Raw genomic sequence first — 40,559 nt, 5'->3', positions numbered from 1 at the left:
TTGTCCTCATTCGGGGTCTATGACTACCTCTTCCTTTGAAATATGGGAAACATTGTCCTCATTCAGGGCCTATGACTACCTCTCCCTTTGAAATATGGGAAACATTGTCCGCATTCAGGGTCTATGACTACCTCTCTCTTAGAAATATGGGAAACTTTGTCCGCATTCAGGGCCTATGACTACCTCTCCCTTTGAAATAAAGGAAACATTGTCCTCATTCACCACCTATGACTACCTCTCCCTTTGAAATAAAGGAAACATTGTCCTCATTCACCACCTATGACTACCTCTCCCTTTAAATTATAGGGAACATTGTCCTCATTCAACACGTATGACTACTTAATCCCATTACAACAAATTCAATCACAACATAATAATAGAACCTGCGCCAACAGTTGTCAGCGCAGGTCCTTTCTTCAAGTATTAAGCACTATAATTTTCTTTTACTACAGTTGCACAGCGAACGCAAAGTGTTGGGTGGTCTTTATCTTCACCAACTGTCGGTGTAACAACCCAGCAGCGGTCACACGTTTCGCCTTCTGCCGGTGTAACGGAGATGGCTACTCCTTCAAATTGTTGCGCAGTTTGTGGAGCTTCTTCTTTCACGCCAGCAATTTCCAATCCGGAAACGATAAATAGTTGCTGAACATTTTCTTCAATAGAGTCAAGTAATGCCTTATTTTCAGCATTCGGATATAATGTGATTTTTGCTGCAAGGGATTTACCGATAACTTTTTCGTTACGTGCAACCTCCAGTGCTTTTAACACATCATCACGAAGTGCCATGAATTTATCCCATTTTTCTTCGATTGCATCTGCACCGTCAACGGCTAATACTTCCGGCATATCAACCAGTTGTACACTTTCTTCTTTTACAAAATCAATATGTGACCATACTTCGTCAGCTGTATGAGGAAGGATTGGTGTCACAAGTTTAGTAAGAGCAAGCAATGTCTCATAAAGAACGGTTTGGATGGCACGGCGGTCATGCTGATCTTTTCCTTCGATATAAAGGATGTCTTTAGCAAAATCAAGGTAGAATGAACTCAATTCAATCGTACAGAAGTTATGAACAGCATGATAGATACCAGCAAACTCATATTCTTCATAGGACTTTTTCACTTTCGTGATTAAGTTGTTCAGTTTGACCATCATGTAGCGGTCTACTTCACGAAGATCCTTCATTTCTACCGCATTTACGGTCGGATCAAAGTCAGCAAGATTACCAAGCAGGAAGCGGAAGGTGTTACGGATTTTACGGTACACTTCAGCTACTTGCTTTAAGATGTTATCAGACACTCGAACGTCAGATTGATAATCAACAGAAGCAACCCATAGACGAAGAATATCTGCACCAAGTTGGTTCATTACTTTAGAAGGAAGAACGACGTTACCTAGTGATTTACTCATCTTGCGCCCTTCTCCATCAAGCGCGAAACCGTGACTCAAGATTCCTTTGTAAGGAGCTTTGCCAGTTACAGCTACACTTGTTGTAAGGGAAGAGTTGAACCATCCGCGATATTGGTCAGAACCTTCCAGGTAAAGGTCAGCAGGACGTTGCAGGTCATCTCTTTCTTCTAGAACTGATTGATGGGATGAACCGGAATCAAACCATACGTCCATGATGTCCATCTCTTTAAAGAAAGTGCCATTTGGACTTCCTTCATGTGTGAAACCTTCTGGAAGCAAGTCTTTCGCTTCTTTTTCAAACCAGATATTAGATCCATGCTCTCTGAACAAAGCAGATACATGATCGATTGTTTCGTCTGTGATAATTTCCTGTCCGTTTTCTGCATAGAACACTGGAATTGGAACTCCCCATGCACGCTGACGGGAAATACACCAGTCTCCACGGTCACGTACCATGTTGTATAGGCGAGTTTCACCCCATGCTGGCACCCATTTAGTTTCAGCTACTGCTTCAAGCAATCTGTCTCTAATTTTATCGATGGAAGCAAACCATTGTGCTGTTGCACGGAAAATGGTCGGCTTTTTCGTACGCCAGTCATGTGGATAGGAGTGCGTGATAAAGTTCAGCTTTAAAAGTGCTCCTGCTTCTTGTAGTTTTTCAGTGATCGGCTTGTTAGCTTCGTCATAGAAAAGCCCTTCGAATCCTGGTGCTTCATCCGTCATATTTCCTTTTGCATCAACCGGACACAATACATCAAGGCCATATTTCTTTCCGATGATGAAGTCATCTTCCCCGTGACCTGGCGCTGTGTGTACACAACCTGTTCCAGCGTCTGTTGTTACATGATCACCTAGCATTACCAATGAAGTGCGGTCATACAATGGATGTTTGGCCACTACATGCTCTAATTCTGCCCCTTTAAGTGTTTTCACAACTTTTGCATCTTCCCACTCAAGTGTGCTAGATACAGTTTCCAAAAGTTCTGCAGCGATGATGAACTTGCTGCCGTTTACTTCCACAACACTGTAATCTAGATCAGCATGCACAGCAATTCCAAGGTTAGCAGGAATAGTCCATGGAGTGGTCGTCCAGATGATGAAGCTTTCAGATCCATCTAATACGCCTTTTCCGTCTTCTACTTTAAAAGCTACATAGATGGAAGGAGAACGCTTATCTTGGTATTCGATTTCCGCTTCTGCTAGTGCAGATTCACTAGAAGGAGACCAATAAACAGGCTTTAATCCTTTATAGATTAGTCCATTTTTCGCCATTTCTCCGAACACTTTGATTTGCTGTGCTTCATATTCAGGTTTTAGTGTGATATATGGATTGTACCAGTCTCCTCGTACACCAAGTCGCATGAATTGTTCACGCTGACGGTCCACTTGGTCATAAGCATATTCTTCACATAATTTACGGAAGTCTGCTACAGACATTTCTTTGCGTTTTACTTTTTTGTTCTTTGTAAGGGCTGTTTCAATCGGCAATCCGTGAGTATCCCAGCCAGGAACATACGGGGAATGGTAGCCACTCATAGATTTGTAGCGGACGATGAAGTCTTTAAGGACTTTGTTAAGTGCGTGACCCATATGGATGTCTCCGTTTGCATATGGAGGCCCATCGTGCAATACGTACATGGGGCGGTCTTTTGTGCGTTCTTGCACTTTTTTGTAGATGTCCATCTCGTCCCATTTTTGTTGTTGTTGCGGTTCGCGGTTTGGTAGGTTGCCTCGCATTGGGAATTCAGTTTTAGGCATTAGTAAGGTATCTTTATATTCCATGGTCTTTCCTCCAACTTTCTCATTATTGTTTTTTCATAAATAAAGGTTCTGTTAACTACCGCTGTTGATTTCCGAACTGGTCTTCACTTTCCTAGGGGCTGATGACTTTCTCGGCTTCCGCCTGGAGGTCTCCCTCAGGAGTCTTCGCCATGTGCTACAATCAACAGCTAGAAATCTTAAAGCAAATAAAAAAATCCCCTCATCCCATGAAAGGGACGAGAGGATCTCCCGTGGTACCACCCTAAATTGACAAACTGCTTGGTTGCAGTTTTAGTCCACTTTAGCATTCGTAACGTGAATGTGACGACAAGACTTAGAGGCAATGAGCGTTCAGTCCCGTGCTCTAGGGTGATCTTCATTTCTCTCCTTATACCGAGCTTTCACCATCCCCGGTTCGCTATTATAAGAGGTAAGAGAAACTACTGTCCCTATCTACGCTTTAATTAGTTTATAAAAATAAGTGCATGTATTTATTGTATGAAAAAACTTTGATTTGTTTCGTTATTATACTGAATATAACCTTATATCGTCAAGGTTATACTCCACTTTCTTCTAATTCTTTATCTTTTTCTTCATATTCCATCAAGTGTTCCCAATCATCATTGTCAATCAGCTCTAGCTGCGCTTCCACAAGCATCTTGAAACGGTTGCGGAAAATCTTTGATTGTTTCTTCAATTCATCTATTTCCACTTGAAGCTTTCTTGACTTCAATAATGATTCATTTATAATACGGTCTGCGTTCTTTTCCGCTTCCTTGATAATCAGTTTTGCTTCTTTCTGAGCATTTCTTCTGACATCTTCTGCGGATTCTTGTGCCACTAGAATGGACTTATTTAATGTTTCTTCAATCGTGTTAAAATGAGATAGTCGGTCATTCAATTCTTTGACCTTTTCCTCATGCTCCTTCTTTTCACGTAGAATCATCTCATAGTCCTTGATGACCTGATCAAGAAATTCGTTTACTTCATCCTCATCGTAGCCACGAAAAGCCTTATTAAACTCTTTATTATGAATATCAAGTGGTGTTAAGGGCATTGATGCCACCTCCATTAAAATCTCTACTGTTACATAACATTATTCGACATACTCTCTTTTTTTCCTGCCAAACAAGAAATTATTTTTGTTTTCCTACAATAATTCTCCATTTGTCTTTCTTGGTTTTTCCATCTACCGTTAAAAATTTGCTTCTTCCAAATCCTCTTACAGAAAGGATGTCTCCTTCCTGGCATTCAAAAGATGTCTGCTCGACAAGCTTCCAGTTAATCTTCACCTTCTTAGCACCAATCAATAATTGCGCCTTTTGTCTGGAAAGATTGTAGATGGACGCTATCATAACATCCAAACGTAAGGAAGCAGCTGTCGTTGAAGCTTCGTCCCAGCTTGTTTCGATTGATTTTAGAGACTCAAAAGGTATCTTATTTAAAGACACTTTGACTTTGCCAACTTCTTGTAGCTGCAACTCAACAAAGGCACTTACTTCTGCGCTCAGTACAACTTGAATAGTGGTATCGTGAAAAAAAATATCCCCAAACTTACTTCTTTTAAGTCCAATCCCCATTAAAGATCCTAGAACTTGACGATGTTCCATTTTCACAAACTTTTCAGGGTAAGAAAGATCATAAGCTTTTAATTGGAAATCTTCTGCAGTTGGTTCGAGGTAGGGAGGATACAATAGGGCACGTTTTCTTTCGGCACCATTTGTTCCTCCATGGAAAGCAAGCTTTACCTCCTCATTATTTCCTACTACACTTTTGACAATTTCCTGCTCACGAGGGTCAAGGAAATCCGTAAGTTTTGAAGCATACTGTTCAATTACAGTGTCCTTCCATTCCAATACTTGGTCGATAAAATCATGCTCTTCTTGACGAAAATGTTGATAAATACTCATCCTATCACTCTACTCTTACAAAAAGATAAGAAGGGAAACCCGTTAAAGTTCTATCGAGATTCCCTACTTTTACTATTAATATATACCTATCATACGAAACAAAGCTGCAAGCCCTAAAACCGCATATCGCAATACGAAAATAGCGACAATTGGAGAAATGTCAATCATTCCTAGTGGCGGGATGATGCGGCGAAACATGTCAAGGTATGGTTCACATATTCTTCCTAAGATCCTACCAAAGGATGACTCCCTTGCTCCTGGAAACCAAGACATAAAAATATAAATGATTAAAGCTATAGTATATATAGTAACTAGTTGGTTAAGTAAATTAAAAAATACTACCATAAACGTCTACCACCTCTTGTCTGTATATTCTTCCTGTTCTTGCTGCATAATCTCTGAAATGGACCCAGATACATCCACATTGTCTGGCGTGCATAAAAAAATGTTCTGTCCAATGCGTTGTATATCTCCACCAATCGCATATACCGTGCCACTTAAAAAGTCTACGATTCGCTTAGCCTGATCCATGTCAATCCGCTGCAAGTTGACGATGATTGCACGGCGGTTCTTTAAATGGTCGGCAACGTCTTGTGCTTCCGAATAAGATCTAGGTTCATAAAGAACCACTTTGGATGTCTTCTGAACACTTTGCAGACTTACTACATTTTGTCTTGAAGCAGGTTGAGTAGTCCCCGATCTTGTTCTTCTGGTCTCTTCTACCATTTCTTCTTCCTCGTAGACTTCCGATTCTTTGTACTCATATTCTTCATCATCTAAGGCGAAAAAACTTTTGAATTTTGATTTTATCGTCATACCTTACACCTCCAAATTATTGTTCGTTTCCTACAAGGGCACTTCCGATTCGGACGAATGTTGCACCTTCTTCAATGGCAATCTTGTAGTCATTGGACATCCCCATGGACAATTCTGTACATGGCGCAAACGGAAGGTTCATCAATTGAATTTCTTGTTGAAGAGACTTCAATCCGCGGAAGCAGTTTCGTAAGATTTCTTCTTCCTCTGTAAAAGGAGCCATTGTCATTAATCCGACAATTTGAATGTTATGGAAGTCTGACAGCGTTTTTACAAAGCCCGGAACTTCATCCGGCTTTAGCCCGTGTTTTGAATCTTCTCCTGACACGTTTACTTGAACAAAGCATTTAATGATTTTTTCTGCCCTTTTATGTATTTCTTCTGCTAGGGATTTGCGGTCCAAGGAGTGAATATAATCCACTTTATCAATGATATTTTTTACTTTCTTAGTTTGTAAAGTGCCGATGAAATGCCACGTTGCTTGTTTAGATATCGCATCCCATTTTTTTAGAAAACCATCATCACGATTTTCCCCAAGATGCGCTACACCTGCTGTAACAGCCTCTTGAGCCCGCTCTGTTGATACATATTTTGTAACAGCAATAATCTTTACCTCTTCTACTGAACGATCTGCCCGGCCGCAGGCATCTCTTATATTTTGCTTAATTTCGGAAAGATTTAACAGGACTGATTGTTCGTTCATTAAAAATCCGCACCTTTCAAACCAATAAAACTCATCATTCTTCCTGTTTTCCCTTTATCCCGACGATGGGAAAAAAATAAGGATTCATTAGAGCTTGTACAAAACGAGCTGCAAAGGATGTTTTTCTCCTTCACACCAGCTTGTAAAAGAAGTTCATAATTGACTCTTTTAATGTCAAGAGCATACTGCCCGCTAGAAATTTCTTTCATGTATGTTCCCTTTTCTACATCAGGAAGGGCATCCATTACTCTATTTAGAACATGGTCATCCACAATGTATGCCTGTGCAGAAATAGCAGGACCAATGGCAACTTGAATCGTATCAATGGTAACGCCATCTTCCTTCCATCGATTAATCATGTTGCCGGCAATATTACTAACGGTGCCTTTCCAGCCGGCGTGAGCAATTCCAACGAGAGAATGTTCCTTGGAATAAAAGTACAATGGCACACAATCAGCAAAACATAGTGTTAATAAAATATTTTCAATATCTGTATAAATGCCATCTGTTCCTGCCAAAGCAGTGCTGTAGGAATAGACACCTTTACCTTTATCATCGCTGTTTACTTTTATGATTTTATCTTCATGGGTTTGGTCGCATCCTACCCAATTTGTTGTGGGTATATTCAACTGGCTTGCCAAAATTTCTTTGTTTTGACAAACAGCATCCACTGAATCATTGACATGCAAACCCATATTCAATGTACTGAATTGTCCTTCACTGACGCCTCCATTTTTCGTCGTAAATCCGACTATCAAGTTAGAAGCATTCGCTTTCCAATCAGGGAGAGACAGTGTTTGTTCCTTTTCCAGAACAAATGGCTCCGTCATTTATGACACCTTCTTTATTCTTACACTAATATTCTTTCATATTGTACCACATTTTTCTACTAACTTTGAATATTATTGGCCCTTTCGACAGTAATTTTCGCGCATCATTCTTCATAGGTGGTTTCTACTTTTGTTTGATAACGCACAAGAATTACATCTGCACCGATTTTGACGATATTTCGCCAAGGAATAACAACCTCCTCATCCTTTCCAAAAAAACCTAACATTTTCCCTCCACCGGTAATGATGATGGCCTCAATTTTTCCATTTGTTAGATTTATATCTATATCCCCAATGTTACCAAGTTTCTTTCCATCTGAGACACTTACCACATCTTTCATTTGAAAATCAGATATTTTTACCATGTCCATTCCCCCATTTTAACTATCATACTTAACTATATGATAGTTGCATCAAACTTCATGAGGAGAAAAGAAAAAAGTTTTGTTACATACATTAACTTGTCCAAAAAAAAAGAACCAGTGATCCATCTAAGAGGAGGATCCTGGAACTTTTATTTGTATATTTTCCTGCATTAGCTTTGAATATTCTTATTCATCTGCTTGATTGCTGCCTTTTCCAGGCGAGAAACTTGAGCTTGCGAAATTCCGATTTCATCAGCAACTTCCATCTGTGTTTTACCTTGAAAGAAACGTTTTCTCAAAATGAGTTTTTCCCTGTCATTCAGGCGTCTCATTCCCTCTTTTAAAGCAATCTCTTCTATCCATTGAATATCTTTGTTTTTCTCATCACTAATTTGATCCAAAACATAGATAGGGTCTCCCCCATCATTGTAAATTGGCTCAAACAATGAGACAGGGTCTTGGATGGCATCAAGGGCAAAAACAATTTCTTCATGTGGTACTTCCAAAACTTTTGAAATCTCTTCTGCTGTTGGCTCTCTGGATGTTTCACTCATTAATCTTTCTCTCACCTGCAGTGCTTTATAAGCGATATCACGTAACGACCTTGAGACTCTAATTGGATTATTGTCTCGAAGGTATCGTCTGATTTCTCCGATGATCATCGGTACTGCATATGTAGAAAATTTAACATTCTGACCTAAATCAAAGTTATCAATAGATTTCATCAATCCAATACATCCTACTTGAAATAAGTCATCGACAAATTCTCCACGGTTGTTAAACCGTTGAATAACACTTAATACAAGCCTTAAATTACCATTCACAAGCTTTTCACGTGCAGAAAGTTCACCGCTTTGCATTTCACGAAACAACTTCCTCATTTCTTCATTTTTCAAAACAGGAAGCTTAGAGGTGTCTACTCCACAAATCTCTACCTTATTACGTGTCATTCTTTCCCCTCCTAACAGGAGTTGCTGTTCAGAGTTAAGTATCTCCTCAGGAGGGAAAAATATGCATATGCAAAAATTTATCTATTCTGACAAATAATTACAATCCTTATCAACACTAGAGTTATTATATAAAAAATTTTTTTACACCATTTTGTTAAATTCTTTCCTGAGCCTCTTAATAATGCGTTTTTCTAGTCGGGAGATATAGGATTGCGATATTCCAAGCATATCGGCCACATCTTTTTGTGTTTTTTCTTCGCCGCCAATAAGACCAAAGCGTAATTCCATGATTTGCTTTTCTCTATCATTTAGTTGTTCTAGGGCTTTGAGCAGTAGCTTTCGATCTACATTGGCTTCTAAATCTTTTGTAATAATGTCTTCTTCGGTACCCAGCACATCAGAAAGCAACAATTCATTACCATCCCAGTCAATATTTAATGGTTCATCAAATGATACTTCTGAACGCACCTTATTATTTCTGCGCAGATACATTAATATTTCATTCTCAATACAACGGGAAGCATATGTTGCTAATTTAATCTTCTTTTCAGGATTGAACGTATTTACAGCTTTTATCAGCCCAATGGTTCCTATACTGATTAAGTCTTCAATATTTATACCTGTATTCTCAAACTTTCTTGCGATGTATACAACAAGTCTCAAGTTTCGTTCAATTAAAATAGATCGTGCTGCCTGGTCACCATTAGGCAATTTGATGAGAAGGTGAGCCTCTTCTTCTTTTGATAAAGGTGGAGGCAGTGCTTCACTTCCACCGATGTAATAAATTTCATCTGTCTTTAATCCTAATTTGATTAATAATTTATACCATAAATAAGTCAACTTAATCTTCAGTTTCCCCAAGATAATTCCTCCCTTTTTTCTCTACTTGTGTATGTTGTGCGTATAGAATTATGAAACCTGCTCAACCACTTCTCCCTGTAGCATTTTTGGGTGGAGGATACATACATAATCACCTTCCGAAGAGAGGGTTGTTTTGGTCAGCCCAAGAAGAAATTTTTTTGTTTCATACTGTTTACCATCGTGATGAATGACTGCTTTGTCCGGCTTTATTGCAAGCATCAAACTGGTACTTTTTCCAACTGCCCGGTATGGGATGATCCTTATTCTATCCACCCACTTAGTTTCCTCTGAAAATGTTGGCCAACCTTGAGTTTGTTCAATGGAATCCATAGCTTGTATTATTTCTGGAGGGATAAATGCTTGAAGAGAGTCCACCTCCACAATCATGACAGGAGTTTTGGTAATCGGATCTAATAGCTGGTTACCACTGTCCAAAAGTCCAGGTAACGAAATCACTTCCTTTTCTACAGTAATGGTGATATTGGCCAGTTGGTCATATTTGAATTTTCTTGTTTCTACCGCATGGAATTGCTTTTTTGATAAGAATAAAAGTACTGGGAAACCGATGAGGACAAACATCCATGAGACAGGATCTCCAAGTCCGCTTGTCAAACTTTGAATCGTGTCATTGGCAAAACGTTGATCCACTTGCAAGGCGTAATGTACGGCAAGCATGCCTCCGCCTACAGAAAATGTAGTAACATAGAATACCATTAGGTTTTCTAGAAAAACCCTGAGCCTATGAAACCCGAAAGCAGCGAGAATAATCGTGAGGGAGAAAAGCATTTTAACGAATGGATTTGCAACAATTGACTGTAGTGGGGTAAACATGAGAACGACAATTAATGAACCCAAAAATGCCCCCAGCATTAGTCTCCAAGAAACCATTTTCCTCTTCAGGACGATACCGGTAATCTTTAAGAGCAGGAAATCAAACCCAAAATTCAAGAGCCAGATCGCATCTAAATATACGGTCAAGTTTAGTCCCTCATTTATACCTTTTTATGTTTGAAACTAGTATAAATCACTACTATTAGAAAGTCTGTCAGTTCCTGCCGATGGTAGATTACAATTTTTGAAGGTTTTTTTGCTTATTTGTCGGAGGGGATAATTAGAGATAGGAAAGATGTTGAGAAGTAATTTTGTTTGGTTTAACACCTCTGTTCCTTTCCGCAAATTGCTTCGCTTTCCTAGAGGCACTGCTGGAGCCTCCTCGGCTACTCCTGAAGCCACTGAAAAAGACATTGATTTTGAAATTTCACTAAACACCGCTGTTGATTTCCGCAAATGGCTTCGCTTTCCTAGGGGCACTGTTGGAGCCTCCTCGGCTACGCCTGCGGGGTCTCCACCTAGCGCTAGCTCCCTCAGGACAAGGAAGGCTTCGACAGCGATTCATCGCACGAAGAAAATGCGTAGCATTTTCGAGGAGTCTTCGCCTTTTGCTACAATCACCAGCTAGGAATCATAAAAAACTTTACGTTGGCCTCCTTCGTTGCGGGGTCTCAATCTACCGTTGCTCCCCCGCGGGAGGAAGGGACAGGTGAGACCCCGGAGGCTTAAGCCGAGGAGGCTCATGGACCGCCCGCAGGCAAGCGAAGCGCCTTGAACGGAAATCAACCGTACCTATACTTCTTTAATAATAAAAAAAGCACCAAACCATTTTAACTTTCAATGGTTGGGTGCTTTTGGTTTAAGTCTGCAGCTAATGAGATTAGCGGCGGCGATTTCTGTTACGTAGGAAAGTTGGGATATCCAACGTTTCTTCTTGTTGCTGAGATTGTTGCTGGCGACGTGGCTCTTGTTGTTCTTGTTGCTGATGAACCGGCTCTTCACGTCTAACTTCGCGTTGCGGTTGTTGCGGCTTTTGCGCCGGAGCTTTTTGCGCCCCGAACACTGGACGAGCACCTTGTTTAGTATGATTGATTTCTGCTTCACTGAAACCTGTAGCGATAACCGTAACAACGATTTCGTCTTTAAGGTTTTCATTGATTACAGAACCAAAAATCATGTTTACTTCTTGATCAGAAGCGGATGCCACGATGTCTGCAGCTTCCTGTACTTCATACAAGCTTAAGTTAGTGCCACCTGTAATGTTCATTAATACACCTTGAGCTCCGTCAATAGAAGTTTCAAGTAGTGGAGAAGATACAGCTTTTTTCGCTGCTTCTGCTGCACGGTTCTCACCAGTTGCAACACCTATCCCCATTAATGCGGAACCTTTGTTGGACATGATTGTTTTCACGTCTGCAAAGTCTAGGTTGATTAGTCCTGGCGTAGCAATTAGGTCAGAGATACCTTGTACACCTTGACGAAGAACGTTATCCGCTTCACGGAACGCTTCTAGCATTGGTGTATTTTTGTCCACGATTTCAAGTAGACGGTCATTTGGAATGACAATTAGCGTATCTACTCCTTCTTTCATGGAAGCGATACCGCCAGCTGCTTGAGTAGCACGCTTACGGCCTTCAAAAGTAAACGGTCTTGTAACAACACCAACAGTCAATGCACCAAGATCGCGAGCAATCTGTGCAATAACTGGAGCTGCACCAGTACCGGTACCTCCGCCCATACCAGCTGTGACGAATACCATGTCAGCACCTTTAAGAACTTCTTCTAATTGTTCTTTACTCTCTTCAGCAGCTTTTTTTCCTACTTCAGGATTTGCCCCTGCTCCAAGACCACGAGTAAGTTTTCCTCCGATTTGCATTTTCACTTCTGCTTTTGATAGGTTAAGAGCTTGAGCATCTGTGTTAACCGCGATGAACTCTACCCCTTGAACACCATGCTCTATCATACGGTTTACAGCGTTGTTACCGCCTCCACCAACTCCGATTACTTTTATGGTAGCTAATTGATCGATACTGTTATCAAAATCTAACATGACTGTTCCTCCTATTTCTCGAAAGTACTTGCAAGCTAAAGCTAGTAAGTGTACAAACAACGCTGTTGATTTCCGCACTCGGCTTCGCTTTCCTAGGGGCTGACAAGTGCCTCCTCGGCCAGCCTGCTGGGTTTACACCTAGGCCTATCACCCTCAGGAGTCTTCGTCCTGTGCTCTTATCAAAAGCTATGTTACCTTAACTCATTTCTTTGACTTTAGACCTTATTCAAAGAATAGTCCGAAGAATTTTTTTACTTTGTTGCCTACTTTTTCTTCTTCGTTTACTGGTTGCTTTGCCTGCTTTACTTTTTGTTGAGTTTGTTTTCCACTACGTTTTTCCGGGTATTCACTTGGTGCTGATGTAGTTTCAATTTTTCTCCCTTGCAACTTTGCATTTTTGTATGCAAATTGGATAAGCCCTACTCCTGTAGTATATTGAGGCTCTCTTACGCCTATATAATCCGGTACAGCTTTCCTTACATTATTGTTTAGAATTAATTGTGCCAATTCCAGAACTCCTGGCATGGCTACTACACCGCCGGTTAAGACGTATCCACCAGGAATCTCGCGGACACCTAATCTTTTAATCTCATGTTGCACTAACTCAAAGATCTCTTCCATTCTTGCTTCTATGATATCAGAGATTTCGAGTTGACTAAATTGTTGGTGCTGATCGCTTCCGATAATCGGTACACTGAATACTTCTTCATCGGAAGCATGGTCGTAAAAAGCATGTCCATGTTTTTGTTTGATTTTCTCTGCGTCTTCAGTGGAAGTACGTAAACCTATGGAAATGTCTTTTGTGATGTACTCCCCGCCAACCGGTAAAACACTGGTGGCCTTTAGGAAGCCATCTTCAAAAACGGCAATGGTAGTTGAGCCTCCACCAATGTCTACAAGTGCCACACCAAGATTTCGCTCATCTTTTGACAATGCGATAGATCCAGATGCAAGTGGCTGCAAGCAGATATCCGTTATTTCCAATCCAGCTTTCTCTACACAACGCAGTAAGTTATGTAAGACTGTTTTTGACCCAGTGATGATGGTACCTTCCATTTCTAGTCGAACACCAAGCATTCCCCGCGGATCATTAATCTCATCCAATCCGTCTACGATGAATTGTTTCGGGATACAATCAATAATCTCTCTCTCAGGAGGGATCGAGAAGACCTGTGCTGCGTCAATCACCCTAGCAATGTCCTCGTCGCCAATCTCCCTATTCTCACTCGAAACTGCTACCACTCCATGGCAATCCTGAAGTTGAACATGGTTTCCAGTGACGCCAACAACCACTCTATTAATTGGCATCCCTACCATTCTCTCAGCCTGTTCAATTGCCTTATTAATGGAATGAACAGTTTCATCTATGTCTACTATAGATCCTTTTCTTAAACCTGTTGATTTTACATTACCGACTCCAATAATATTTAAAGTATCATTCACCATTTCCCCAATGATTACTTTAACACTGGATGTACCGATGTCCAAACTGACGTATATTTCATTGCTGTTCATTCTATGGCACCTCCTTCTACTCCTAAAAAACCAAATATTTAAGAACAACACCTGAAAAACATATTATATTAGAAAGTATTCCACAAATATGATGTTTTCCCTTTTTTAAAATCATTTTTTTTCGTTTTTTTCTTTAGAAAGCGTCCATTTTGACAATAATATTCTTCTTATCACTGCAATGTTCTGAAATAGCCTTACTCCGAAAGCAAAAACTGCAGCTAAATATAAGTCTACACCAAGATGTACGCCTAGAAAAGCTAAACTTGCAGCAAGTAGGATATTGAAGAAAAAACCGGATACAAATACTTTATCATCATAATTGTTTTGTAAGTGGGCACGAATTCCACCGAACAATGTGTCCAGTGCAGCAAGTACCGCAATTGATAAATAATTGGAATATTCATCAGGTACACGTATCTCTGAATATAGGCCCAAAACAATCCCTACGATCAAACCCAGAAGAGGGAGCCACATAATCAGTTCCCCTCCTTCCCGGTTTTCACCGCTTCCATATGCTTTACGCGTATCTGCTCGTCATAAGGCGGAACGGTTACTTCATTAATGGGTGTTGAGACTTCAAGCAACAGGTTTTCTATTGCAAATTCATCCATTGCCCTTGATACTTGCAAGCGATTGTAAAGTTTTGTTGGGTCACTGATGATAACGATGATTTCAAAGTTTGCATTAGGGATCCAAGCATTGTTCACTTTCGTCCTACCATTTATTTCTCTAATAATTGTATTGCTAACAATTCGCTGATTGGCAATACTTATTTCTTCCACACCATAGGAATTTAATTCATTCACAAATCTTCTGAGGAGATCTGCAGATATGTTTTCTTGTATGTTTCCTAGGACATCTTCATCAAACAATGGTTTGACAGTCATCTTTATGCCCGGTCCCTTCATTTCTGTTAACCCTGCTTCGACTTTTAGTTCTTCTAACGTTTCCCGAACGATAGTCTCTTTAGAGGCATCACGTTCTTTGGAATAGTCTTGAAGTATTTTGTCATACTTTCTAATTTCAAGAATAATCTGTGATTGTATTTCTTGCTCACGATTCAAATCGCTCCTAAGTTGCCATGTATCACGTGTATCACGAATAATGGGCTGCTGAACAGTTTGAAACTGAATGGCAATCATCAATCCAACTATAATTGTAATAATGGTAAAACTAAATTTACGCTTGTCCATCTTGAACACCTTACCTCACCACAAAGCATGCCTTCAGCCTTATCGAATAACAGGGTCAAGAACTACTTGATCTTTTCTTTGCATCTTCACTGTAATGTTATCAGCAACCAATTGATCTTTCACCCCTCCAAGGATACTGAGTGCCGGAATGAGCACATCGGAATCACCTATGGCAGTTATGACGAATGGCGCAGGATATTGATTTCCATCAATGGTTATAACAGGACCATTGCAAATAATATAGGAGTCTTTAGTAATTCTTTGTCCGTTTATGGCTATTCCTGCAGCACCTGATATAAACAGTTCATTCATTACCTTGAAAACATGACTTTCGTGCACAATATAATTATTGATATTCTCCTCAGAAGGAACATAAGAAGCGTCCGCCAATGTCACTTCTACGCCTTCTCCTTGGACTTTGACATTACCATTGAACATACGAAGCTTTTCAACATCTTCTACCAGATTGAATAACAGCTGTTCGCCATCTGCAAGTTCTTCTTCTATGGTTTGAATTGCCTCTTGTTTTTCTTGTAGCTCATTTTGTAATTCAAGGTTTCGTTCTTCTGTCCTTATTAAAGTTTCTCTGATTGCTCTATCACGTTGCCATTGTCTGTCAGTACCTACGACTTCTTCCTCGTTTGTTAGTTGGAACGAGTAAGAGACGATAAAGCCAAGGACTAGACAAACAAAGGACAAGACAACATGTTTACCCGTCACTTTCATCTGTTTCTTCCTCTTTCCCTCCACCATTTTCGTACGGCTTGAAGAATGTACCCACTTCCAAATTGATGACACCTTTAACTTCTGGATCCAACTGTTCTACAATAGAAGGGTAGGCAGCCATCTTCTCTGAGAAATCTCTAACCGTTGCACTCACTTCAAAACCGTCATTCATGAACATGGTAATATGATAAGGGTCGATATCGGTTGGAGTATGATGTATTTCAGAAATGGAGTAAATGATGGATTCAGGTAATTTTATTAATTCAACAATAAAATTCTCCACCATTTCACTGTTTTTCCAATTAAGCATGAGTGGTGCATCATCAGGCAAAGAATCCTCTTCATCAAGAACAGAGAGCATTTTACCGTTTTCCATAACTGGATAATAATTTCCATTTTCATATATATATGCGATCCGCTTATACTCATCTATCAAAATCTCAACATTGTTTGGAAAGTTCCTCTGAACTTCAACTGAGGCAATTTCCTTGTGTTGTTGAATAAGTTCAGCTACTTTTTCTTCGTTTACACGCCAGATGCTTGTCTCTTCTGTCACACCACTTAATGTTATGACTTCCTTATCTGTGACATGTAAATTTCCGTTTACCGTTATGCCAGAAACCTTACTAAGTGGAGATTGCGAGTAAATGATCAAGAACAACAGGATAAAAAATAAAGAAAGATATATTATTAATCTTCTGTTAGCCTTTTGTTTTCGCTGTTGTTTGATTTTAGGTACACGGTCTTCTAGCGTCACTACTTTCCCTTTTTCCATTAAAGACTATTTCACCCCACCGCGCCATGAAGCTACGCATGTATTATACAATGATTTTCTAGCATAATTATATCATATGTGGGGTGAAAAAAACGGAAAAAAACTACTATTTTCTTCCTATAATTTCAACTTCCGTTTCTAATTGGACATTGTATTTCTCAAGTATAGTTTTCTTGATGTATGCTATCAGGTCCAATACATCTTGAGCTTTTGCGCCATCGTCGTTTACGATAAAGTTTGCATGCATATCAGAAACTTTCGCACCGCCAATTTTGTGCCCTTTCAGCCCGGCCTTTTCAATCAACTGTCCAGCATAGTCCGGAAGTGGATTTCTAAAGATACTACCTGCACAAGGATAAGAAAATGGCTGGGTATCACGACGATAATCTTTATTTTTTTGAAGTTGGGCGACGACTTCTTCTCGATTTCCTTGTTCCACATTTAACACAGCTTCCAAACAAATTCCTGGGCGCTCTTTTTGGAGAATAGATGTCCGATAAGAGAAGTTTAATTCTTCTGCTGTTAACCACTCCATTTTTCCATCTTCAAACAAAATATGAGCCTCTTTTAATACTTTTGACATGTCAGAGCCGTGTGCGCCGGCATTCATATACACTGCGCCTCCCACTGATCCAGGGATGCCTCCAGCAAACTCCAGGCCTGTTAATCCTTTTTTACTGATGATCGTAACTAGCTTGATTAAGGAATACCCTCCTCCTACATGTACTTCATTATCTTTCCATTCAAAGTGATCCATGCCATTTCCAAGCTTAATTACGACCCCTTCAATACCAAGGTCTGATACCAATAAATTGGAACCACGGCCAATTGCTGTCCATTTGACTTTGTATTTATAAATCGTCTCCATCGTTTCTTGAAGTTTTTCCAAACTTTTTGGTTCCACCAGTACATCTGCAGGACCGCCGATTTTCATGGTTGTATGATTTGCAAGTGGTTCATTAGGTAGTACCTTGCCCACTTCTTTCTCTTGTAGTTCCTTTACTAACGCATCCATATTAAATCCTCCTAAATCCACGTTCATATAACATTTTTCATAACCTTTAATAGTAGAAAAGATAATCCTCCGGTCAAAGCGTGATGTAGGCCTATAAATAATTATTAATATACTATGCATGTTGAATTATATCGGTACACCGGCCCATCACTTCGAAGGTTTGAAGTTTGATTCATGACAATTATGTAATTCAAGTAAAAAATCGACTAAATTTACATACCCTAAAGTTCTTTATTATTAAACCTGTTATTTTGTCATTTACATTTTTCATTATTGTAGGCAGTTATTATGAAATGTAAAAGTGCAAATCTTGTTTGCACAATACATTAATAGTATATCCCTTGTTAAAGATGTGCAACGAATATTAGTTATTGTAATCAAATTTTTATTTTTTGTCATATTCTGTCCGGATATGTAATAATAAAAGCCATGATTTCATAGATTCAATACTAATTAATCTTACACATACCTTGTTGCTTTTCTTTATAAACGCTCCGCTTTCCATGGGAGGTCAGGGAGCATCCTTACTTCGTTGAAGGCCAATGAAATGTCTTTGAACGGAGCCTTCCCGGTCCTTCCTCCCATAAATAGTCTGTGCGCGTTTTCCACTACGGTCAACATAGATATTGGCTTAACTAAACACACAAAAGCCGAAACCAGGAGGATGGTTTCGGCTTTATATTAGTATTTTGCGTATCTGCTTATGTTTAGAAGGATTCCGACTGCTACTAGCATTAGCGTCAGAGAGGACCCTCCGTAGCTTAGGAATGGCAGTGTAATTCCTGTTACTGGCATTAGACCTGTTACAACTCCGACATTAATAATGACCTGAATTGCAATCATTGCGATAATTCCTACGGCCAAGAAGCTTCCATATAAATCTGGTGCACCAAGTGCAATCCTTATTCCTCTCCACAAAAGCAATGAAAATAGAAGAACAACAAGTGTGCCTCCGATAAACCCGAGTTCCTCTGCCAAAATAGCAAAAATGAAGTCTGTCTGAGGTTCAGGTAAATAAAAGAACTTCTGCCTGCTTTGTCCAAGCCCTAGACCAAGCAACCCACCTGGCCCTATCGCGTATAAGGATTGAATGATTTGGAACCCGCTTCCTAATGGATCTTCCCAAGGGTTTAAGAAGGAAGTAATACGTTTTATCCGATAAGGTGCAGAAAGAACCAGAACTACAAATCCCGCAACCCCTATTAGGCCTAACCCAACAAAGTGGCTAATTCTTGCGCCAGATACATAGATCATAACAATACAAGTACCAACCATTACAGTTCCTGTTCCTAGGTCCGGCTGGAGCATAATCATACCAAAAGCCAAAAAAACGAGAGAGAGACTTGGAACAAGCCCCTTTTTAAAGGAAGTAATTTTCTTTTGATTCTCACTTAAATATTTTGCTAGAAATGTAATCATGGCTATTTTCATAAACTCTGATGGTTGAACAGAGAAAGCACCTACCCCTATCCAACTTCGTGATCCATTCCGTTCCATCCCCACACCAGGAATTAAAACAATGACAAGCAGGAAAAAACATACCAGAATAATTAATTTTGCCCAAGTTCTCCACGTCCAGTAGTCAACATTCATGATAAAAAACATCGCTACTACACCCAATCCAGCAAACAATAGCTGTCTTTTAGCAAAGAAAAATGTATCCTGAAACTTGTAATCAGCCCACACCGCACTCGCACTGTAAACCATGATAAGACCTACCGCAAGCAGTGTCAGTGTAGTTAGAATTAATATTATGTCCGGAGTTGATCGCTTGTTTGCCAACGTGAAACACCTCTACTACAAAAATTTGGGCAGATGTTGGCTTATGGATAACGAAATGTTCATGCCAATAGCCAGAAAAAGGCTTTGTCCGTATGCTCCCCATCCATTAAGTTGGGAAGCTATCAGAACAAAGCCTCTTAAACATGTGGCCAAGCCCTTATTTAAGCTTATGCACGGCGTCTATAAAAATGTCTCCTCGTTGCTCAAATGTTTTATATTGATCCCAGCTTGCACAAGCAGGGGACAATAAAATGACATCTCCGCTCTCAGACATTTCGTATGCCACCGGTACGGCTTTTTCCACATTATCGACATGTTTTATTTGTTTTATTCCTGCTTGATGAGCTGTTCGTATCAATTTTTCGGCTGTTTCTCCGAAAGTCACTAGTACTTTGACAGTCTTGAAGTACGGTAACAGATCATCAAACTCATTTCCACGATCCAGCCCTCCTGCAAGTAATACCACATTGTTGTCAAATGCCGAGAGAGCTTTTTGAGTAGCTAAAATATTGGTAGCTTTTGAATCATTATAGAAACGTCTTCCATTAAGCTCACCAATAAACTGCAATCGATGTTTAACACCAGAAAAGCTTGTTAACACCTTTATAATCGCTTCATTACTGACTCCAATAAGTTTAACAGCTGCCACAGCTGCAAGGATGTTCTCCAAATTATGTTTTCCTGGCAACACAATTTGGTCTATTTTCATAACCTGCTCTTTTTTAAACCAAACAGAACCATCTTTTAAATACGCACCATCTACTATATTATTCGTGGAGAATGGAACAATCATAGACAGTATTCCTTCAGCAAGTTTCATCACCTGTTCATCATCAGCATTTACTACTGCATAGTCTTCTCTCGTTTGGTTCAAGAAAATTTTTGCTTTTGCTTTTCCATACTCATCCAATGTTCCATGATAATCGAGGTGGGCTTCAAAAAGATTTAAAAAGACAGAGATCTTTGGCCTGAAAAACTCCGTACCCATCAATTGAAACGACGATAATTCGGTGACCATGATGTTTTTATCCGTTGCTTGTTGAGCCACTTCTACAGAAACATTTCCGATATTACCAGCAATAAGTGGAGATTGATTATCTGCTGCTAGCATTTCATCAATTAACGTAGTAGTAGTCGTTTTCCCATTAGATCCTGTAATACCGATAATTGATGCTTCACTTATTTGGTAGGCAAGTTCTACTTCGGTAAGAACAGGAATGCCCTTTTCAGCGGCAAGTTGCACCAATGGGTTATGGTAAGGGATGCCTGGATTCTTGAATACAACATCAATCTTTTCATCAAAGATATTGGTCGGATGTCCCCCGCATACCACTTCCATTCCTTTAGATAGCAAGTATGCTGCTTGCTCGTTTCCCTCTAAAGGGCTTCTGTCATTAACAATCACTTTTGCACCTAACTTATGTAAAAGTTCTGCAGTAGCAGTTCCGCTCTTGGCTAACCCTAGGACAAGAACCCTTTTTCCTTCATATTGGCTAATTTTCTTCATATTAGATCCACACCTCTAAATAAATTCCAAGTAAAGCACACAACAGTCCGACTGTCCAGAACGTAACAACTACTCGCCATTCTGACCAACCGACAAGCTCATAATGATGGTGAAGAGGACTCATCTTAAAGACCCTTCTACCTGTCGCTTTGAAAGAGATGACTTGGATGATGACAGAAAGTGTTTCCATCACAAAAACTCCACCGATAATAATAAGAAGAATTTCTAATTTCAATAGTACAGCTACAGTTGCAATAGCACCTCCAAGCGCCAAGGAACCCGTGTCTCCCATAAAGACTTTAGCTGGGTGAGCGTTAAATACTAAGAAGCCAAGTAACGCGCCCACTACGGCAACACTGAAAATAGAAACTTCAAATTGAGATTGGTACCATGCAAGTATGGCAAGGGCTCCAAATGCGACTGCAGCTGTTCCAGATACAAGGCCATCCAGTCCATCCGTCAGGTTGACGGCGTTTGAAAATCCAACTAACCAAAAAATTAGGAAGAGAACATAGAAGAATCCTAACTCAATGGATATACTTGTTCCTGGTACACTTACCGCAGTGGAAAATTCAAACTGGACGAATACAAAATAGAAAATTACTGCAATTACAATCTGTCCAATTAATTTTTGCAGGGACGTCAATCCTAAGTTTCTTTTTAGGACAACTTTGATAAAGTCATCAAGAAAACCTAATAGGCCGTAACCAACCATTACAAAAAGCAGTAAATAAGTTTCAACGGAAGCTTCTGCAAATTGACCTGTGATTACTAAAGTAGTTACCGCAACAGCCAATAGTATCATTATTCCGCCCATTGTTGGGGTACCTGTTTTCTTTTGGTGGGATTGTGGCCCTTCTTCTCTGATACTTTGACCGAATTTCAGTCTGCGCAGGAAGGGAATAAATATTGGTGATACTAATACGGTAATTAAAAAAGACATAACGATAGCAAATAAAATAACCTGTTGTTCCATCGTTATTCCCTCCTTTCGAATTTCAAGATTAGAGGTATTATCCACCAATGATAACCGGCAGATAATACCCGTTTTTTCGTTTAGATTTCTTATCTTTTGGTTTACCACCGCTGTGGATTTCCGCAAATGGCTTCGGCAGCGATTCATCGCACGAAGAAAATACATAGCATTTTCGAGGAGTCTTCGCCTATTGCTCCAATCTACAGCTAGGAAAATCCACAAAGTTAAATGTTATACCAAAAGTAAATTTTATCGGTTTTTGCTTAAGATGAAAATACTTTTTTTCATCTTTTTATTATTTCTTTCTAAAACAACACTTTTTCATTATCCTCTGTTCAAATTCTGGGATATGGTAAGCCTTAAGCAATGGTCATATGGTTGCATAAAACATGCACACCTTAACAGTCTATGAGGTTTGTTTTGCCTGTATGGCTTCCATTGCTATTTTTCTATCATCAAATTCAAGTACTGTGTCACCTATGACCTGATAGGTTTCATGACCTTTGCCTGCAATCAGCACCAAATCACCAGATTTTGCTTGAGCAATTGCTTTAAAAATCGCTGATCGCCTGTCTTCTACAATTTCATATTGTCGGTCCTTCACACCAGCTTCCATATCTTTGAAGATTTGCAATGGACTTTCTGAGCGAGGATTATCTGAAGTGAAAATAGCTTTGCTCGCATAATTTACTGCGACTTCAGCCATCAGCGGACGCTTTGAACGATCTCTATCCCCTCCACAGCCAACAATACAATATATATTATTTTTTGAAAGTTGTTTAGTCGTTTTTAACACATTTTCCAAGCTGTCTGGAGTATGAGCGTAGTCGACAATTACCGTAAAATCCTGTCCTGCTTCTACCGCTTCAAAGCGTCCAGGGACCCCTTTCATGTTTTCAACTACTGGAATAATGGTCTCCATGGGGATATTGGATACGTAACTGGCGCTTATAGCAGCAAGAACATTGTACACACTGAATTGTCCGACCAATTTTAGTTGGACAGGAACAATTTTATTGTCATACACTAGGTCAAACGAAGTGCTCTTTGAAGATATCCTCACATTTCTCGCTCTGATATCGCTTGTTTCGTTTATTCCATAGGTTATAACTTGAGCAGCCGTTGCTCTTTTATATACGTCACTTGCAGGGTCATCTGCATTTAAAACCGCATATTTGGGTTTAGTAAGATTATAGGAGTTTCCTAACGAAGAGAATAACAGCGACTTAGCATACCGATATTCTTCCATCGTCTTATGATAATCGAGATGATCTTGCGTCAGATTAGTAAACACCGCTACATCAAAATCACAACCATACACCCTACCCATATGGAGAGCATGTGAGGAAACCTCCATCACAACAGTGTCAACTTTTTTCTCCAACATTTGGTGAAAGGATTCTTGCAAAGTTAAGGCATCTGGCGTGGTGTTTTTTACAGGGTAAGTTTTGTTTCCTATTTTCATATAGATAGTGCCAATCATTCCGGTCTTACGCTGGTGGTGTTGAAAAATGGATTCAATAATGTGAGTGGTAGTTGTTTTTCCATTTGTACCGGTTACACCTATTAAATGAAGTTTGTGTGTAGGCTGTTGGAAGAATACATCCGCCAAGATAGCCATTGCCCTCATTGTATCTGGAACAACGATGACAGGAACAGCAATATCTAGTGGCTTTTCAGATATGACTGCGACAGCACCTTTATTCACTGCATCTTGTGCGAATTGATGTCCATCTACCGTGTACCCTTTGATACAAAAAAATAAACTCCCTTCATTGACCTTACGGGAATCCATGACAATGGAAGATATCTCAGGGTTATACTTAGAGGATACTTCATATCTGTGAAGATATTGAATTAATTGTTGAAGTTTCATGCGAATCAAACCCCTTTGGCTTACTTGAAGACCTAAATGCAGGATGAAAAAATAACAGGATAGATGGTGAGAGACAACATCAATATAGTTTCTAACTTACCTTTATCACCATTCTATCCTATTTAGGGAAATTAAACCAATCCTCTAGATTTATTCTTCATCACTTTTGCTTTTCCCGGACATGTACACCCTAATGGTCGAGCCTTCTTCCACTTTTGTCCCAGGTGGCGGCGCCTGCTGTACTACAGTATCCCCATCTCCGCTAATATCAAGTTTGAGCGTAACTAATTGTTGAAGGAGTTCTTTTCTTGTCATTCCTTTTAGATCAGGAACTTCCACAAGAGGTACATCCGGCCATTGCAATTCCTTTTCGATTTGTCCTTTTCTCTTTTCCACTCCCAAAGCATTTAGGCTATCCTCCATTATATTCCCAACAATCGGGGCTGCTACAACCCCACCAAACTGTACGGTCCCCTTAGGATTATCGACGGCAAGATACACAACAAGTTGAGGATCATCAGCAGGTGCCACACCGATAAAAGAAACGATATGATTATTTTCCATATATCGACCGTCTTTTACTTTTTGAGCAGTTCCTGTTTTCCCACCAACTCGGTAACCCTCTACAAAAGCATTACGTCCAGTACCTTGGGCAACTACACTTTCTAATGCATATCGAACCTGTGCTGAGGTTTCTTCAGATATGACTCTCCTCTTCTCTACAGGTGTCTTTCTCGAGACTATCTCTCCAGTGATTGGATCTACAAATTCTTTTGCGATAAACGGAGTGTATAAGATACCACCATTTACCGCTGCAGAAACAGCCGCAACCTGCTGAATTGGAGTAACAGAAACCCCTTGCCCAAAGGCAGTGGTGGCGAGTTCTACTGGCCCTACCTTTTCAGGTTTAAAAAGGATCCCCTTTCCTTCTCCAGCTAAATCAATCCCTGTCTTCTCCCCGAAACCAAAAGATTTTATATAATTAAAAAGGGTGTCCGTACCTAATCGTTGTCCTAGCTCTACAAAGCCTGGGTTACATGAATTTTGAACCACTTCCAAGAATGTTTGATGACCATGTCCCCCTTTTTTCCAACAACGTAGTCTTGCCCCATCTACCATTGCCGCTCCACTATCATTGAAAGTATCGTTTTTTAAGTTAACTTTATTCTCTTCGAGGGCTGCAGCTAAGGTAATAATCTTAAAAGTAGATCCAGGTTCATACGTACTCCAAACAGGGAGATTTCGGTTATAAATTTCTGGTGCCACATTTTGGAATTCTGCAGGGTCAAAATCAGGTCTACTAGACATGGCCATAATTTCTCCTGTATTAGGATCCATTGCAATTGCAATGATTCCATCAGGGTTATACAGTTCCTGTGCAAGGTCTAACTCTCTTTCCATGATAGTCTGAACCTTTGAATCAATGGTAAGCCTTAAATCTAAACCATCTTGGGGGGCTTCGTAATCATCTGGAATATCCGGCATTCTTCTTCCCTTTGCATCCGAATAAAATTGAACGTAGCCTTTTTCTCCTTTTAATTGTTCATCGTAATACAATTCTAGACCCATTAAACCTTGATTATCAATCCCTGCAAATCCTAAAACATGAGAAAGATAACTACCGAAAGGATAATGACGTTTGGAGTCCTCCGCAATGTAAACCCCTTTTAAGCCAAGCGCTCTTATTTCTTTTGCTTTTTCGTGAGAAATTTTTCTTCCTTCTGGGTTGATCCTCTCCATAGATGAGCTTTTCGTCACCAGCTTGTACACTTTTTCTTTGGACATATTTAAGACGGCTGCAAGCTTCTCAGCCGTATCATTAGGATCTTTGATTTGTCTTGGGACAACCAAAACCGTCGGTGCACTCATATTTGTTGCCAATGGGACACCATTTCGGTCAAGGATTTCTCCTCGCTCTGGTTCAAAAGGAATATTCCTACTCCAAGAATCTTTGGCGCGGTCTGTAAGCATATTCCCCAATGCGAATTGAACATATCCTAGGCGTAAATCAATAATACTGAAAAGTAGAATTCCTACAAGAAGTACAATGGTCAACCTTCTCCGAACCGTCACATGAGATACCCGCATATCCTATGAACCCCCTTTAATATTCGTAGTAATATATGCTTGTACGAAAGAGGATAGAACATAGTATTGGACTGTAATCCAAGAAATGCTTTAATTGTGACTATATACTTTTTGTTGTTTGGTTAATCGTCGCTGTTCCTTTCTACAAATGACTCGCTTTCCGCGGGACGGTGCTTGAGCCTCATAACGCTTCAGGGGTCTCAATCTACCGTTACTCCCCCGCTGGAGTCTTCGTCATTTGCTCCAATCCACAGCTATAAACTACTAGAACGAGAGGTTATTACTTCTTCTGTTTACTCTATTAGATTCCTTCTTATTAACACTACCTCTAGTTGATTATAGTGGAAGGCGCGTAGACGCCCGCAGGCAGGCGAAGCGCCTGGAAAGGAAATCAACTGTTTTTATAATTATTAACATAAAAACACTGCCAAAGGTCATAGCCTTTAGCAGTGCATTTTAGTTAACTATCCTCGGAATCTTCTTCAGATCCTGACTCTTCCGTTTCTTCATCTTCTTGCTCTTCCGTTTGTGGTAAAGGGACGTTTGATCCTAATTCCACAACAAGGCTGTTTCCTTCTTCAACTGGAGTTCCAGGAATAATATTTTGCTTTTGTACATATCCATTTCCAATAATTTCGGTTTCAAGCTTGAGTAAATTGGATATCTTTCGGACATCACGCAAACTCCAACCTGTCATATCTGGAATGGTCGGGGAATTTTCTGTTAATAGAATAACTCTCTCACCTTTTATGACTTCACGGCCTGGTTGAGGTGTTTGTTTTAAGACTTTAGATCCTTCACCCACTATGACATATTCGGGACCTTGTGTATCAGCAGAAACATCCTGAATATTTTTTCCAACAAGATTTGGAACTTTTACCCCTACACTTTTCTTATTAGGAGTATTCATTTGACTTTCATCAGGCTGAATACTTAAATATTGCAAGCTTCGGCGCATCACGGTATTGAATACACCCGATACAGGGCCCGCCCCATTTTCATGTTGAGCAATTTTTGGTTTTTCTACCGCAACATACATTAACAACTCCGGATCATCCGCCGGAGCCATCCCTGTAATAGAATAAATATATTCGCCATGACCAGATAAATATCCTCCTGGTCCAGGAATTTGAGCAGTTCCTGTTTTAGCTGCGACTTTATATCCTTCAATACTGTAAGGACGACCGGTACCGTTTTCAGAGCTTACTACTGATTCTAATACTTCTAGTACTTTATCTGCAGTCTTTTCTGAAATTGGATTTCCTTTTTGTTTTGGCTTATTTTCTACTACAACCTCATTTGTGTTAGGATCGACAATCTTGTCAATCACATAAGGCTGCATCATTTTACCATCATTAGCAATTGCAGTTGCGGCCTGAATTTGTTGAATCGGCGTGAATGCAGAGCCTTGACCGAACGCTGTTGAAATACGGTCCCTATAGTAATTGTAATTTATATTGCTTGTAGTTTCATCTGGAAGGTCAATCCCTGTCGGTTCATTCATACCAAATGCATGAATGTATTTTAAAAGAGTATCTGTCCCCATCTTATCTGCCAGTAAAGCAAATGCTACGTTGGAAGAACGTTGGACTCCTTCATCAAAAGATATTGTTCCCCATCCTGACCTGTTATGGTCATATACTGGAACTGGGTCTTTAGGAAGGGTATACGAACCGGACTGATAGAGTTCAGACCCATTGTAAACCCCTTCTTCAATGGCTGCGGCCAATGAAAAAATCTTCATAGTGGAACCTGGTTCATACCGATAAGAAATAGCATCGTTGTTCCAATTGTCCGTCAAACCTTCTCTTGTGTTTAAATCGAAGGTTGGCCTAGATCCCATTGCAAGTATCTGCCCGGTTTTTGGATCGGCAACGATAGCAATGATCCGTTCTGGTTCATATTCTTGAACTACATTATTCATCGCTTCTTCTAAAAATGTCTGAATGGTCTTATCTAAAGTCAGATGCACATTTTTCCCGTTGATTGCAGGAACATAGGATACATCTGAGTCCATAGAAAGTTTAACACCTTTATTGTCCGTTTTCACAGACAATGAACCATTCTGTTCTTTTAGTTCATCTTCTAACATCTTTTCCACGCCTGTTACACCAGTGACGACACCATCATCATTTGCTCTTGCAAAGCCAACCACGTGACTGGAGAATTTGCCGTTAAAATAATACCGTTTAGAGCCTTCTACAAACCCTATTCCCGGCAATTTCATGTCTTCAATTCCTTTTTTAACTGACAATGGAAGATCTCTACCCAATGCTCCAAATTCTACTTGTTTGCGATCCAGTTGTAATTTTTCTAAAATCTTATTTTGATCCACTTCCAAGACTGATGCCAACTTTGCAGCCGTCTCGTTTGGATCAACTACATGACGAGGTTTCTTGTCATCTGTCGTCAATGACTCGTCCAATACCGCCACTAAATTGAAAGAAGGGGTATCTTCTGCAATCGGATCTCCACTTCTATCAAAAATGGATCCCCTAGTTGCATCGATTGTCCTGTTTACATTATATCTTTCACTAGCTTCTGCAGATAAACTATGTCCATGTGCTTCTCCGGTTGCTTGAAGGTAAAAAAATCGCCCAATCAATAGAAAAAAGAGCAACGCAAAAAATCCGAGTAGAATTGCTGCTCCTAAGTGAATTCTTTTTTTATGAACGATGTTATGGGTACTCATTTAGTTCCCTACGTTCTTCACATTGTTCTCGTTTAATGTCAGACCAAGGTTTTTGGCTTTTTCAAGAATGACTTCATAGCTGCTTTCTTCCGCTACACGAAGTTCAAGTTCACGATTTTCCTTTAATTGCGATTCAATGGACCCTTCAAGCGATTGAATTTCGCTATTTACATGATAGATATTCACATGGTTGGTAACAACATGGACGGCACCGAATGCAAGCATACCAATAAACATATAGCCAAGCAGCTTTTCCCCAAGCGTAATAGTTGAGCGTTTCTTTACGACCATTTGTCTTTTTGGCGACTGCTGTATGCGTTCTTCATGCTGCCTCTGAATTTTGTGAGCTAAGTTACTCATTCTCTTTCCCCCTAGTCTATATTTATTTTATATTTAGTCTTTCGCTTTTTCTGCAATTCTTAGTTTTGCCGATCTTGCGCGATTATTGGCTTCTAGTTCTTCTTCACTAGGTAGTATCGGCTTTCTTGTAACAAGTTTAAGCGTTGGCTGATATTCTTCTGGAATTATCGGTAGCCCAGGCGGCAGTTGTGGGAGTTGGCTTTTTTCTTTAAAGGCTACTTTACACATTCTATCTTCAAGGGAATGGAAGGTGATAACAGATACTCTTCCCCCAACTTTTAAAACATCAATTGCTTGATGGATAGCATCTTCAAAAACACCTAACTCGTCATTTACCGCAATTCTTATTGCTTGGAAAACTCTTTTAGCAGGATGTCCGCCAGTTCTTCTCGCTGGAGCTGGTATTCCATCCTTGATAATTTCTACCAATTCTAGTGTCGTTTCAATTGGCTTTGATTTTCGATATTCTTCAATTTTCCTTGCAATTTGTTTGGAAAACTTTTCTTCTCCATATTGAAAGAATATCCTTACTAGTTTTTCATAAGGCCACTCATTAACAACATCATAGGCACTGAGTGGGCTGTCTTTGTCCATTCTCATATCTAAAGGTGCTTCGTGATGGTAACTAAATCCTCTTTCAGGTGTGTCCAATTGAGGAGAAGAAACACCCAGGTCGAACAACACGCCATCCACTTTGGTAATACCCTGCTCATACAATTTCTCTTTCAGGTGCTTAAAATTGCTTTTAATGAAAATGACCCGATCCAGATAGTTATGTAACACATTCTTAGCATGTTCTAGCGCATGGTCATCCTGATCAAATGCAATCAGTCTTCCTTTGTCTGATAACTGTTTTACAATTTCGGAACTATGTCCTGCACCTCCTAATGTGCAATCAACATACGTACCGTCCTCTTTAATGTTAAGACCTTCTACTGCTTCATTAAGTAATACTGTTACGTGGTGAAACATTCTCCACCGCCTTTCTAGCTCTAGGCTGTTTTTCCTCTTAGCTGCTGCTAATTCTTTTCTCTCGGTATTTTCTCACCGACCATCTTGTTTTATCCAGGCTGTTCTTCGTATTCGTTGTAATTTAAATCCCTTTTATAAGTCAAAATCCACTAGGTTCTCTGCAATCTCTGCGAAGGAGTCTTCCGAATCTTCCACAAAAGTATTCCAGTTGTCCTTGCTCCAGATTTCTATTCGATTAGACACTCCGATTACCACGCATTCTTTTTCTAGTTGTGCATACTGAACTAATGGAGTGGCAATGTTCACTCGACCTTGCTTGTCCAGTTCACACTCAGAAGCACCGGAAAAGAAGAAACGTGTAAATGCACGGGCATCCTTTTTAGTAAGTGGTAATTGTTTTAATTTGTCTTCAACTGTTTTCCATTCAGAGAGCGGATAGCCAAATAGGCATTTATCGAGGCCTCTAGTAAGAACAAAGGTTTCTCCTAAATGATCACGGAATTTCGCAGGCACAATCATACGGCCTTTTGCATCAATTGTATGATTATATTCCCCCATGAACATTTGGCTCTCCCACCTTTCTTCTACTTTCCCCCACAATCCTCCACTTCTCTCCACTTACTTTATTGTACTATTCTCTTTCCCAAAAGAAAATCCTTTAAGCCTACTTTTTTTTCGTTTTTCATCTTTTTACAACATTTTTTGACAAAAGGACGAAATTAGGTCAAACTTGGCTTTTTTTGACTCCTTGGAAACACAATAAACAATCATTCTTCAGTAAATGCTCGTTTACGACTCTCTTCTTTATTTGTTCATGTCAGAAAAAGAAAATAAAAAAACAGCAGGATTTTTCCCGCTGTTTCTTAAAGTTTAACTATTTTATGCTTTCCGTTATGCTCCAACGGCAATTCACATAGCCTTTGGACGAAATCCATCCCATACTTATTCACAAAATAGTAGATATTCCATATTCTCTCTTGAGGCATGCCTTTGGGCAATACAGCAAGTTCCACTCGTTCATATTTGTTCATCATGTTTTCATGTTTCTCATATACCGAACGTTCAATCAGTCGATGAATATAGGTAAATTGCTTATCAATCAAATTCCAATTCTTTTCAAAAGTTTTCTGATGATGCGGTAAAGTTTGATTACCTAAATCTCGAAATTGATCATGTACTTTGGCATATTGTTCATGATACAAGTTCAATGTCGCTTCTATTGATTCAAGTTCTTCTTGATACAACCAAGCTTTACGCTTTTCTTCTAGCCCATGTTCCACCGCATCTGAGATATCTTCACCTAATTCTAGTAACGTTCGATCAATATGCCGTTCCAATAAAGTCAAAGAAATTCTAGGTACAACTGGTGGCATTTCAAGGTCCATAGAATGAAAACATCGACCAAGTTCAGCCCAGTAACTGATTTCCCCAGGACCTCCGATAAAAGCAAGAGTAGGGAATAGAAACTCCTGCATAAGCGGTCTCGTTACAACGTTATTGGAGAAATGTTCAGGTTGTTCTTCCATCAACTTATTCAAGTATTCAACCGTAAACTGACGATTAGAATCCTTCATATAGGCAATCTGTTTCGTTTCATCCCAACATAGTAGTTCCCGCTCACCGTCTTGGTGAAAGAATATATTCATTGATTCTGAGTCAATTTCTAACATCGGGGAATATCCTTGCTTCTCAAGTTCCGTTTGGGCCTGTTGCATCCCTCGTCGAATTTGACTATGCTTCATTAAAAGTTGTTGAAAATAAGGCGTTTCAAGCTTCCGCAAAGCTGGGTCGGAAGCATTTACTAGAACCAGCCCCGTACCTTTAAAGAGTTTTGCAATCAAGCGGGCAAATATATCCACCATTGTAGAAGAATCTTCTATCGCTTGGGATAACTCTTGTTTTAACTCTTTTGTAAATGGCGTTTCTCCATAGGAGTTAACAATTTCAAGAAACCAAGCGTGTAACTTTTCTTTATCATATGGAAGATCCGATACCATTTTTTTGCCTGCTTCTTTCATTTGAAACACATGTTTTTCTATTTCATTATTTTTTGGAAGGTTGACATGATTTATCTCCTGAAAATCATGATCTTCCCCTGCAATCCAAAAAACAGGAACAACGGGAATTCCAAGCTTAAGCTCCTGTTCTTGGGCATGTTTAATTGTACTGATTATTTTTGAGATAGTGTAGATTGGGCCAGTCAATAACCCTGCCTGTTGTCCACTGATAACAACAACCGACTGGCTGTCAGATAATTTTTCAATGCTATGTAAGGTTTGTGCATCCGCATCAAATCTTTGATTAAAGTCAAGAAGATGGGCAGCAAGCTCTTTTCTTCTGAAGCTTCTATTTTTCAAATAATCGTTTCTCTTTGAGTAGGTATCTACAGAAAAAGGGTTATATGTAAAAAAGGGAAGGATGCTCTCCTTTTGAGTTAAATAAGCGGAGGAAAACTTATTAATAGTAGGGAGCGTTAATTCTACTACATTCATAAAGTACGTCCTTTCTAAATCGTTCATGTGTGTTGATATCTCCATGAGTATAGCATTGATTTCCATTGTTTCAAAAAATATTGCTTAGCCAAATGTTTCAAAAACCCGTTTCATTATACCAAATGTTAAAAGACAAAAATATGCAAGAAAAAATAGAAGAAAATTCAGCCTCCAAAATCCTTTAAAGACTCTTCTAAAATGAATTTCCTCTTTAATCTTGTAATGTGTCAAAACCATCACGGTCGCAATGAACAATAACACAGTTAATATGACCGAAAGAAACGACGTATCCCAGATGATAATCATGATAAAGTGCACGGCTAAGATAAAGAATAGTGTCGAGGCATCAACCGCCAAATGAAAAGACTTTTTATTGTTTCTTGTTACCAGCTTAGCTATATAAAAAAAAGCAATCAACGCAAAGATAGGAAGCGTAATTATTGTAGCGAAAGTTCCAGCTAAAATTCCGGACATTTTTACCATACCTCTTTTCACTTACTTGATTATTTTTTTGTACAAGCAGGATGAATAAGCATTAGAGGTATTTACAGCTTGCATTATGTTGTAGCCCTTTAACAGCTTCATACATAAATTCTGTTAGCGGAACTGATTTTCCTTGTTTTTCAGCCAAGTTTATCATATATCCCAAAATCGCATCGACTTCGGTTTCTCTCCCTGCATTTATATCCCGCTTCATAGAAGAGCTGTTTTCCGCTGTTTTCTCGCAAATGGAACAGATATGATTCCACATGTGCTCCCTATTATCTTTTTGAACCAAAAAATCCATCTCATTATATAACCGCTTCATGCAGTTTTGATAGTATTGATTTAATAACAGCTCTCCATTACGAACATCAAATATAGCTGTCAAAGGGTTTATGATAGCGTTAACAAGCAATTTTTCAATCATCATACCGTAATAATCCATGCACACTTCAAGTGGAAAATTTACACCGATTGAATCCAACCAACCATTAACAAAGAAAGCAGCAGCATGCCGGTCTTTGTTTGTCACAGGGTAACCTGCTATTTTTGTACGCCCTTTACCTGTCCACATGACGGTGCAATCGTTGATTTTCTTTACACCATGCTCTACTACCCCTACTAAAATTTGAGGTTTGGAAAACTGTTCGAGCAAATCAATATGTGACATTCCATTTTGGAGAAAAAGGATTGATTGGTCTCTTGTGCACATTTTTAGGACAGGGAGGATGGCAGTAAGGCCATATTGCTTTGTTGCAACAATGATTAAATCGTCCTTTAAAGGAGTATCGTTCTCCCACATCATGACTTTAACTTTTCTTGTTTCATTCCCGTTTTCATGGTGCAGGACAGTTATCCCTTGCTCTTTTAGTAGTTGTTGTTGTACTTGTCGCTTAACATAAAGAGTGACAGCAAATTGTGTTGATAACTGGGAGGCATATAGAAGGCCGACAGCACCTCCGCCAATGATTCCAATATTCATCGTATCCCCTTCTTTAGTCCTATTTTCTCTATTGTACCAATTTATTGTTAGTGGGGGTACTGTTCTTTTCCCTGAGGGTATCTTGCACATAAAAAATATCCAGTGCCACAAATGGGCACTGGACATTTTTCACACAGGATAAACCGGGTGTTTACGATGACTAAATGTCATTTGCTTGCTTGAGTAATAATGGAAGCGGCTAATCAATACACTTCGCAGTTCTTTTGCAGGAACAATATCATCTACAATCATTTCAGAAGCTAACTTATAGATATCGATATGCTCCTTATATTCTTGGTGCTTTTCTTGTACAAAAGCAATTCTTTCTTTTGGATCTTCAATTTCATTAATTTTGTTGGAGTATACCGCATTGACTGCCGCTTCTGGTCCCATTACTGCTATTTGTGCAGTTGGAAGTGCAATGCAGCAATCTGGTTCAAATGCTGGGCCTGCCATCGCATAAAGTCCAGCTCCATAAGCTTTTCTAACCACCACAGAAATTTTCGGAACCGTTGCGGAACTCATCGCTGCAATGAGTTTAGCTCCATGGCGGATAATACCTGCGCGTTCCACTTTTGTGCCAATCATGAAACCTGGAACATCTGCAAGGAACAGTAAAGGAATGTGGTAGGCATCACAAAGCTGAATGAATTTCGCTCCTTTGTCAGCAGAATCGACAAAAAGTACTCCACCCTTCACTTTTGGCTGGTTTGCAATAATCCCGACAACCTTTCCATCCATGCGTGCAAAGCCGGTTATTAATTCAGGTGCGAATAATCTCTTTATTTCAAAGAAACTGTTTGCATCAATCAACTGATCGATCGCTTCATACATATCAAATGGCGCGTTTTGATTTACAGGGATAATATCTGTCAGCGCTCTTCCTTCTTTTGGGTTAACAGGATCTACTTCTTTCGTCTTTTCTTGGTAACTGCCAGGAAAATATTCCAGATACTTACGGGCTTGCTGAATAGCTTCTTCTTCTGAAGCAGCGAGGACATCTCCACAACCACTGACAGAGCAGTGCATTCTCGCTCCACCCATTTCCTCCAATGTAACCTTCTCCCCAATTACCTTTTCCGCCATCCGCGGTGATCCCAAGTACATGGATGCATTTCCGTCCACCATCACAACAATGTCACAGAAAGCCGGGATATATGCACCTCCAGCAGCAGATGGGCCGAATAATAGACAAATTTGAGGTACCATTCCGGAAAGTTTCACTTGGTTATAAAAGATTTTTCCTGCTCCACGTCTATTTGGGAACATATCTAGCTGGTCTGTTATTCTCGCTCCGGCAGAGTCAACTAGATAAAGAATCGGAACCATTAACTTTTCGGCAGTTTCTTGAATTCTAATAATTTTTTCTACCGTTCTTGCTCCCCATGAGCCCGCCTTAACAGTAGAGTCATTTGCCATCACACAAACTGTCTGACCATTTACTTTCCCTATTGCCGTTACAACACCATCAGCAGGAAGACCTTTGGCTTTATTATTGGCAAAAAGTCCATCCTCCTCGTATTGTCCGTTGTCAAATAAAAGAGCAAGGCGGTCACGAACAAATAATTTGTTTTGTTCCTTTAATTTCTCGTGATATTTCTCACTTCCGCCGCTCTTAATCGTTTCAACTGTTTCTTGAAACTCTTGTTCTAAATCAGTGGTGGTTTTTATCATCTTAATCCCCCGCTTTCTTCTCAACGTTGTAAAATACTATTCCAATTCCAGCAGCACATCTCCATCATTTACGAATTCGCCTTCTGCCGTAGAAATGCTGGCCACTTTCCCGTTCATCATCACTTCCACTGGAATCTCCATTTTCATGGACTCTAAAATAATAACTGTTTGACCTGCTGTCACTTCATCGCCAACTCCCACTAACACTTTCCAAACTGTACCTGCCATTGCTGCTTCCACTTTTTTCATTGTAATTTCCTCCTGATCTCGTGTTGTAATTGTTTTAAGTTGTAATAGGTTTCATCGACTGAATGAAACCGGTATGATAATGACCTGAGACAAAATCATCTGCCTCAAGGGCGTGAATCAAAAACGGAAGATTCGTTTTGATTCCTTCAACTGAAGCTGCTCTCAAATACTCTTTTGCCCTTTCTATTGTCGCTTCTCTTGTCTCACCGGAAACGATAATCTTAGCAATCATTGGGTCATAAAACGGTGTTACTTTTAGATCAGGACCATAGCCGCTGTCGACCCTGACTCCTTTTTCACTCGGAAGGAGCCATTTTGTAATGAGACCTGGAGAAGGAAAGAATTTGACTGGATCTTCTGCATATAGACGAAACTCTATCGCGTGTCCAGTGCTTGTGATTTCCTCCTGTTGCAGCGGAAGTTTTTCCCCTGCCGCCACATTAAGTTGCCATTCTACAAGATCAAGGCCAGTGATGCACTCCGTAATCGGGTGTTCAACCTGCAGCCTGGTATTCATTTCAAGGAAATAAAAATTTTCCTCTTCATCCATAATGAACTCCACAGTTCCTGCATTCTTGTAACCTACTTCCTTTGCAGCCAAAACAGCAGCTTCACAAATCTTTATTCGAGCCTCTTCGCTCATTGCCGGACTCTGTGCTTCCTCAATAACCTTTTGATTCCGCCTTTGAACAGAGCAGTTCCTTTCAAACATATGTACGACATTACCATGTGCATCTCCAAAGATCTGCACCTCTATATGCTTGGCATTACCCACGTATTTTTCAATAAACATATCTTCATTTTTGAAATAAGCTTTCGCTCGTTTCTTGGTCTGTTCGAAAGTATTCTCGATATCCTGTTTGTTTTCACAGCGGTGCATTCCAATTCCACCGCCTCCCCCACTTGCTTTTAACATTACAGGGAAACCAATTTTTTCTGCAAGAACCAACGCTTCCTCCAATGATTCCACAGGCTGTTCAGAGCCCGGAACGACAGGTACACCAGCTTTAATCATCGCTCTGCGGGAAGATAATTTATCTCCCATTAACTTAATGACATCAACATTTGGGCCGATAAAAGTTAATCCTGCATCATGAAGCGCTTGTGCAAATTCCCCATTCTCCGATAAAAAACCGTAGCCTGGATGAACTGCATCCACATTTTCTTCTTTTGCGATTTCCAAAATCCGTTCAACGTTTAAATATGATTTTTGAGGCGGGGCCTCACCTACATGTCTAGCTACTGTCGCTTGCTGAACATAAGGCAAATCCTTATCAGCATCTGAATATATAGCAACTGTTTCTACCCCTAATCGCTGACATGTTCGTATGATTCTTTCTGCAATTTCTCCTCGATTAGCAATCAGTATTTTTTGCATGGAGTAATCCCCTTTCTAAAGAACTTGCAATTTAAATCCTAACAAACTACTATTTCTACATAATTCTTCGATTTCCTCCTTTGATTGCAAGCGCTTTCTAAAATTATTGCAGAATTTTTTGTTTTTTTGTTATATAATTAATATTAAAATAAACCATTCTGCCTAATATGTATAGAGGTAGGCGCTTCCATTAGATATAATCAAGGGGGAATTGTATATGACAGTTAAAAAACTATCAATTAACTATAAAACATTGGAAGAGTTCAAACAGTTCAGGGAATACGGCATACAGGAACTATCTATGTTAGAAGACCTACAAGATAACATTATCGAGAATGACAGCGAATCACCCTTCTATGGTATTTATTATGGTGAAAAACTTGTAGCAAGAATGAGTCTCTACCGTGTTTCTAAAGAACTTGATAAATATTTCGAACCTCGCCAAGATTATTTAGAGTTATGGAAACTAGAAGTATTATCTAACTACCAGCGCAAAGGCTTTGGCAAAGAATTAGTTGATTTCGCGAAAGGGTTTGGGCTCCCAATCAAAACGAACCCTCGAGTCAAATCGGCGGACTTCTGGAATCGTATGGGATTCACTTCTGTACATTATGATGTGGAACGCGATTTAGGAGAAAATCCGCTTGTGTGGTATCCAGAAGGAGTTAAGGCTCAAGATAGAGTCTCTACAAAAGAGGAAACGACAGATTAAATAAAAAAAGGTAATTGCTGTGTACTTGGCCGGCAATTACCTTTTTCTTTTCTTTTTTCACCTATAAGAATCTTTTTTTCATTTCTGGATTTGGCAACATGCATTGGTCTTTCTTTCCGAACCATCTATATCGGTTTTTGGCAATAAAAGAATAAATCATATCTCTTATGGGTTTAGGTATTAAGATGAGTGGGTAGAAAAGCTTCCATCCACCATCTAAATTTTTGGCCACTTTTAAGTCAGCTGTCGACTTGGTATATAATTTATTGCCATCCACAAAATAAAAGCTATCAAACTGATCCACCGGGAGAGAATGCTCCTTTAATATGGTTTGTCCTACTTCTGACTGAAGGGAAGCAAATTTAAAAGTTGATCCTTTATCACGTTGGATCACAAACGGCACCAACGCATTGCACAAATTACATACCCCATCAAAAAGAAGAATTGAGTGTTCCGTATTATGAATCTCCGGCATAATGCTATCTCTCCTTTCAAAGACCATCCAGATCATTCCATTACTTTTTCATTATACAACTAAATCTCTCTAATGTGTTTTTATTACTCATTTCTATTGTACATTATATGGGCATACCTATGAAATTCAGTTGAATATAATCATTCTATTAAACATTTCAAAGGGATTCTCGTGTCGTTCGAGCGGATAGAATTGTTTTATTGGACTTATCAATTGGGGTCTCCCTTTCTTCGGGCTTTTAGAGAACCATAAGGGAAAGTTTTTTCCCAGAATTTCTAGCAGTCCATAACCAAAGAAAAAACCACCCTTCAAAAGGATGGTCTTACTCTAATAATGCTATTTCTCCACTCTTTCCAAATTTCCGTTACGATCCATTTGGAATTTCACTTTTTTGTTTTTTTCATCATCTTGAAGTACAACCATTTTCCTGGCGCGCTCCATGATTTCAATTAATGCACGGTAATCCTCTTCTACCAAATTCATGGATGATTCCAGTTCCAACTTTGCCTCTGCTATATGTTTAAGGTCAGCTTCTAGCTGCTCCACTTGCTTTTTCAGGCTTTGATTCTCTTCTTTGATTTTTGTATATTCATTTTCTAATTGCTCTAGATGATTTAAGTAACTGATTACAGCTGAAATTGTCAGGTTATCTCCTGCATATAATTTATTATTGATTGCACCGAAATCATTTTCAAAGGCAACAGGTTGAGGAGCAGCTTGCTCTTTTTTCAACTCTTTCCGTTGTTTCTTCGCCAATTCAATTCCTGTTGCATATTGTTTCCTCACATAAGAATTCCACCTAAAACCGCAAGCAGCAGATGTTCGAGAAAGCTTTTTCCCCACTTCCTCAAACGCCGTCAATTGGGTTCCGCCTTCTCTTATATATCGTAAAACCACTTCCGCCAACAATAAATCTTCATCTTGAGTCCAAGCATCTTGACGAACAGTAGACATATTGCTATCCCCCTTACACACTTTTTTTACCTATACATATGCGTGTAATAGAAAAGATAGACTACGTGTTGACTAAAATGCCCTTTATTCTATTTTTTCTTACTTTCTAGAAAAGCTTTTACGGCATCGTGATGTTCATCTTGTTCCCAAAGGACGGAACATTGCTCTATCTCAGCTAGCATTCTTTCTTTTAAAGCTGTCTGTTCCCATCTGGAGATAAAACTCTTTTTGTAGCTTCTCAATACTGCAGAAGAAATTGCGATATCCTCTTGTAAAGACTGGGGTTCAAAGAATGGAACCACTTTTTGGATAAACCCTAACTCCACTGCTTCACTGGCGGTATATGTTTTGGCTGAAGTCAACATTTTAATAGCACTTGCATGCGGTATTTTTTCCATCAGCATGCTCGCTCCTCCCCAACCGGTGGTGATTCCAAGTCTCCCCTGAACAAATCCAAGTTTTGCATGAGTCAAAGCCCAGCGTTGATCACAGGCGGATGCAATTTCACAGCCTCCCCCTATTGCAGTACCATTAATTAAAGCAACGGTTGGAACCGGCAGCGTCATAAGGTCATATAAAATCTTCCCCATTTTAGAAAGCATGCTGTAAGCTTCTTCTTTTGTATGTAATGCATGAAAAACAGACAGATCCCCACCGGAGCAAAAGGATTGATTTCCACTGCCTGTGATGATGAAAGCTCGGATAGCAGAATTTTCTCTTACTTCATTTAGTGAAGACTTTAATTCGTTCATTACATCATAATCAATGGCATTTCGTTTGTCGGGGCGGTTGATGGTAAACCAGTAGTATTGGTCATCATCTATGTGAGTGTGGACTTTTGATTCTGTCATGATATTGTGGACCACCTTTTTTGGAGTATTGTGTATATTTTAACTTATTTTTGGTGGGGTGTGGGGGATTTTGTGGTCAAATTGATAGGAGGAGGTGTTGAGTAGGTATATCTTTTACCGTTTTGTGTTTGCTTGGGCGAGTTTCGGGCGGAGAGACGGCTTCTCTCCTACCGTTTTCACTTCCTTCACTGCTGTTCGGGCGGTGAGACGGCTTCTCTCCTTCCGTTTTCACTTCCTTCACCGCTGTTCGGGCGGAGAGAGGGGTTCTCTCCTACCGTTTTCACTTCCTTCACTGCTGTTTGGGCGGTGAGACGGCTTCTCTTCTACCGTTTTCCGTTCCTTCAC

The 40,559-nt window shown here is 39.7% G+C and carries 37 protein-coding genes and 1 other annotated feature; of the genes, 1 reads left to right on the top strand and 36 read right to left on the bottom strand.

The window, feature by feature from the left end; all coding sequences use genetic code 11:
• Positions 1-423: 423 nt before the first annotated feature.
• The 33 genes from ileS to AAV98_RS11900 all read right to left on the bottom strand — a co-directional run bounded on the left by ileS (position 424) and on the right by AAV98_RS11900 (position 37,222).
• Positions 424-3,192, bottom strand: coding sequence for an isoleucine--tRNA ligase (gene ileS / locus AAV98_RS12070; RefSeq protein ID WP_060665827.1), 2,769 nt, complete (start codon positions 3,190-3,192; stop codon positions 424-426).
• 208 nt (positions 3,193-3,400) lie between these two features.
• Positions 3,401-3,636: a binding site (T-box leader), on the bottom strand.
• 91 nt (positions 3,637-3,727) lie between these two features.
• Positions 3,728-4,228: a DivIVA domain-containing protein gene (locus tag AAV98_RS12065; protein WP_060665826.1), complete on the bottom strand. Its 501-nt coding sequence runs from the start codon at positions 4,226-4,228 to the stop codon at positions 3,728-3,730.
• A 79-nt stretch (positions 4,229-4,307) separates the two neighbouring features.
• Entirely contained in the window at positions 4,308-5,081 is a 774-nt protein-coding gene (locus AAV98_RS12060) for a YlmH family RNA-binding protein (protein WP_060665825.1), read from the bottom strand.
• Between the two features lie 75 nt (positions 5,082-5,156).
• Positions 5,157-5,426, bottom strand: a complete 270-nt coding sequence (locus AAV98_RS12055) for a YggT family protein (protein WP_060665824.1) — start codon at positions 5,424-5,426, stop codon at positions 5,157-5,159.
• Positions 5,427-5,432: 6 nt separating this feature from the next.
• Entirely contained in the window at positions 5,433-5,897 is a 465-nt protein-coding gene (locus AAV98_RS12050; protein ID WP_060665823.1) for a cell division protein SepF, read from the bottom strand.
• A 16-nt stretch (positions 5,898-5,913) separates the two neighbouring features.
• On the bottom strand, positions 5,914-6,600 hold the full coding sequence (locus tag AAV98_RS12045; RefSeq protein WP_060665822.1) for a YggS family pyridoxal phosphate-dependent enzyme: 687 nt from the start codon (positions 6,598-6,600) through the stop codon (positions 5,914-5,916).
• Positions 6,600-7,430 (bottom strand): peptidoglycan editing factor PgeF, encoded by an 831-nt coding sequence (gene pgeF, locus AAV98_RS12040; RefSeq protein ID WP_060665821.1) that lies wholly within the window; start codon positions 7,428-7,430, stop codon positions 6,600-6,602. The genes AAV98_RS12045 and pgeF overlap by 1 nt, the downstream gene beginning before the upstream one ends.
• Before the next feature lie 104 nt (positions 7,431-7,534).
• Positions 7,535-7,795 (bottom strand): YlmC/YmxH family sporulation protein, encoded by a 261-nt coding sequence (locus tag AAV98_RS12035; protein WP_060665820.1) that lies wholly within the window; start codon positions 7,793-7,795, stop codon positions 7,535-7,537.
• 170 nt (positions 7,796-7,965) lie between these two features.
• The gene (gene sigG, locus AAV98_RS12030; protein WP_060665819.1) at positions 7,966-8,745 is read right to left on the bottom strand and encodes an RNA polymerase sporulation sigma factor SigG; all 780 of its coding nucleotides are present in this window, start codon (positions 8,743-8,745) and stop codon (positions 7,966-7,968) included.
• 141 nt (positions 8,746-8,886) lie between these two features.
• Positions 8,887-9,606, bottom strand: coding sequence for an RNA polymerase sporulation sigma factor SigE (gene sigE / locus AAV98_RS12025; RefSeq protein ID WP_060665818.1), 720 nt, complete (start codon positions 9,604-9,606; stop codon positions 8,887-8,889).
• A gap of 48 nt (positions 9,607-9,654) precedes the next feature.
• The gene (gene spoIIGA, locus AAV98_RS12020) at positions 9,655-10,584 is read right to left on the bottom strand and encodes a sigma-E processing peptidase SpoIIGA (RefSeq protein WP_060665817.1); all 930 of its coding nucleotides are present in this window, start codon (positions 10,582-10,584) and stop codon (positions 9,655-9,657) included.
• Between the two features lie 733 nt (positions 10,585-11,317).
• A complete protein-coding gene (gene ftsZ, locus AAV98_RS12010; protein ID WP_060665815.1) occupies positions 11,318-12,487 on the bottom strand; it encodes a cell division protein FtsZ in 1,170 nt (389 codons plus the stop codon).
• 222 nt (positions 12,488-12,709) lie between these two features.
• On the bottom strand, positions 12,710-14,002 hold the full coding sequence (ftsA, locus tag AAV98_RS12005) for a cell division protein FtsA (RefSeq protein ID WP_060665814.1): 1,293 nt from the start codon (positions 14,000-14,002) through the stop codon (positions 12,710-12,712).
• Between the two features lie 111 nt (positions 14,003-14,113).
• Positions 14,114-14,476: a small basic family protein gene (locus tag AAV98_RS12000; RefSeq protein WP_060665813.1), complete on the bottom strand. Its 363-nt coding sequence runs from the start codon at positions 14,474-14,476 to the stop codon at positions 14,114-14,116.
• Positions 14,477-14,478: 2 nt separating this feature from the next.
• Positions 14,479-15,195 (bottom strand): DUF881 domain-containing protein, encoded by a 717-nt coding sequence (locus AAV98_RS11995; protein ID WP_060665812.1) that lies wholly within the window; start codon positions 15,193-15,195, stop codon positions 14,479-14,481.
• Between the two features lie 39 nt (positions 15,196-15,234).
• Positions 15,235-15,921, bottom strand: a complete 687-nt coding sequence (locus AAV98_RS11990; RefSeq protein WP_060665811.1) for a DUF881 domain-containing protein — start codon at positions 15,919-15,921, stop codon at positions 15,235-15,237.
• A complete protein-coding gene (locus AAV98_RS11985) occupies positions 15,905-16,696 on the bottom strand; it encodes a cell division protein FtsQ/DivIB (protein ID WP_060665810.1) in 792 nt (263 codons plus the stop codon). The genes AAV98_RS11990 and AAV98_RS11985 overlap by 17 nt, the downstream gene beginning before the upstream one ends.
• A gap of 106 nt (positions 16,697-16,802) precedes the next feature.
• A complete protein-coding gene (murB, locus tag AAV98_RS11980; protein ID WP_060665809.1) occupies positions 16,803-17,711 on the bottom strand; it encodes a UDP-N-acetylmuramate dehydrogenase in 909 nt (302 codons plus the stop codon).
• A gap of 681 nt (positions 17,712-18,392) precedes the next feature.
• Positions 18,393-19,493: a stage V sporulation protein E gene (spoVE, locus tag AAV98_RS11975; protein WP_060665808.1), complete on the bottom strand. Its 1,101-nt coding sequence runs from the start codon at positions 19,491-19,493 to the stop codon at positions 18,393-18,395.
• 157 nt (positions 19,494-19,650) lie between these two features.
• A complete protein-coding gene (murD, locus tag AAV98_RS11970; protein WP_060665807.1) occupies positions 19,651-21,000 on the bottom strand; it encodes a UDP-N-acetylmuramoyl-L-alanine--D-glutamate ligase in 1,350 nt (449 codons plus the stop codon).
• A gap of 1 nt (position 21,001) precedes the next feature.
• The gene (gene mraY / locus AAV98_RS11965) at positions 21,002-21,976 is read right to left on the bottom strand and encodes a phospho-N-acetylmuramoyl-pentapeptide-transferase (protein ID WP_060665806.1); all 975 of its coding nucleotides are present in this window, start codon (positions 21,974-21,976) and stop codon (positions 21,002-21,004) included.
• A gap of 406 nt (positions 21,977-22,382) precedes the next feature.
• The gene (locus AAV98_RS11955; RefSeq protein ID WP_060665804.1) at positions 22,383-23,852 is read right to left on the bottom strand and encodes a UDP-N-acetylmuramoyl-L-alanyl-D-glutamate--2,6-diaminopimelate ligase; all 1,470 of its coding nucleotides are present in this window, start codon (positions 23,850-23,852) and stop codon (positions 22,383-22,385) included.
• 150 nt (positions 23,853-24,002) lie between these two features.
• On the bottom strand, positions 24,003-25,940 hold the full coding sequence (locus AAV98_RS11950) for a stage V sporulation protein D (RefSeq protein ID WP_060665803.1): 1,938 nt from the start codon (positions 25,938-25,940) through the stop codon (positions 24,003-24,005).
• 460 nt (positions 25,941-26,400) lie between these two features.
• Positions 26,401-28,632, bottom strand: coding sequence for a penicillin-binding protein (locus AAV98_RS11945; protein ID WP_060665802.1), 2,232 nt, complete (start codon positions 28,630-28,632; stop codon positions 26,401-26,403).
• The gene (gene ftsL, locus AAV98_RS11940; RefSeq protein ID WP_060665801.1) at positions 28,633-28,992 is read right to left on the bottom strand and encodes a cell division protein FtsL; all 360 of its coding nucleotides are present in this window, start codon (positions 28,990-28,992) and stop codon (positions 28,633-28,635) included. It abuts the gene before it with no gap.
• A gap of 33 nt (positions 28,993-29,025) precedes the next feature.
• Complete coding sequence (rsmH, locus tag AAV98_RS11935) at positions 29,026-29,964, bottom strand: 16S rRNA (cytosine(1402)-N(4))-methyltransferase RsmH (RefSeq protein ID WP_060665800.1); 939 nt, start codon at positions 29,962-29,964, stop codon at positions 29,026-29,028.
• A gap of 132 nt (positions 29,965-30,096) precedes the next feature.
• Positions 30,097-30,528 (bottom strand): division/cell wall cluster transcriptional repressor MraZ, encoded by a 432-nt coding sequence (gene mraZ, locus AAV98_RS11930; protein WP_060665799.1) that lies wholly within the window; start codon positions 30,526-30,528, stop codon positions 30,097-30,099.
• Between the two features lie 299 nt (positions 30,529-30,827).
• A complete protein-coding gene (bshC, locus tag AAV98_RS11925; RefSeq protein WP_060665798.1) occupies positions 30,828-32,483 on the bottom strand; it encodes a bacillithiol biosynthesis cysteine-adding enzyme BshC in 1,656 nt (551 codons plus the stop codon).
• Between the two features lie 57 nt (positions 32,484-32,540).
• Positions 32,541-32,930: a DUF3397 domain-containing protein gene (locus tag AAV98_RS11920; protein WP_060665797.1), complete on the bottom strand. Its 390-nt coding sequence runs from the start codon at positions 32,928-32,930 to the stop codon at positions 32,541-32,543.
• Positions 32,931-32,991: 61 nt separating this feature from the next.
• Positions 32,992-33,921 (bottom strand): 2-dehydropantoate 2-reductase, encoded by a 930-nt coding sequence (locus AAV98_RS11915; RefSeq protein WP_060665796.1) that lies wholly within the window; start codon positions 33,919-33,921, stop codon positions 32,992-32,994.
• A 129-nt stretch (positions 33,922-34,050) separates the two neighbouring features.
• Positions 34,051-35,595, bottom strand: a complete 1,545-nt coding sequence (locus AAV98_RS11910) for an acyl-CoA carboxylase subunit beta (protein WP_060665795.1) — start codon at positions 35,593-35,595, stop codon at positions 34,051-34,053.
• A 36-nt stretch (positions 35,596-35,631) separates the two neighbouring features.
• Positions 35,632-35,844 (bottom strand): acetyl-CoA carboxylase biotin carboxyl carrier protein subunit, encoded by a 213-nt coding sequence (locus AAV98_RS11905; RefSeq protein WP_060665794.1) that lies wholly within the window; start codon positions 35,842-35,844, stop codon positions 35,632-35,634.
• Positions 35,845-35,878: 34 nt separating this feature from the next.
• On the bottom strand, positions 35,879-37,222 hold the full coding sequence (locus AAV98_RS11900) for an acetyl-CoA carboxylase biotin carboxylase subunit (protein ID WP_060665793.1): 1,344 nt from the start codon (positions 37,220-37,222) through the stop codon (positions 35,879-35,881).
• A gap of 217 nt (positions 37,223-37,439) precedes the next feature.
• Between AAV98_RS11900 and AAV98_RS11895 the strand changes: the two genes are divergently transcribed.
• Positions 37,440-37,934 (top strand): N-acetyltransferase, encoded by a 495-nt coding sequence (locus tag AAV98_RS11895; protein ID WP_060665792.1) that lies wholly within the window; start codon positions 37,440-37,442, stop codon positions 37,932-37,934.
• Positions 37,935-37,995: 61 nt separating this feature from the next.
• On the opposite strand, the gene AAV98_RS11890 is transcribed toward AAV98_RS11895, so the two are convergent.
• The 3 genes from AAV98_RS11890 to AAV98_RS11880 all read right to left on the bottom strand — a co-directional run bounded on the left by AAV98_RS11890 (position 37,996) and on the right by AAV98_RS11880 (position 40,214).
• Positions 37,996-38,409, bottom strand: coding sequence for a thiol-disulfide oxidoreductase DCC family protein (locus AAV98_RS11890; protein WP_060665791.1), 414 nt, complete (start codon positions 38,407-38,409; stop codon positions 37,996-37,998).
• Positions 38,410-38,745: 336 nt separating this feature from the next.
• Positions 38,746-39,363 (bottom strand): RsfA family transcriptional regulator, encoded by a 618-nt coding sequence (locus AAV98_RS11885; RefSeq protein ID WP_060665790.1) that lies wholly within the window; start codon positions 39,361-39,363, stop codon positions 38,746-38,748.
• Between the two features lie 89 nt (positions 39,364-39,452).
• Positions 39,453-40,214 (bottom strand): enoyl-CoA hydratase/isomerase family protein, encoded by a 762-nt coding sequence (locus AAV98_RS11880; RefSeq protein ID WP_060665789.1) that lies wholly within the window; start codon positions 40,212-40,214, stop codon positions 39,453-39,455.
• Positions 40,215-40,559: the final 345 nt, after the last annotated feature.

It is taken from the genome of Bacillus sp. CHD6a, from assembly GCF_001293645.1.
Taxonomy (GTDB): domain Bacteria; phylum Bacillota; class Bacilli; order Bacillales; family Bacillaceae_I; genus Sutcliffiella_A.
The sequence above is the reverse complement of the archived record's forward strand: the minus strand, read 5'-3'. Positions and strand labels throughout refer to the sequence as shown.

Coding starts and splice junctions, on each gene's coding strand:
- ileS (WP_060665827.1), bottom strand. CDS start 3,192: ATGGAATATAAAGATACCTTACTAATGCCTAAAACTGAATTCCCAATG.
- AAV98_RS12065 (WP_060665826.1), bottom strand. CDS start 4,228: ATGCCCTTAACACCACTTGATATTCATAATAAAGAGTTTAATAAGGCT.
- AAV98_RS12060 (WP_060665825.1), bottom strand. CDS start 5,081: ATGAGTATTTATCAACATTTTCGTCAAGAAGAGCATGATTTTATCGAC.
- AAV98_RS12055 (WP_060665824.1), bottom strand. CDS start 5,426: ATGGTAGTATTTTTTAATTTACTTAACCAACTAGTTACTATATATACT.
- AAV98_RS12050 (WP_060665823.1), bottom strand. CDS start 5,897: ATGACGATAAAATCAAAATTCAAAAGTTTTTTCGCCTTAGATGATGAA.
- AAV98_RS12045 (WP_060665822.1), bottom strand. CDS start 6,600: ATGAACGAACAATCAGTCCTGTTAAATCTTTCCGAAATTAAGCAAAAT.
- pgeF (WP_060665821.1), bottom strand. CDS start 7,430: ATGACGGAGCCATTTGTTCTGGAAAAGGAACAAACACTGTCTCTCCCT.
- AAV98_RS12035 (WP_060665820.1), bottom strand. CDS start 7,795: ATGGTAAAAATATCTGATTTTCAAATGAAAGATGTGGTAAGTGTCTCA.
- sigG (WP_060665819.1), bottom strand. CDS start 8,745: ATGACACGTAATAAGGTAGAGATTTGTGGAGTAGACACCTCTAAGCTT.
- ftsZ (WP_060665815.1), bottom strand. CDS start 12,487: ATGTTAGATTTTGATAACAGTATCGATCAATTAGCTACCATAAAAGTA.
- ftsA (WP_060665814.1), bottom strand. CDS start 14,002: ATGAACAGCAATGAAATATACGTCAGTTTGGACATCGGTACATCCAGT.
- AAV98_RS12000 (WP_060665813.1), bottom strand. CDS start 14,476: ATGTGGCTCCCTCTTCTGGGTTTGATCGTAGGGATTGTTTTGGGCCTA.
- AAV98_RS11995 (WP_060665812.1), bottom strand. CDS start 15,195: ATGGACAAGCGTAAATTTAGTTTTACCATTATTACAATTATAGTTGGA.
- AAV98_RS11990 (WP_060665811.1), bottom strand. CDS start 15,921: ATGAAAGTGACGGGTAAACATGTTGTCTTGTCCTTTGTTTGTCTAGTC.
- AAV98_RS11985 (WP_060665810.1), bottom strand. CDS start 16,696: ATGGAAAAAGGGAAAGTAGTGACGCTAGAAGACCGTGTACCTAAAATC.
- murB (WP_060665809.1), bottom strand. CDS start 17,711: ATGGATGCGTTAGTAAAGGAACTACAAGAGAAAGAAGTGGGCAAGGTA.
- murD (WP_060665807.1), bottom strand. CDS start 21,000: ATGAAGAAAATTAGCCAATATGAAGGAAAAAGGGTTCTTGTCCTAGGG.
- mraY (WP_060665806.1), bottom strand. CDS start 21,976: ATGGAACAACAGGTTATTTTATTTGCTATCGTTATGTCTTTTTTAATT.
- AAV98_RS11955 (WP_060665804.1), bottom strand. CDS start 23,852: ATGAAACTTCAACAATTAATTCAATATCTTCACAGATATGAAGTATCC.
- AAV98_RS11950 (WP_060665803.1), bottom strand. CDS start 25,940: ATGCGGGTATCTCATGTGACGGTTCGGAGAAGGTTGACCATTGTACTT.
- AAV98_RS11945 (WP_060665802.1), bottom strand. CDS start 28,632: ATGAGTACCCATAACATCGTTCATAAAAAAAGAATTCACTTAGGAGCA.
- ftsL (WP_060665801.1), bottom strand. CDS start 28,992: ATGAGTAACTTAGCTCACAAAATTCAGAGGCAGCATGAAGAACGCATA.
- rsmH (WP_060665800.1), bottom strand. CDS start 29,964: ATGTTTCACCACGTAACAGTATTACTTAATGAAGCAGTAGAAGGTCTT.
- mraZ (WP_060665799.1), bottom strand. CDS start 30,528: ATGTTCATGGGGGAATATAATCATACAATTGATGCAAAAGGCCGTATG.
- bshC (WP_060665798.1), bottom strand. CDS start 32,483: ATGAACGATTTAGAAAGGACGTACTTTATGAATGTAGTAGAATTAACG.
- AAV98_RS11920 (WP_060665797.1), bottom strand. CDS start 32,930: ATGTCCGGAATTTTAGCTGGAACTTTCGCTACAATAATTACGCTTCCT.
- AAV98_RS11915 (WP_060665796.1), bottom strand. CDS start 33,921: ATGAATATTGGAATCATTGGCGGAGGTGCTGTCGGCCTTCTATATGCC.
- AAV98_RS11910 (WP_060665795.1), bottom strand. CDS start 35,595: ATGATAAAAACCACCACTGATTTAGAACAAGAGTTTCAAGAAACAGTT.
- AAV98_RS11905 (WP_060665794.1), bottom strand. CDS start 35,844: ATGAAAAAAGTGGAAGCAGCAATGGCAGGTACAGTTTGGAAAGTGTTA.
- AAV98_RS11900 (WP_060665793.1), bottom strand. CDS start 37,222: ATGCAAAAAATACTGATTGCTAATCGAGGAGAAATTGCAGAAAGAATC.
- AAV98_RS11895 (WP_060665792.1), top strand. CDS start 37,440: ATGACAGTTAAAAAACTATCAATTAACTATAAAACATTGGAAGAGTTC.
- AAV98_RS11890 (WP_060665791.1), bottom strand. CDS start 38,409: ATGCCGGAGATTCATAATACGGAACACTCAATTCTTCTTTTTGATGGG.
- AAV98_RS11885 (WP_060665790.1), bottom strand. CDS start 39,363: ATGTCTACTGTTCGTCAAGATGCTTGGACTCAAGATGAAGATTTATTG.
- AAV98_RS11880 (WP_060665789.1), bottom strand. CDS start 40,214: ATGACAGAATCAAAAGTCCACACTCACATAGATGATGACCAATACTAC.